The sequence below is a fragment of the Streptomyces sp. NPDC050743 genome (assembly GCF_044456925.1).
Taxonomy (GTDB): domain Bacteria; phylum Actinomycetota; class Actinomycetes; order Streptomycetales; family Streptomycetaceae; genus Streptomyces.
In genome coordinates, this window is the sequence record NZ_JBITGJ010000013.1 from 112483 (window position 1) to 163215 (window position 50733).

Consider the following 50733-nt stretch of genomic DNA (forward strand, 5'->3'; position numbering starts at 1 on the left):
CCGCGCTCGACGGCATGCGCTCCGGATCACGCGCCGCGTCTGAGGAAGTGCGCGCCGTTTCCGAGGGCGTGCCCGAGGTCGTGCGCGCCGTGACGGCCGCCGCGCACGCGTCCAGTGCGACGTGCGCCGTGATGTCGCACGACCCGTCCGGCACGGGCGCCGTCTCGCGCCCTTCCCGGAAGCCGGTGAGCGTTCCGAACGGAGGGCGCGTTCCGGCGGTGTGCGCGTAGTCCACGGCCACCGCGAGACCGCGCACCACCCGGTCCACGGCCGACGCCCACGCCAGGTCCCGGGGCAGCCCGATCTCCGCGCGCAGCCCCTCCTCGGCCGGGAGCGGCCACCATCGGGCGAGCCAGTCCGCCTCCGCGCCGGTCACCGGCTCCCCGAGCCGCTCGATGCCGTCGTCGGTGACGAGCACCAGCCGGGCCACGCCCGCGGAGTCGACCTCGGCCACGTCCACGGGTACGTTGTCCAGCCACTCGTTGGCGAACAGCAGGCCCGTGACGGTGGCCGGGGGCGTGTCCAGCCAGATGATCCGTTCGTCCAGTCCGGCCGGGCGGCCGGCGAGCTCCACGGCGTACCCACGCGCGCGTGCGGCCACGTCGGCAGGAAGGGCGGCCAGCACCCCGGTGACCAGTTCGCCGCGCCCCGCGCCCATGTCGACGAAGTCCAGCACCGAGGGCCGTCCCAGCGCCTCGTCGACCCGGCGCAGCAGCCGGGCCACGGCCCGCGCGAACAGCGGGGAGGCGTGCACGGACGTACGGAAGTGGCCGGCCGGGCCCTCCGGGCGGCGGTAGAAGCCGCGCGGCCCGTACAGCGCCGCCTCGGTCGCCGTACGCCAGCCGCGCAGGCCGTCTCCGTCGTCGGGGCGCCGTTCCGCTTCCCGTGCCGTCCCATCCGTCACCGGAACAGACTAGGCGCACAGATGATCACTTCCTCCACCTTGCGGAGTACGCGCGCCGGGTGCGGATCGGCCCTCCGGTTGACCCCTGCACGCATCTGGTTTCCCTACTCTGGGTTACGTGCAGCGCCTCTACGACTTCCTCCGCCGCCACCCGACCTGGGTCGACACCTTCTGGGCCGTCGTCCTGCTCGGGCTGTCCGGTCTGAGCGTGGTCAATCTCCACGGGGCGCCCGGTCACCACATGACGCTCGCCGGGGGCATGGCCGTGTCCGCCGTCCTGTGCGTCGTCGTGGCGCTGCGCCGCCGGTTCCCCGAGCCGATGCTGCTGGTCGCCCTCGCGACGGGTCTGGCCCAGCTGGTGCTGGACGTCGAGACGACCGTCGCCGACTTCGCCATGCTGGTGATCACCTACACGGTGGCGATGATCGGCGCGCGCTGGGCCTCCCGGCTCGCGCTCGCCGCCAGTCTCGTCGCGGCGGCCCTCGCGCAGATCCGCTGGCCGAACGAGCACACCAGCTTTCTGGGGCAGATCGCGATAGTCGTGTTCCAGACGGTGCCCTTCGCGCTCGCCTGGGTGCTCGGCGACTCCATGCGCACCCGGCGCGCGTACTTCGCACAGCTGGAGGAGCGCGCGGCCCGTCTGGAGAAGGAGCGCGAGGCGCAGTCGAAGGTCGCGGTGGCCGCCGAGCGCGCCCGTATCGCGCGCGAGCTGCACGATGTCGTGGCGCACAACGTGTCGGTGATGGTGGTCCAGGCCGACGGCGCCGCCTATGTCCTCGACACCGCCCCCGACCAGGCCAAGAAGGCTCTGGAGACGATCTCCTCCACCGGCCGGCAGGCCCTCGCCGAGATGCGCCGCCTGCTGGGCGTGCTGCGCACCGGGGAGCACCAGGAGAGCGGTGAGTACGTCCCGCAGCCCGACGTCGAGCAGATCGACGAGCTCATCGAGCAGTGCCGCAGCTCCGGCCTCCCCGTCGACTTCAAGGTCGAGGGCACCCCGCGTCCGCTGCCGAGCGGCGTGGAGCTGACCGCGTACCGGATCGTGCAGGAGGCTCTCACCAACACCCGCAAGCACGGCGGGCCCAACGCGGGTGCGAGCGTACGGCTGGTCTACTTCGACGACGGGCTCGGCCTGCTCGTCGAGGACGACGGCAAGGGCGCGCCGCACGAGCTGTACGAGGAGGGCGGCGCCGACGGGCAGGGGCACGGCCTGATCGGTATGCGCGAACGGGTCGGCATGGTCGGCGGCACCCTGGACGCGGGCCCGCGCCCGGGCGGAGGATTCCGCATCAGCGCCCTGCTCCCGCTCAAACCGGCGCACTGACGCGGCCGCACGCCCCCGTTGACACCTGTAACACCCTCGCCGTGAGGCAACAGCCCACCGCCCCGAACGAAAGAGGCCCGATGACGATCCGCGTGATGCTCGTCGACGACCAGGTGCTGCTGCGCACCGGGTTCCGGATGGTGCTCGCCGCGCAGCCGGACATGGAGGTCGTGGCGGAGGCGGGCGACGGCGTCGAGGCCCTGCAGGTGCTGCGGTCCACGCCCGTCGACGTCGTCCTGATGGACGTCCGCATGCCCAAGCTGGACGGCGTGGAGGCCACCCGGCGGATCTGCGCGGAGCCCGATCCGCCCAAGGTGCTCATCCTGACCACCTTCGACCTGGACGAGTACGCCTTCTCCGGGCTGAAGGCGGGCGCCTCCGGCTTCATGCTCAAGGACGTGCCGCCCGGCGACCTGCTGGGCGCGATCCGGGCCGTGCACAGCGGTGACGCGGTCGTGGCGCCCTCCACCACCCGGCGCCTGCTGGACCGCTTCGCGCCGATGCTCCCGTCCACCGGCAAGGAGCCGCAGCACAAGGAGCTGGAGCGGCTCACCGACCGGGAGCGCGAGGTGATGGTGCTGGTCGCGCAGGGCCTGTCCAACGGCGAGATCGCGGCCCGGCTGGTGCTCAGCGAGGCCACGGTGAAGACCCACGTGGGCCGCATCCTGACCAAGCTCGGCCTGCGCGACCGGGTGCAGGTCGTGGTGCTCGCCTACGAGACGGGACTGGTACGCGCGGGCGGCCACGGCTGAGACGGCCGCCGCGGGGGCCTCGGTGCAGCCCGCGCCCGGGCACGGCGAAGACCGGCCGCTTCGCAGCCGTCAGCGCGGGCGTGTCATGGCCGCGGTTTGGACCGGCCACGGGGGGCGTCTTCCGGCCGGGGTCTGTCGCGGCCACGACTGGAGCGGCCCCCGGTGGCGGTTGTTCGTGCGGACTCCTGCGGCCATGGCTGGGACCGGCCCCGGTCGCGGGCGTCGGCCCTGCCGTGTCGCTGCCGCAGTGGGGACCAGCCCTGCTGCCTGCCTCTGCGGCCACGGCACTGCCCGGCCCGGCCCGAGGGCGGATAGCGGCCCAGGATGCCGCGGCCGGCCGTGGCCGAGCCTGCACCGACGATGGTTGCCGGTCCAAGATCTCGTGACTGAGCCAGGCCCGGTGACGGGCGGCGGCCCAGGACCGCAGCGGCCGTGGGCCGAGCTCCGCTCCGGCTCGGACGTCAGCGCAGGCCGCGGGGCCCCAGTCGGCGCCCGCTGCAGCGAGGTGCGTCAGCGCAGGACGCCCTCGATGAAGTCGGTGCCCAGGCGGGCCACCGCCGTCAGGTCCAGCTGGTGCTGGACGTACCGGCCCCGGCGGCAGTTGGTGATCAGGCCCGCCTTCTTCAGCACCGCCAGGTGCCGGGATATCTCGGGCGCCGACATGCCGTGCGCGTCGGCCAGTTCGCTCGTGGTGTGCGGGGCCCGCGCCAGATGCCGGCACAGCCGCATCCGCACGGGGTGGGCCAGCGCCTCCAGGCGGCGGGTGAGCTGTTCGACGGACGGGGCCTGCGGGCGGGAGCCGCTCGCCGGGTAGGTGATCGAGGGCTGCCAGCCGTACCGGTGCAGGACCATCAGATGCGGCCAGCCGAGGCTGGTCGGGACGAGGACCAGGCCGCCGTCGCCGGTCGTGGTGCGGCCCACCAGGAGTTTGTCGACCGTGATGAGCGCGGCCTCCTCGTCCAGCGAGACGGCCCCGGAGAGTGCCGCGAGGGCCGCCCCGAGGCCCTTGCGGCGCAGCAGTTCGGTCTTGTGCCGGGCGTCGGCGGCGAGCTGGGGCTGGAGACGGGCCCAGGTGTCGGCGAAGAACGCCTCGTCGCAGTCCAGCATCAACTCCCGGAACCACGCGCGGACGGCCGGCGGATCATCCAGCAGCCGGCGCGTGAACCGCTCCTGCACGGCACCGCGCGCGGCGGCCAGTTCCAGGGAGCGGCGGCGCAGCTCCGGGTCCTCCAGCGGGCCGGGTTCCCGGACGTCGTAACGCAGCTGGCACGTGAACTCCAGGGCCGCCGTGACGAACTGGTCGTCCGTCAGCTTGTCCAGCTGGTCCAGTTCCTCGGCGAGGGTGGCGCCAGGAAGCGCACGGCCGCCGGGAATGCCCGCGAACGAGGCGAAGACGTCCGAGAACGTCGTGCGCCACAGGAAGTCGGCCTCGCACAGCCGGTCGGCCAGGCAGGGGTCCAGCCGGGAGGAGACGGCGGTGGCCCAGCCCTGGAGGCCGGGGTGGTGGCCGGGCTCGCTGAGGGCGTGCAGGGCCATCCCCAGTTCCGCCAGCGGAGAGGGCACGACGGAGACCCGCTCCAGTGGCAGTCCGGTGATGTCGATGGTCACGCTCATGCCCCCCATCGTGCACCCGGCCACTGACACCGCCGCCGTGGATTGACGGCAGCCGTCAATCCACGGGACAGCCGCTCCGGCCGGGAGCAGGCTGGAGGCACCGGGGCGGCCGCGGAGCCCGAACGGTCACCGAGCTTTCCGAGCGGTCGGTGACCAGACCTTGACCCGAGAGTCCCTAGCACCTCCGAGAAGGCGATCCGCCATGAGCATCACCCAGCAGTACCTCCTGGACAGTCACCGCGCCCGCGCGCTCGGTGAACCGGAGCCGCCCGCGCCCGGCCGGCACGACGCCGACCTGGTGCGCGAACTGCGCGACTACCGGCGATTCCAGGCGGTCATCGCCGAGCGCCCGTCGCGGGGGCGTGTGCGGTACGCCCTGCGCCGATGGCTGCGCCCGCGCGCGCTGTAGCGGCGCGCGCGGCCCGCCGCGCCGTGCACGCCCCCCTGTCCGCCGCGCCGTGCACGCCCCCCGTGCCCACAGCGTCGTGCGCGTCGGCTACGCCCCGGGAAGCCGGCGGGCGAAGTCCGCGACGGCCGCGCGTACGTCGTCCGCCGTCCACTCCAGGCCCGGCGAGCGCACGGAGACCTCGGTGGAGGACACCCCCGGAGCGCCGGGGTCCCAGGGACCGGCGAAGAGGAACGTCCCGGTCTCCTCGGCCTGGCGCACCGCCGCCTCCATCAGGACGTCCGGGTCGTACGGCAGCCAGACCTGGAAGTCGTGGGTGTGCGGTTCCTCGGGGTGGACGCGCGACCACGGGATCCCTGCCGCGGCGAAACCCTCGCGCAGCGCGGCCGCGACCACGCGCGCGTGCCGCACATAGTCCGGCAGCCGGGGCAGCTCTCCCTCCAGGCCGGCGAGCGCCGACAGCGCGGTGGGGAACTGCTGGAAGACCATGCCGCCGTACCGGTGCCGCCACGCCTTCGCCTCCTCCACCAGCGTCCTCGGGCCGGCCAGCGCGGCGCCGCCGAAGCCGTCCAGGGACTTGTAGAACGACACGTAGACGCTGTCCGCCAGGCCCGCGATCTCCTGTAGGGGCCGGCCGAAGTGGACCGTGCACTCCCACAGGCGCGCGCCGTCGAAGTGCACCACCGCGTCACGCTCCCGCGCGGCCTCGACGACCTCGGTCAGCTCCTCCCAGGTGGGCAGCACGAAACCGGCGTCCCGGAGGGGCAGCTCCAGCATCAGCGCGCCGAAGGGCTCGTCGAAGTCCCGTACCTCGGCGGCGGTGGGCAGCCGGCGCTCGCTGGTCACACGCACCGGACGCAACCCGCTGACCTCGCTGAACGCATGCCGTTCGTGCACCTCGGGGTGGGCCAGGGCGTGCAGGGCGACCGCGCGGTTGCCGGTGCGGCCCGCCCAGCAGCGCAGGGCGACCTGCTGGGCCATCGTGCCGGTCGGGAAGAACGCGGCGGCCTCCGTGCCGAGCAGGGCCGCGACCCGTTCCTCCAGGTCCGCCACGATCTCGTTGCCGTACTGGTCCACGGGCTTGTCCAGGTCGTACACCTCGGGTGCGGCCTGCTGGAGGTCTGCCAGCCGCTCCCGGATCGTGCGCCGGAAGCCGGGACGCCACAGCACGCGCTCCGCCTTTGCGAAGGCGACCCGGCGCCGCTCGCGCATCCGCTCCTGCCCGGACTGCTCCGCCTGCCGTTCTTCGTCGTGCCGTTCTTCGTCCGGTTCCGCCGTATCAGTCATGTACGGATCATGCCCCGCGGGGGTCCGGGCGGGCAGCCGGTTTCGGCGCACGCCAATGCCCGTGACACCGCGCGGGCCGAGGCGCGGCCCGCGCGCGGGTGGACAGGCGACTGCGGGGCGTACACGTGGCGTAACCCACAGCCTGTGGACAACCAATCGGCTCCAGACCGAGATAGCGTTAACATGACGAGAAATCGTCCGGTACCCAGAGCGGACTGGAACGGGAAGGCCTCCGTCGCGTGAGTACAGTCCACCAGCAAGACCTCAAGGACCGCCCCGCGCGGCTCACCGTCGGCGTCGTCGGAGCCGGCCGCGTGGGCCCCGCGCTCGCCGCGTCCCTGCAGCTCGCCGGGCATCGCCCGGTGGCCGTCTCCGGTGTCTCCGACGCCTCCCGGCGGCGCGCCGAGACCATGCTCCCGGACGTGCCCCTGGTGCCGCCCGCCGAGGTCCTGCAGCGCGCCGACCTGGTGCTGCTCACCGTCCCCGACGACGTCCTGCCCGGACTGGTCACCGGCCTCGCCGAGACCGGCGCCGTGCGGCCCGGGCAGCTGCTCGTGCACACCTCCGGCCGGTACGGCGCACGGGTCCTCGACCCGGCCCTGCGCGCGGGCGCGCTGCCGATGGCCCTGCACCCCGCGATGACCTTCACGGGCACTCCCGTGGACGTGCAGCGCCTCGCCGGCTGCTCCTTCGGCGTCACCGCGCCCGAAGAGCTGCGGCTGGCCGCCCAGGCCCTGGTCATCGAGATGGGCGGCGAGCCCGAGTGGATCAGCGAGCAGAACCGCCCGCTCTACCACGCGGCCCTCGCGCTCGGCGCCAACCACCTGGTGACCCTGGTCGCCCAGTCCATGGAGCTGCTGCGCACCGCGGGCGTCGAGGCGCCCGACCGGATGCTCGGCCCGCTGCTCGGCGCCGCCCTCGACAACGCGTTGCGCTCCGGCGACGCGGCCCTCACCGGCCCCGTCGCGCGCGGCGACGCCGGCACGGTCGCCGCGCACATCACCGAGCTGCGCAGCCACGCCCCGCAGACCGTCGCGGGCTATGTCGCGATGGCCCGCGCGACCGCCGACCGGGCGCTCGCGCACGGCCTGCTGAAGCCCGAACTCGCCGAGGACCTGCTCGGCGTCCTGGCCGACGGCGCCGGCGGCACGAACGGTGGCGGCACGAACGGCACTCACGGCACCGAGGGGAACGACCGATGACCACCGCCCTGCTGAGCACCGCCGCCGAGCTCCACGCGCGCGTGCGCCGCGGCCGCCGCGCCGTCGTGATGACCATGGGCGCCCTGCACGACGGTCACGCCACCCTGATCCGCACCGCGCGCGAGATCGCCGGGCCGGACGGCGAGGTCGTCGTCACCGTCTTCGTCAACCCGCTGCAGTTCGGCGTCGGCGAGGACCTGGACCGCTACCCGCGCACCCTCGACGCCGACCTGAAGATCGCCGATCAGGCCGGTGCGGACGCGGTGTTCGCACCCGCCGTGGACGAGGTCTACCCCGGCGGCGACCCCCAGGTCCGGATCACCGCCGGCCCCATGGGCGAACGCCTGGAGGGCGCCTCGCGGCCCGGCCACTTCGACGGCATGCTCACCGTCGTCGCCAAGCTGCTGCACCTCACCCGTCCCGACGTGGCCCTCTACGGCCAGAAGGACGCCCAGCAGCTGGCTCTGATCCGGCGCATGGTGCGCGACCTGAACTTCGGCGTCGACATCGTCGGCGTGCCCACCGTGCGCGAGGAGGACGGGCTCGCCCTGTCCAGCCGTAACCGCTACCTCTCGCCGGACGAGCGCCGTACCGCGCTCGCGCTGTCCCGCGCGCTGTTCGCGGGCCGGGACCGGCACGCCGCGCAGGAGGCGCTGCGCGCGCGTGCCCGCGAAGTGCCCTCCACGCACGCGCGTGCCGAGGCGCTGAGCGCCCTCGGGGAGTCCCGCGCGGCCGCCGACGCGCACGCGGTCGCCACGGCGTCCCCCGGCGGCCCGGCGGCCGTCCGCGCGGCCGCCCGCCAGGTGCTGGACGAGGCCGCCCGGCTCGTCCCGCCGCTCGAACTGGACTACCTGGCGCTCGTCGACCCGTCCGACTTCACCGAGATCGGCGACGACTTCACCGGCGAGGCCGTCCTGGCCGTCGCCGCCCGGGTCGGCACCACCCGGCTGATCGACAACCTTCCTTTGACCTTTGGAGCCGCCTCGTGACCAGCACAGGCACCAGCACCGGCATACGACTGCACGCGCCCGCCCCCGGCTGGGCGATCTCCGCGGACGTGGTCGTCGTCGGCTCCGGCGTGGCAGGCCTGACCGCGGCCCTGCGCTGCCAGGCCGCGGGCCTGACGACGGTCGTCGTCACCAAGGCCCGCCTGGACGACGGCTCCACGCGGTGGGCGCAGGGCGGCATCGCCGCCGCGCTCGGCGAGGGCGACACGCCCGAGCAGCACCTGGACGACACCCTGGTGGCCGGCGCGGGCCTGTGCGACGAGGAGGCCGTACGGATCCTCGTCACCGAGGGCCCCGACGCGGTACGGCGGCTCATCGACACCGGCGCCATCTTCGACGAGTCCTCCGAAGGCGGACTGGCCCTCACCCGCGAGGGCGGGCACCACCGGCGCCGGATCGCGCACGCGGGCGGCGACGCGACCGGCGCGGAGGTCTCCCGGGCGCTCGTGGAGGCCGTACGCGCGCGTGGGCTGCACACCATCGAGAACGCGCTCGTGCTGGACCTGCTGACCGACGCCGACGGCCGTACGGCGGGCGTCACGCTGCACGTGATGGGCGAGGGCCAGCACGACGGCGTGGGCGCCGTGCACGCGCCCGCGGTGGTGCTCGCGACCGGTGGCATGGGCCAGGTGTTCTCCGCGACCACCAACCCGTCGGTGTCGACCGGCGACGGCGTGGCGCTGGCGCTGCGCGCGGGCGCCGAGGTCAGCGATCTGGAGTTCGTGCAGTTCCACCCGACCGTGCTGTTCCTCGGCCCGGACGCCGAGGGCCAGCAGCCGCTGGTCTCCGAGGCGGTGCGCGGCGAGGGCGCCCACCTGGTCGACGCCGACGGGGTGCGCTTCATGGTCGGGCAGCACGAGCTGGCCGAGCTGGCGCCCCGGGACATCGTCGCCAAGGGCATCCTGCGGCGGATGCTGGAGCAGGGCGCCGAGCACATGTACCTCGACGCCCGGCACTTCGGCGCCGAGACCTGGGAGCACCGCTTCCCGACCATCCTGGCCGCCTGCCGCGCCAATGGCATCGACCCGGTCACCGAGCCCATCCCGATCGCCCCGGCCGCCCACTACGCCTCCGGCGGCGTGCGCACCGACGCCCGGGGACGTACGACCGTGCCCGGCCTGTACGCGTGCGGCGAGGTCGCCTGCACCGGCGTGCACGGCGCCAACCGGCTCGCCTCCAACAGCCTCCTGGAAGGCCTCGTCTACGCCGAGCGGATCGCCACCGACATCGCCGCCGTGCGAGCGGAGAACGGCCTCTACGCGCGCGTGCCCGTACCGGTCCCGCACCCCGAGACGCCCGCGCATCCGCTGCTCGCCCCGGAGACCCGGTTCGCCATCCAGCGGGTCATGACCGAGGGCGCCGGCGTGCTGCGCTCCGAGGGGTCGCTCGCCAAGGCCGCCGAGGAGCTGCACCGGCTGCACACGGACGCCCGCGACGCCCTCGAGGAGAACGGCAAGACCGCCGAGCCCGGCGTCGACACGTGGGAGGCCACCAACCTCCTGTGCGTCGCCCGCGTCCTGGTGGCCGCCGCGCGGCTGCGCGAGGAGACCCGCGGCTGCCACTGGCGCGAGGACCGCCCCGAGCGCGACGACACCCGATGGCGGCGCCACATCGTCGTACGGCTGAACCCCGACCGGTCGCTGGCCGTGCACACGACCGACACCGCAGACTTCCCCCCTACCCGGTAACACCCAGCGCCTCAGGAGCAGTGACAGACGTGAGCACCGACGACCTTCCCCTCGCCCCCACCGGTGGCTGCGGCGACGGCTGCGCCTGCGGCGCCGAGGGCGACGAGGAGTACCTGGAGAGCGGGCTCGACCCCGCGCTCGCCGAGCTGCTGGCCGCCGCCGGGCTCGATCCCGTAGAGGTCGAGGACATCGCCAATGTCGCCATCCAGGAGGACCTGGACGGCGGCGTGGACGTGACGACCGTCTCGACCATCCCCGAGGACGCTACCGCCACGGGCGACTTCGCCGCGCGCGAGGCGGGCGTCGTGGCGGGCCTGAGGGTCGCCGAGGCCGTGCTGTCCGTGGTCTGCACGGACGAGTTCGAGGTCGAGCGGCACGTCGAGGACGGCGACCGCGTCGAGGCCGGGCAGAAGCTGCTGTCGGTCACCACGCGCACGCGCGACCTGCTGACGGCCGAGCGCAGCGCGCTGAACATCCTGTGCCGGCTGTCCGGCATCGCGACCGCCACGCGCGCGTGGGCGGACGTCCTGGAGGGCACCAAGACGCGCGTACGGGACACCCGCAAGACGACCCCGGGCCTGCGCTCGCTGGAGAAGTTCGCCGTCCGCTGCGGCGGTGGCGTCAACCACCGCATGTCGCTGTCCGACGCGGCCCTGGTCAAGGACAACCACGTGGTCGCTGCCGGTGGCGTCGCGCAGGCCTTCAAGGCCGTACGGGAGGCGTTCCCGGAGGTGCCGATCGAGGTCGAGGTCGACACCCTGCACCAGCTGCGCGAGGTCGTCGAGGCGGGCGCGGACCTGATCCTGCTGGACAACTTCACGCCCGACGAGTGCGCGGAGGCCGTCGGGATCGTCCACGGGCGTGCCCTGCTGGAGGCCTCGGGCCGGCTCACGCTCGACACCGCGCGCATGTACGCCGACACGGGCGTGGACTTCCTGGCCGTCGGCGCGCTCACCCACTCCGCGCCGATCCTGGACATCGGCCTCGACCTGCGCGAGGCGGAGTAACCGCGATGCTCCTCACGATCGACGTCGGCAACACGCACACCGTCCTCGGCCTGTTCGACGGCGAGGACATCGTCGAGCACTGGCGCATCTCCACGGACGCGCGCCGCACGGCGGACGAGCTGGCGGTGCTGCTCCAGGGCCTGATGGGCATGCACCCGCTGCTCGGCGAGGAGCTGGGCGACGGCATCGACGGCATCGCGATCTGCGCGACCGTCCCGTCGGTGCTGCACGAGCTGCGCGAGGTCACCCGGCGCTACTACGGCGACGTCCCCGCCGTCCTGGTCGAGCCGGGCGTGAAGACAGGGGTGCCGATCCTCACCGACAACCCCAAGGAGGTCGGCGCGGACCGGATCATCAACGCGGTCGCGGCCGTCGAGCTGTACGGCGGCCCGGCGATCGTCGTCGACTTCGGTACGGCGACCACGTTCGACGCGGTCTCCGCGCGCGGGGAGTACGTCGGCGGGGTCATCGCGCCCGGCATCGAGATCTCCGTGGAGGCGCTCGGCGTCAAGGGCGCCCAGCTGCGGAAGATCGAGGTGGCCCGGCCGCGCAGCGTGATCGGCAAGAACACGGTCGAGGCCATGCAGTCGGGCATCGTGTACGGCTTCGCGGGGCAGGTCGACGGGGTCGTCAGCCGGATGGCGCGCGAGCTCGCCGACGACCCGGACGACGTGCGGGTGATCGCCACGGGCGGGCTCGCGCCGATGGTGCTGGGGGAGTCCTCGGTGATCGACGAGCACCAGCCGTGGCTGACGCTGATCGGATTGCGGCTGGTGTACGAGCGGAACGTGTCGCGGCTGTGAGGTGACCGGCGTGCGAGGGGACCGGCGCCCGGTCGGGGCGCCGGTTCTCCTGTTCCACGCGTGCGTGCGGTAGCCCCGGTCGAGGGAAACCGGGAGCGACACGCGGCGAAAAGATCATCCCTATTCGTCCCTTTTGTCCGATTAGCGGTAGCGTCGCCGCATGCCCACGCCATACGGATCCCGCGGCGGCATGGCGTTCGGCGTGGAGGAGCTCCGTGTGCTCCGCCGCGCCCTCGCCCTCGCCCTTCACCCCGGCCAAGCGTCCGCCGAGGACGTCCAGGACTGCTTCCGGCTCGCCGAGTCGCTCGACGAGGCGCTGCACGAGGGGGCGAGACTGCGCGCGTTCCTGGTGGCCGACCTCGGCCGGTACCGGGCCGCGCTGCCGGGTAGCGCGGCCGGCTATCTCGCCCTCCTGGAGGAGGTGCTGGTGGCCGGGTACCGGCCGACGCCGGACGATCTCGCCGCGCTGCGGGCGCTGCGCGGCAACCCGGTGGCGGCCGCGCTGCTGGACCGTTGCCGGGCGCTGGCCGAGCAGGACGTACGCGCCCGGTTCGCGCAGGGCGCGCGCAAGGTGCCGGCACCCGCCGTGCCGCACTCCCGCACCCGCCTGCTGGCCCTTCCGGGCGGCGGGGGCACGGCCCGGGCATCAGAGGCCCAGGAAGGCGCCGGAGAGCCGCAGAAGCCCGCCCAGAGGCCCCCGCAGAAGCCCGCGCCGAAACCGGCGCCGACGCCCGGGGAGCGGCCCGGTGCGGAGCCTGCGGCGCCGAAGCGGCCCATTCCGACACCGGGCGAGGTCTTCCCACGCCGCAAGCCGACGCCTCCGGCGAGCCCGGCCGAGACCCGCGAACTGGCCGTCGGCTGACCAACCCCCGGCCCTGCGGCCGGACGCGTCTCACCCGTTCACCCGCCCGCGCCACCGTGCAGCCGTCGCGGCCGCGTGGGCGGCCCCGGTGGGGCGGACCCGCCGTCGGAGGCTCGCGGGCCGGGTGACGGAGGCGCAGGTGGGGAGGCGGGGGTGGGGGTTTTGCGCACCCCGTACCTTTCGGGTGTCGGCCCGTGGCTACTCTGTTGGGCATGGACTACGTCTCCGCGCTCGTGCCCCCGGTCGTGATGGCCGTGTTCTTCATCGGTGTGGTCAGGGTGATCGTGAAGACCCAGGGCGGGGCCGCCAAGGCCAAGGAGGACGCGGCCGTCGACGCCGCCCTCGCGCGCGCGGAGAGCGCGCGTCAGGCCTCCGCCGGCGGCGACGCCTGAGGCTGCCAGCTGGGCCCTGTCTTCGTGGCGCCGGGAGTCATGCGCCCTTTTTGTTCGCATTCATGGGCTTAGTGCACGTCCGGCACGCCATTGCCGGGATCTCCCACTATTGTTCTGAGGTGTGCCTCGCCCATTGGGAGAACTCGAAGACGCGGTCATGACGCGGGTGTGGAAGTGGAACCGCCCGGTGACCGTTCGAGAAGTCCTGGAAGACCTCCAGCAGGAACGCTCCATCGCGTACACCACCGTGATGACCGTTTTGGACAATCTCCATCAGAAGGGCTGGGTCCGCCGCGAGGCGGAAGGGCGGGCCTATCGATATGAGGCCGTCTCGACGCGAGCCGCGTACGCCGCCGCCCTCATGAACGACGCCTGGTCGCAGAGCGACAACCCGGCCGCCGCTCTCGTCGCCTTCTTCGGGATGATGAGCGAGGAACAGCGCCAGGCCCTCCGGGACGCCGTACGCATCGTCCAGGGGCCGGAAACCCCGGAAGCCCCCGGACCGCGGCACCAGGAAGCCGCACAAGAGGAAGCCCCGGAAGCCCCGGAAGGGGAAGCGCCCGAAGCCCGGGAAGAGGAGAACCCCGGCTCGGCGCCGGACGCGGACGGGCGATAGCGTCCGCTCATGTCAGCAGAGCGCCCCGAAGTCTCCGCAAAAGCCCTCACGGTCCGGCGCGCCCGGACCAGCGATGTCCCGGCGGTACGCCGCCTCCTCGACGCCTACGCCCGTGACCGCATCCTGCTCGACAAAGCAACGGTCACGCTTTACGAGGACATCCAGGAGTTCTGGGTCGCGGAACGCGACGACAACGCCGAGGTGGTCGGCTGCGGTGCGCTGCACGTCATGTGGGAGGACCTCGCGGAAGTCCGCACTCTCGCGGTGAAGCCCGGCCTCAAGGGCGCCGGCGTCGGCCATCAGTTGCTGGAGAAGTTGCTGCAGACCGCGCGCTGGCTCGGCGTTCGCCGGGTTTTCTGCCTGACCTTCGAAGTGGACTTCTTCGGGAAGCACGGCTTCGTGGAGATCGGGGAGACACCGGTCGACACCGATGTGTACGCGGAGCTCTTGCGTTCCTATGACGAGGGCGTAGCGGAGTTCCTGGGTCTCGAACGAGTGAAACCGAACACCTTGGGCAACAGCCGGATGCTTCTGCATCTGTGATCGTCATTGCCCGGGTGGCCTATGTCCGAAACGCGCATGTTTCCGGACGGAGGTGGTCCGTCGGTCCTCTACCGGTGCTCTCCCAGGGGTTTGTGTTTTTCCGGCAAAAGCGGTTTGCTTTCCGACGTACTGCAGTACTGCATATAACAGGGGCGGCGAAACGGCGGACGCCGCACACCCCCTGGCCCAAACGTTATCGATGAAAGGAAATCCGGTGGCACAGAAGGTTCAGGTCCTTCTTGTCGACGACCTCGACGGCGGCGAGGCGGACGAGACCGTGACGTTCGCGCTGGACGGCAAGACCTACGAGATCGATCTCACGACCACCAATGCGGACAAGCTGCGCGGCCTTCTCGAGCCCTATGTGAAGGGCGGTCGTCGTACCGGTGGCCGTGCGTCGGGCGCACGCGGAAAGGCGCGTGCCGCTTCCGGTGGCAACCAGGACACCGCGGCGATCCGCGCCTGGGCGAAGGAGAACGGCTACGAGGTCAACGACCGCGGTCGGGTTCCCGCGTCCATTCGCGAGGCCTACGAGAAGGCCAACGGCTGATCCCGCCGGCAGGCGGACGGCAGTCCCGCGCGCGGGCGCCGCAGCCGGACCCGGTGACACTGCGCTGCCACCGTGTCCAGCACTCGTACGAGATCGGGGGCGTGCACTTCTCGCCCCATGGCCGGCATCGCCGGCAGCGAGGCCTCGACCTCGCCTCCAGGCCCAGGGGGCCGCAGCCATACGGCGGCCCCCTGCGCGGAACCGGCCCACGCGGCCTCTTCGGGCCCGGTCGCCGGTGGAACCGGTGCCTCCATCGCGTCGCCCGCCCCCAGGACCCGCAGGTCGAGGGCCACGGCGCTCCACTCCAGCCAGTCCAGCAGCCCCGGCAGCTCCTCCGCGCTGCCCACGGCCACCAGCAGCTCCATTCGGTCGCCCCGAAGGGCCACCGGAGAGCCCGGCGCGAGATGCCGGAGCGCCCCCGCGCCCGCCTCGGCCGGCACGTCCAGGACGTCGAACCGCACCCCGGTGAGCAGCCGCAGCGGCCGTCCGGGCACTGTCGCCCAGCCCAGATCGTTCTCGTACCAGTGGCGGGCCCGGGCATCCGGGCCGTCGTGGAGATCACCGGTGTCCGGCACGTCCGGATCCATGGGACGACGGGGAAGGGGGACTGTTGAGGCCGCGGGGACCGAGCCAACCATGCCAAGTGCAACCGCCGAAGCGGCCCGCGAGTTACGGTGGGTGCAAGATCGATTGCGCCGAGTGCCGGAACCGAGGGCGCGCGGGGTGCGAGGAGGCGCAAGGTTGTTCGCCCATAGCGGAGGGAATCGGTGCGCGCCGCATGGAGTGTCAGTCCCAGCGGGTAAGACATGCCTAGTGGGAGGGGGCGACACGCAGGGGCTGGCCGTCTCACGTTCGCCATCGGCGTACTGGCGAGTGGGGTAACTGCCTGGCCTGCGGGAACATCGTCTCGCACCATCGGGTTGGAGCAGATGTCGGCGCACACGGTCAGGAGGCCATCGACGGTGTCGGCAGTTGGAATGAGCGGTCCCCGCTTGCGGGACTAAGCTGCGGAAGGACAGAGAGGGGAAGTTCCCCCCACTGCCTGACCGCTCTGAGGAGCGATTAACGATGTTCGAGAGGTTCACCGACCGCGCGCGGCGGGTTGTCGTCCTGGCTCAGGAAGAAGCCCGGATGCTCAACCACAACTACATCGGCACCGAGCACATCCTCCTGGGTCTCATCCACGAGGGCGAAGGTGTCGCCGCTAAGGCCCTGGAGAGCCTCGGCATTTCGCTTGAGGCGGTCCGCCAGCAGGTGGAGGAGATCATCGGCCAGGGCCAGCAGGCCCCGTCCGGGCACATCCCCTTCACCCCCCGTGCCAAGAAGGTCCTGGAGCTGTCGCTCCGCGAGGCTCTTCAGCTGGGCCACAACTACATCGGCACGGAGCACATTCTGCTCGGCCTGATCCGCGAGGGCGAGGGCGTCGCAGCCCAGGTCCTGGTCAAGCTGGGCGCAGACCTCAACCGGGTGCGGCAGCAGGTCATCCAGCTGCTCTCCGGTTACCAGGGCAAGGAGACCGCCACCGCCGGCGGACCGGCCGAGGGCACCCCCTCGACCTCCCTCGTCCTGGACCAGTTCGGCCGGAACCTCACCCAGGCCGCTCGTGAGTCCAAGCTCGACCCGGTCATCGGGCGCGAGAAGGAGATCGAGCGGGTCATGCAGGTGCTGTCCCGCCGTACCAAGAACAACCCGGTGCTGATCGGTGAGCCCGGCGTCGGCAAGACCGCCGTCGTCGAGGGCCTCGCCCAGGCCATCGTCAAGGGCGAGGTGCCCGAGACGCTGAAGGACAAGCACCTCTACACGCTGGACCTCGGCGCCCTGGTCGCCGGCTCCCGCTACCGCGGTGACTTCGAGGAGCGCCTGAAGAAGGTGCTCAAGGAGATCCGCACCCGCGGCGACATCATCCTGTTCATCGACGAGCTGCACACGCTGGTCGGTGCGGGTGCCGCCGAGGGCGCCATCGACGCGGCTTCCATCCTGAAGCCGATGCTGGCCCGCGGTGAGCTGCAGACCATCGGTGCGACCACCCTGGACGAGTACCGCAAGCACCTGGAGAAGGACGCGGCCCTGGAGCGCCGCTTCCAGCCCATCCAGGTCGCCGAGCCGTCCCTGCCGCACACGATCGAGATCCTCAAGGGCCTGCGCGACCGGTACGAGGCGCACCACCGCGTCTCCATCACCGACGAGGCTCTGGTCCAGGCCGCCACCCTGGCCGATCGGTACATCTCCGACCGCTTCCTGCCGGACAAGGCGATCGACCTGATCGACGAGGCCGGTTCCCGGATGCGCATCCGCCGGATGACCGCTCCGCCGGACCTGCGCGAGTTCGACGAGAAGATCGCCGCCGTCCGCCGGGACAAGGAGTCCGCGATCGACTCGCAGGACTTCGAGAAGGCCGCCTCCCTGCGCGACAAGGAGAAGCAGCTCCTGGCCGCCAAGGCCAAGCGGGAGAAGGAGTGGAAGGCCGGCGACATGGACGTCGTCGCCGAGGTCGACGGCGAGCTGATCGCCGAGGTCCTCGCCACGGCGACGGGCATCCCGGTGTTCAAGCTCACGGAGGAGGAGTCCTCCCGTCTGCTCCGCATGGAGGACGAGCTCCACAAGCGGGTCATCGGCCAGAACGACGCCGTCAAGGCGCTGTCGAAGGCGATCCGTCGTACGCGCGCCGGTCTGAAGGACCCGAAGCGTCCGGGTGGTTCGTTCATCTTCGCCGGCCCGTCCGGTGTCGGTAAGACCGAACTGTCCAAGGCGCTCGCCGAGTTCCTCTTCGGTGACGAGGACGCGCTGATCTCCCTCGACATGTCGGAGTTCAGCGAGAAGCACACGGTCTCCCGTCTCTTCGGTTCGCCCCCCGGTTACGTGGGCTACGAAGAGGGCGGTCAGCTGACGGAGAAGGTGCGCCGCAAGCCGTTCTCGGTCGTCCTCTTCGACGAGGTCGAGAAGGCCCACCCGGACATCTTCAACTCGCTGCTGCAGATCCTGGAGGACGGTCGTCTGACCGACTCCCAGGGCCGGGTCGTGGACTTCAAGAACACGGTCATCATCATGACGACCAACCTCGGCACCCGGGACATCTCCAAGGGCTTCAACCTGGGCTTCGCCGCCGCGGGTGACACGAAGACCAACTACGAGCGCATGAAGAACAAGGTGTCGGACGAGCTCAAGCAGCACTTCCGTCCCGAGTTCCTCAACCGCGTCGACGACGTGGTCGTCTTCCCGCAGCTGACGCAGTCGGACATCCTGCGGATCGTCGACCTGATGATCAGCAAGGTGGACGAGCGCCTGAAGGACCGGGACATGGGCATCGAGCTCTCCCAGTCCGCCAAGGAGCTGCTGGCCAAGAAGGGCTACGACCCGGTGCTGGGCGCGCGTCCGCTGCGCCGCACGATCCAGCGCGAGGTCGAGGACACGCTCTCGGAGAAGATCCTCTTCGGCGAGCTGCGCCCCGGTCACATCGTGGTCGTGGACACCGAGGGCGAGGGCGAGTCCCAGACCTTCACCTTCCGCGGTGAGGAGAAGTCGGCGCTGCCCGACGTCCCGCCGATCGAGCAGGCGGCCGGCGGTGCCGGACCGAACCTGAGCAAGGAGGCGTAAGCCTCCGGCTCGATGGCCGAACAAAGGGGCCGGTGCTGCACAGCACCGGCCCCTTGTCCATGCCCGCGAAAGCCGTGGCTTACGACAACTGGCCGTTGTAGTCCGGCAGTTTGAAGGTCTTCTCGGCGTGGCCGCCGGAAAGGTCGGTGGCGCTGTTGCCGATGTTCGCGATGATCGTGTAGCCCTTGTTCTCGATGTCGACGCGCTGGGCGGTCTTGTAGGCGGCGACATCCCTGAACAGGTCGAACAGGCCGCGGACATAGAGGCCGGAGACGTCGTAGCCGTCGTGTTCGAGGTTGTACTCGGTGGGCAGGTAGATGATGCCCGGGCGGGCGGTGACGAAGAACAGGGAGACGCCGTGCTCCTGGGCGTACTTCGCGACGTTCAGGACCGGCTTGTTCGCCGGCTGCGGGTAGCTGAAGCCGAAGTCGGTCTCCAGCGTGGTGTTGTCGATGTCGAAGACGATCGCCTGCTTCTCGCCCGGCTCGGCGTCGGCGATCCGCTCCTTCAGGTACGGCAGGGCCTGGTCCATCACGGTCTGGCAGTCCTTCTGCCAGGTGGCGTAGTCCACCTTGGCGCCGGCGCTGCTCGTGGTCGCCGTGTCGTCCGCCGCCTGGGCCGGAGCGGCCATCGCGGCCAGGGCGGCCACGGAGACGGCGGTGGCGGATATGCGGAGCGCCCAGGGGCGTCTGGTCATCGGTGGGGGTCCTCTCACGTTCGTACGCGAGCCTGAAATGTCAGGAGCATGATCTGAGGTGAGGGTGGCGCGAGGGGAACCGTAGGGTTACTGAACGGTAGGTGACCAGAGGTGTGCGTCACATTTCCGGGATCGCCGATTGAGGCCGCCGGTGATATAGGGCACAGGCGATATATCCCTTACTAGCCTTCATAGTGGGATTGGTCTGCCAGATAAACAGGTAAAGCGGACCCAAAGCAGGCTTAAAGGGGCCGTCTACTACTACGGGGAGCCGTAGAAAGGGCATTTTGGGGCGGACCGGGTGCTCGGTTACCAAGGATTGGCCGCTCGGTGGGACGTCCGTTCGCCGGGTGGCGGATTTGTCTCCGACTCCACGAGGTTCAGATGTTCCAGCGCGTCACGTCCCGTTCTTCCCGCACGTCCCCGCTCCGCACCCGCGTGGCCGTCCTGGCCGCCGGAATCGGCGCCACGGCCGTTGTGGGGACCGGAGTCGCGAGCGCCGTCGCACCCTCCGCGGCCGACTGGGTCCACCCGGTGAAGTCGTACACGCTCTCCGCGAGCTTCGCGCAGGCCGGCAGCCACTGGGTCGCCAAGCACAGCGGCCAGGACTTCGCCGTGCCGAGCGGCACCGACGTCGTCGCCGCGCACGGCGGCACCGTCGTCAAGGCCGGCCCCAACGGCGCCGGTGACGGCCCCGCGTACGGCAACGCCGTCGTCATCTCGCACGGCAACGGCACCTACTCGCAGTACGCGCACCTGTCCCGGATCGACGTCAAGGTCGGCCAGATCGTCAAGACGGGCCAGCACATCGCCCGGTCCGGCTCCACCGGCAACTCCTCCGGCCCGCACCTGCACTTCGAGATCCGCAAGAGCCCGAACTACGGTTCCGCCGTCGACCCGGTCGCCTTCCTGCGCGCCAAGGGCGTCACCGTCTGATTCAGTCCTGCCGCCGGGCGTGTTCGTGCGCCTGGCCGATCAGGTCCAGGGCGACTTCGAGAACCGCCGTGCGCTTCTTCTCGAAGTCGCCTTCGAGGTCCTGCATCAGGAACATCCCCGCGTGCAGGGTGAACATCGCGCTGACCGAGCGCACCTGGTCGACGAGCTCGGCCTTCGGGTCTATGAGGATGTCCCGCAGATCGCGCATCCGGTCCTTGAAGACGTCACCGATGCGCAGGTCCCGGACCGTGCCCTGGTTGTCGTGCATGAAGCGGAAGAGCGGTTCGGCGTCGGCCAGCACGCGGCTGTAGCGCCGTACCACCTCCTGCTTGGTGGCCAGGGTGTGCGGCTGGCTGCGGCCCCACTCGATCAGGTCCTCGATCGGTTTCGTCAGATCCTGGAAGAGGCTGACGATGATCTCTTCCTTCGTCTTGAAGTGGTAGTACAGGGCCGCCTTCGTGACGTCGAGACGCTCGGCGATCTCGCGCAGGGAGGTCTTCTCGTAGCCCTGCTCCGCGAAGAGTTCGAGCGCCACGTCCTGGATGCGCTGGCGGGTGTTGCCGCGGCGCTGGTGCTTGGTGCCGTCCATGGTGACGCCCATCCTCGTACTCCTCGGCTCCCGCGGAAACTTACTTGACGCCCGGCTAGTGACAGGTCTACTTTCCCTAGTGTACTGAACTAGCCGGGCGGCAAGTAAGTGGCCGCCGCAGGGGGAATGGGAAGAGATGGCGGACACAGTCGAAAGCGTCTTGGAAAGCGAACCGGAGGGCAAACAGCCCAAGAGCGTGCGGGTGGTCCTGCTCGCACTCATGATCGCGATGATGCTCGCGATGCTCGACAACATGATCGTGGGCACGGCGATGCCGACGATCGTGGGCGAGCTGGGTGGCCTGGAGCACCTGTCCTGGGTGGTCACCGGCTACACCCTGGCCACTGCGGCCTCCACCCCGATCTGGGGCAAGCTCGGTGACATGTACGGGCGCAAGGGCTCGTTCCTCACCTCGATCGTGATCTTCCTGATCGGCTCGGCCCTCAGCGGCATGGCCCAGAACATGGGCGAGCTCATCGGCTTCCGGGCCATCCAGGGCCTGGGCGCCGGCGGTCTGATGGTCGGCGTCATGGCGATCATCGGCGATCTGATCCCGCCGCGCGAGCGCGGCAAGTACACCGGCATGATGGCCGGCGTCATGGCGCTGGCGATGATCGGCGGCCCGCTGGTCGGCGGCACCATCACCGACAACTGGGGCTGGCGCTGGTCCTTCTACATCAACCTGCCGCTCGGAGCCGTGGCCCTGGCCCTGGTCAGCGCCGTGCTGCACCTGCCCAAGAAGCGGGCCAAGGCGCGCATCGACTACCTGGGTGTCGCGCTGCTGACCGTCGGCATCACCGCGATCGTGCTGGTCACCACCTGGGGCGGCACCGAGTACGCCTGGACCTCCGCGCGGATCATGGAGCTGACCGGCATCGGCGTCGTCGCGCTGATCGGGTTCGTCTGGTGGCAGTCCAGGGCCGTCGAGCCGGTCGTACCGCTGCACATGTTCCGCAGTCGCAACTTCACCCTGATGTCCGTCATCGGCTTCGTCACCGGCTTCGTGATGTTCGGCGCCACGCTCTACCTGCCGCTCTACCAGCAGGCGGTGCAGGGCGCCTCCGCGACCAACTCCGGTCTGCTGCTCCTGCCGATGCTCGGCGCGATGCTCGTGACCTCGATGGTCGCGGGCCGGGTCACCACCAACAGCGGCCGCTACAAGATCTTCCCGATCGTCGGCGGCGCGCTGATGATCGCCGGTCTGTATCTGCTCTCCTTGATGGACACGGGAACGACCCGGGTGACCTCGGGCATCTACATGGCCGTGCTGGGTCTGGGCATGGGCTGCCTGATGCAGATCACCATGCTGGTGGCGCAGAACAGCGTGCAGATGAAGGACATGGGCGTCGCGTCCTCGTCCACGACCCTGTTCCGTACGCTCGGCTCCTCCTTCGGTGTGGCCATCATGGGCGCGCTGTTCAACAACCGCGTCCAGCACGTCATGGCCGAGCGGGCCGGTGCACTGGGCAAGGGCGTCACCGAGAAGTCCGCGCAGCTGGACGCGAAGCACCTGAAGATGCTGCCGGCGCCGATCAAGGACGCCTACCAGCACGCGGTGTCCGCCGGTACGCACTCGGCGTTCCTGCTGGGCGCGGCGATCGCGGTGATCGTGCTGATCGCGGCGCTGTTCGTGAAGGAGGTTCCGCTCAAGAGCGGGAAGCCTTCGGCGGAGAGCGGCGAGGACGTGGCTCCGGTGCAGGTCGTCGAGGCCGTCTGAGTCGCAGCTGAACCGAAGACCCCCCGGTCGGTGTCCGCCCCGGGGGGTCTTCGCCTTTTGCCGGCCGGTGCCGTTGTCAGTGCCCCGTGTCACCATCGGCTGCATGGACAAGGTGCGGCGGCTGCGTCTGGCCAAGGACGCCATGGACCGGGACTGGGCGGACCCAGATCTCGATCTGGACGCCGTGGCGGCGTGCGCCGGGTACTCGCGGTATCACTTCCTGCGGGCCTTCAAGGACGTCTACGGCGAGACGCCGGGCCAGTATCTGACCCACCGGCGGATCGAGCGCGCCGAGGAGATGCTGCGCTGTGCCAACCTCACCGTGACCGAGATCTGCACCCTGGTCGGATTCAGCAGCCTCGGCACGTTCTCCGCCCGCTTCAAGGCCCGCACCGGGCTCACCCCGAGCGAGTACCGCGCACGGCACGTGGGGCGCGGGGCCTCTCTCATACCCGGGTGCTACGCCATGCTCTGGGCCGGCGGATTCAGCACCGCAAGATCGGAGAAGCGCTCCGGGGCCGGCCCTGCCTACGGTGACGAAGGGACGTCCGCCGAGGCGGACGGCACCGCCAGCGCCGTCAGCACCGCCGACAGGAGAGCAGATCCATGATCAAGGGGCTTGCCATCACGACCGTCTGGGTCCTGGACCAGGACCGGGCCAAGGAGTTCTACACCGAGAAGCTCGGTCTCGAGGTCCGTACGGACATGACCATGGGGGAGGGCGGCATGCGCTGGCTCACCGTCGGCGCCCCCGGCCAGCCCGACGTGGAGCTGACGCTCATGGTGCCCGGGCCGCCCGCGATGGACCCCCAGTCCGCCGAGATGATGCGCAAGCTCGTGGCCAAGGGGGCGCTCGGCGCGGGTGTGCTGGCGACCGACGACATCCACGGCGACTACAAGAGGCTCAAGGACCGCGGGGTGGAGTTCCTGCAGGAGCCCCAGGAGCGGCCGTACGGCACGGAGGCGCTCTTCCGTGACGACTCCGGCAACTGGTTCTCCTTCACGCAGCGGCGAGAGGGCGGGCTGGACCTGGAGCAGGACTGGGCCTGCTGAGCGCCTCGTAGCTCGGGGTGGGTTGCCCGCGCCCCTTCAGGGGCGACGGTCAGCGCCCCGTTGCCGGCGTCGCGCCGCCCGTCGCCTCCAGGACCACGCCCGTCACGAAGTCGTTGGCCGTGAGCATGTGGATCGCGCGGGCGATGTCCTCCGGACGGCCGACGCGGCCGACGGGGGTGATCGCGGCGAAGCCGTCGAAGAGGGCCTGGCGCTGTTCGGCCGGTACGGCGTCCCACCAGGGGGTGTCGATGACGCCGGGGGAGACGGCGGTACCGGGCAGGGCGGCGCGAGCGGAGGCGGCGGTCACCAGCGTCGAGCTGGCGGTCGCCACCTTAGAGGCCTCCCAGCGGCCGCCGTCCGCGCCGGCCCTGCGGACCCGGAGGCGGCCAGTGACGTGCATCTGGCGCAGCTGATGAGGGAGTTCACCGAGTCCCGCAGGGCGGCGGTGCGAGCGGTGCTCGAACGGGGGCGGGGGCGGGGGGAGTTGTCCGCCGACCGGGATGTCGACCTGCTGATCGATCAGTTCTACGGGTTCTTCTGGTACCGGTTCCTGCTGGGGCACGCACCGCTCGATGAGGCCGCCGCCGAACTTCTCACCGACTCACTGCTGCGCTGAGCGCGCCGTGGGACATGACGCGTCATGGCGTCGCGCCTCCGCGGCTCGCGGGGCCGCTGTGTTCGCTCGCTCAGTTTCCCGCGCGCTTCGGCAACGGCAGCATCGGATGGCTGCCCGTGGCGGTCGGTGCGTGCTCCGGCAGCCACAGCACCGCCACGGCGCCCTCCGCGGGGATGCCGTCGGGGGTGCCGGCGGGCCGTACGTTGCGGAATGTCAGCCGGGCGCCCAGGACGCGGGCCTGGCCCGCCGCGATGGTCAGGCCCAGCCCGTGGCCCGTACCGGCGCGGTCCTTGCTGCCCGTGCGGAAGCGGCTCGGTCCCTCGGCGAGCAGTTCCTCGGGGAAGCCGGGACCGTGGTCGCGGACCCGGATGACGCGGCCCTCGACGGTCACCTCGATCGGCGGCCTGCCGTGCCGGGCGGCGTTGGCGAGCAGGTTGAACAGGACCCGCTCCAGGCGGCGCGGGTCGGTGGTGACCTCCGACTCGTGCACCACCCGCACCTCGACCTCGGGGTCCTTGGCGGCCACGCGGCGGGCGACGAACTCGCCGAGCATGATGTCCTGCAGCTCCGCCCGCTCTGAGGCGCCGTCAAGGCGGGCCACCTCCAGGACGTCCTCGACGAGCGTGCGCATCGCCTTCGCCCGGTCCAGGACCAGTTCCGTGGGACGGCCGGGGGGCAGCAGTTCGGCGGCCGTGAGCAGGCCCGTCACGGGGGTGCGCAGCTCGTGCGCGATGTCGGCGGTGACCCGCCGCTCGGCCTCCAGACGCTGCTGCAGCGCGTCCGCCATGGCGTCCACCGCGCGCGCCAGATCGTCGGTCTCGTCCCGTACGACCCCGCCGATGGCCTCCCGCACCCGGACCTCGGTCTCGCCCTTGGCGACCTGGTTCGCGGCGGCCGCCGCCTTGCGCAGCCGCCGGGACAGCTGCCCGCCGATCAGCACGCCGAGCGCGCTGCCGCCGAGCACGACCGCGACGGAGCCGATGACCAGCGCCTGGTCCAGGTCCTTCATGACATCGGTGGAACGGTCCGGCATATGGGTGTGCAGGGACAGCACATGTCCGTCCTTGGTCGGCAGGGCCGACCAGATGTCCGGCACCCCGCCGTGGTCGATCACGTCGCTGGCCTTCCGGCCCCCCTCCACCTTCTCGCGCAGCGAGTCCGGCAGCTCGGGGTCGTCGAGCTTGATGTTGGGGAAGTTCGGCCGCCGGCTCAGCTCGTAGTTGCGCTGCGCGTACTGGACGCGCTGGTTGGCCAGGTCGCGTGCGTTGTCGAGCATCGAGACCCGGGCGGCGTTGTGCACGACCAGGCTCAGCGCGATCGCCACCAGGCCGGCCACCAGCGCGATCGCCGCGCTGAGCTTCCATCTGAGACCGGTGTGCAGGCCCGCGCGCTCCATGCGCCGGGCCGGGTACCGAAGAATCCCCCGCATGCCGCCCCGCTCAGGCCTTCAGCTTGTAGCCGAAGCCGCGGACCGTCTCGATCCGGTCCTGGCCGATCTTCTGGCGCAGCCGCTGCACATGCACGTCGACGACCCGGGTGTCCCCGCCCCAGCCGTAGTCCCAGACCCGCTCCAGCAGCTTGTCCCGGGAGAGCACGGTGCCCGGCGCCGAGGAGAACTCCAGCAGCAGCCGCATCTCGGTCGGGGTGAGCGCGACCGGCTGCCCGGCCCGGCGCACCTCCATGCCCTCGGTGTCGATCTCCAGGTCCCCGAAGGTGAGCACGCCACCGGTCACCGTGTCCTCGGCCGCCTCGCTCCGGTCGCCGCCGCCCGCGTGCCCGAAGCGGCGCAGCACCGCCCGGATCCGCGCGACCAGCACGGCGCCGTCGAACGGCTTGGTCACATAGTCGTCGGCGCCCGCCTCCAGGCCGAGGACGACGTCGATGGAGTCGGCGCGCGCAGACAGCATGATCACCGGCACGGTCGACTCGTCCCGGATACGACGGCATAGGCTGACGCCGTCCAGGCCGGGGACCATCACGTCCAGCAGGGCGATGTCGGGGCGGTTCGACCGGAACGCCTCCAGGCCCGACAGGCCGTCGGGCATGGCGGTGACCGCGAAGCCGTCCCGCTCCAGCGCGAGCTGGGTGGCCTCGCGGATGACGTCGTCGTCCTCGACGAACAGGACGTGGGTCTGGTCTGCCATCCCGGTGCTCTCAGTCCTCGTGGTGTGCGTGGGGGTCAGTTGTCCGGCGCGGCGGCCGCATCGCCGCCGGCCTGGCTGTAATAGGTGTCGTGGCTGTTCAGCTCGGTGAACCGGCCCGCTTTCCACCCGTACTTGATCACGGTTTCCCTGGACGGGTTCGACACCGCGTCGTCCGAGTCGTAGACCTGCTTGGTCACGGTCAGTTCGGTGCCGTCGATCTCCGCGACGACCGGCGAGTCCTCCGCCTTGAACACATTCTTGTACGAGCCCCCGACGTCCCGGTACACATAGGTGCCGACGCCCACATAGTCGCCGCAGGTCATCACGTTGACGAGGACGTCGTTGACGGATCCGTGGGTCAGATCGCCGTAGGTGACGTCGACCGGGTAGTCGTCGCCGCTGCACGGCTTCAGACCCCGCTTCACCGTCGTGGAGACCTCAGGGTCCTGCTTGATCAGCGAGACCGCGTCGACCCGGCGGTAGGTGTGGGACGGGCTGGGCGTGGGGGAGGCGACGGCTCCCGCGACCGCCGACGCGTGCGCCGGGCCCTCGTCCCGGGTGCCGGTGCCCCCGGTGCCGCACGCGGCGACGAAAAGGGCGATGGCGGCGAGCGCGGCCCCCACCGCGATCACCGCCTGAGAACTGCCTCGGGCCCGCTCGGGCCCGGCCCCGGTCAGGCCGCGCAACGCTCCCGCTCCTCACGCTCCAGCGCGCGTGCGTCCAGATCGCGGGCCTCCAGCTCCTCGCGGAGCCGGGCGAGCGCCCGGTGCAGCGTGCTCTTGACCGTACCGGCCGACATGCCGAGGGCCGCGGCCGTCTCCTCTGTGGACATCTGCTCCCAGTGTCGCAGTACTACAACACTGCGCTGTTTCGGTGCGAGCACTTTCATGACGTCCATCAGCAGGGCCCGGTCGGCGTGCTGCTCGGTGGAGTCGTCCACGGACGCGTCGGGCAGCTGCTCGGTCGGGACCTCCTCCAGCTTGCGTGCCCGCCACCACTCCGTACGGGTATTGATCATGACCCGGCGCAGATAGGCGTCGGCGAGCCGCTTGTCGGCGATGCCCTCCCAGCGGCCGTACGTCCGCACCAGTGCCGTCTGCAGCAGGTCCTGGGCGTCGACCGGGTCCGGGACCAGCCGGCGCGCGCTGCGCAGCAGCGCGTCCTGCCGGGTGCGGACGTACTCCTCGAACTCGAGCACCTCGCCCTGCGCCATGATCAACCGCCTCCGTTCCCCGTGTACTTCGGCCCGTGCCTGAAGTCCTGCGTTCCCCGTGCCCGGTGGTCTGCCGGGCACGGAAAAGAAGTTAGGGAGTGGTTGTCACGGCGCTGTCCGAACCAGCCTGCGGCTAGCAATCGGCTATCCGTCGGTTGTGTAACAGCCGTAGGAACGGGGTAAAGGAGGCGACTGTTATGTCCCCTTATGGGGGCCTTTGTCGGCTGAATCGCCGCGTAACAGAGGTGCGGCGGCTGTGACTTGGCTGTCCGTCAGCCCAGCGGCAGCCGATACAGACCGCCCGGCAGCGGCTCCACCAGACCGTCCGCGACGAGCCCGTCGAGCGCGCGGGCGCGCTGCACCGGCTCGTGCCACACCCGGTCCAGCACGCCCTGCGGCACCGGCGCGTGCGCCTCCCGCAGTACGGCGAGCAGCTTGCCGCGCACCTGCCGGTCCGTACCGGCGTACGTCTGTCCGCGGCGCGGCGGCCCCGCGTGCTCCGGCTTGCCGGCCAGCCGCCAGGCGCACTGCGCGGCGATCGGGCACTGCCCGCACCCCTCGTTCTTCGCCGTGCACACCAGCGCGCCCAGCTCCATGGACGCCGCGGCCCAGCGCGCCGCCGTCCTGTCGTCCTCGGGCAGCAGCTCACGGGCGAGCCGGCGCTCGGCGGCCGTGGTCGCGTTCGGCGGGTACTGCACCCCCGTCACCGCCCGCGCGAACACCCGGCGCACATTCGTGTCCAGCACCGGATGCCGCTGCCCGTACGCGAACGAGGCCACCGCGGCGGCCGTGTACTCGCCGATGCCAGGCAGCGCCAGCAGCTGCGCGTGGTCCGTCGGCACGTCCCCGCCGTGCCGTTCCGTTATGGCCAGCGCGGCGCCGTGCAGCCGCAGGGCCCGGCGCGGATAGCCGAGCCGGCCCCAGGCGCGCACCGCCTCGCCCGGCGCCTCCTTCGCGAGGTCGGCGGGGCGCGGCCAGCGGGCCAGCCACTGCTCGTAGACCGGCAGCACCCGGTTGACCGGGGTCTGCTGGAGCATGAACTCGCTGACCATCACCCCCCACGGGCCCGCCTCCGGGCGGCGCCAGGGGAGGTCGCGGGCGTGGGCGTCGAACCAGGCGATCACGGGGGTGTGCAGCTTCTCAGTCATGGCATTCCGATCCTGCCACGGCTCGGCCCGCAGGACGGGTGACGGCACGGTCACTCAGTGTGGCGAAGGGGGAAGAAGCCTGGATGTGACGGCAGTTGCCGAGATGATGATCCGGAAAAGTTGGGGTTCGCGCGGCGGGTGGGACAGGCAAGCACGGCGTTCTCTCGTACAGTTTGCGCCGTGGGATCTCTGCGCAATCCGGTCGGGCCGCTTCCCTCCTCCATCTATTGGCGAAGGAGGGTCGTACTGCTGTCGCTGATCGCCCTGTTGGCGCTGCTGATCACGTGGATCGTCACCGCCGGCGGCGGGGGCGGCACGAAGAACGCCAACGGCTCCGACGGCAAGAATCCGGCGCCCACCATCACGCCGGGGCCGTCCTCGTCCGGGCCCGCGATAAGCCAACACCCCGGCGGGCGTGACGATTCGGGCGGCGGCTCCGGTGGGAGCGATTCCGGTTCCGGGGGCGGCAGCGGCTCCGCCGGCTCCTCCGGGTCCGGTGGCGGCTCGGCCGGCGGCTCGGGTTCGGGCTCCGCCGGCGGCAGCGTCGGTACGGGCGACACGCTCCCGGCGTCCTCCACACTGCCCAACTGCTCCCCTTCCGCAGTGACGTTGAGCCTGCGGAGCATGCACAACTCCTACTCGCCGGACCAGACGCCAACCTTCGAACTCACCGCGAAGAACGGCTCGTCCACCGACTGCAAGGTCGATCTCGGGCCGAAGAACGCGGTGTTGGGCATCACCCCGGCGGACGGCAGCCACGCGTTCTGGTCGTCGGCGGACTGTCCCAAGGGCGCGGGGAGCCTGGTGTTCCGGGTGCCGGCGGGGCAGAGCATCACCTACACCGTGAAGTGGGACCGCAAGCCGAGCGCTCCGCAGTGTGCGACGCCCGCCGCGGGGTCGGCGAAGGCGGGCACCTACCTGCTGGAGGCGAAGGCACCGGGGTTCGGGAAGGTGCAGGCGTCCTTCGTGCTGGCGGCCGACTGAGCCGGCCGCCGCGCACGTCCTTTTGAGGGGAGTCGTACAGGAGTTGGGGCGCCCAGCCCAAACTCAGACGTACCGCTCCAGAATGGAGGACTCGGCCAGGCGCGACAGGCCTTCCCGGACGCTCCTCGCCCGGGCCTCGCCCACGCCGTCCACGGTCTGCAGGTCGTCCACGCTCGCGGCGAGCAGCTTCTGCAGGCCGCCGAAGTGCTCCACCAGCCGGTCGATGATCGCGCCCGGCAGCCGCGGCACCTTGGCCAGCAGCCGGAAGCCCCGCGGGGAGACCGCCGAGTCCAGGGTCTCCGGCGAACCCGTGTAGCCCAGCGCCCGCGCCACCGTGCCGAGCTCGATCAGCTCGGCGTGGGTCAGCGCGTCCAGCTCGGAGAGGGCGTCCTCGACCGTGCGGGAGCGCTTGGCGGTCGGCTCGGGGACATAGTCCCGGACGACCAGCTCACGGTCGGGCTCGACCCCGGCGATCAACTCCTCCAGCTGGAGCGCGAGAAGACGACCGTCCGTGCCCAGTTCAACCACATATTCGGCGATTTCGGTGGCAATGCGCCGGACCATCTCCAGGCGCTGTGCGACGGCGGACACGTCCCGCACCGTCACCAGGTCCTCGATCTCCAGCGCCGAGAGCGTGCCGGCCACCTCGTCCAGCCGCAGCTTGTACCGCTCCAGCGTGGCCAGCGCCTGGTTCGCGCGGGAGAGGATCGCCGCCGAGTCCTCCAGGACGCGCCGCTGACCGTCGACGTAGAGGGCGATCAGACGCATGGACTGGGAGACGGAGACCACGGGGAAGCCGACCTGCTTGCTGACCCGGTCCGCCGTGCGGTGCCGGGTGCCCGTCTCCTCCGTCGGGATCGTCGGGTCCGGCACCAGCTGCACGCCCGCGCGCAGGATCTTCGACAGGTCCGAGGACAGCACGATGCCGCCGTCCAGCTTGCACAGCTCCCGCAGCCGGGTGGCGGTGAACTCCACGTCCAGGACGAACCCGCCCGTGCACATCGCCTCGACCGTCTTGTCGGAACCGAGGACGATCAGCCCGCCGGTGTTGCCGCGCAGCACGCGTTCGAGGCCGTCACGCAGGGCCGTACCAGGCGCCACGGCGCTCAGGGAGGCGCGCATCAGGCCATCGGAACCGGCACTCCCACCGATTTTTCCGGGAGCTGCTGCCCGGTCGTTGGCTGCCACTGCACTCCTCCGGTCGCAGGTTCTGACGCGCCCCCGTGACCCGCACTCGGTTCGTACGGACGGGCGAGACCTGGGCAAAGTCTACCGGCGGTCCTCCGCCTCCCGTGGGGCCTCTCGGCGACGGGAGCGGGGCAGCACCCGCAGCGCGTCCCCCATGTCGGCGACTTCCATGACCTTCATGCCGGGCGGCACCTTGCCCGGATCGGTCGGCACCAGCGCGTGCGTGAAGCCCAGCCGGTGGGCCTCGGTGAGCCTGCGCTGCACGCCCGTGACCCGTCTCACCTCGCCCGCGAGGCCCACCTCGCCGATCGCGACCAGGTTCTTCGGCAGCGGGGTGTCGCTGGCGGCGGAGGCCAGCGCGAGGGCGATGGCCAGGTCGGCGGCCGGCTCCGACAGCTTCACCCCGCCGACCGTCGCGGAGTAGATGTCCCGCTTGCCGAGGGCGCTGATCCGGCCGCGCTGCTCCAGGACCGCCAGCATCATCGACACGCGTGAGGTCTCCAGGCCCGAGGTCGTACGCCGCGGGGAGGGGATCTGGGAGTCGACCGTCAGCGCCTGCACCTCGGCCACCAGCGGGCGGCGGCCCTCCAGGGTGACGGTCAGACAGGTGCCGGGGACCGGTTCGTCGCGACGGGTCAGGAAAAGTCCGCTGGGGTCGGCAAGGCCCGTGATGCCCGCGTCGTGCAGTTCGAAGCAGCCGACCTCGTCCGTGGCGCCGTAGCGGTTCTTCACGCCGCGCACCAGGCGCAGGCGCGCGTGCCGGTCGCCCTCGAAGTGCAGGACGACGTCCACTAGGTGTTCCAGGAGGCGGGGGCCCGCGATCGCCCCGTCCTTCGTGACGTGGCCCACGAGGAGCGTGGACATCCCGCGCTCCTTGGAGGCGCGGATGAGCGCGCCCGCGACCTCCCGCACCTGGGCCATGCCGCCGGGTGCGCCCTCGATCTCCGGGGAGGCGACCGTCTGCACCGAGTCCAGGATCAGCAGGGAGGGCTTGACCTCGTCCAAGTGGCCGAGGACGGCGGACAGATCGGTCTCGGCGGCCAGATACAGCTCGTCGTGGAGGGCGCCGATGCGGTCCGCGCGCAGCCGCACCTGGCTCGCCGACTCCTCGCCGGTGACATAAAGGGTGCGGTGCTCGGCGCTCGCGGACTTGGCGGCCACGTCCAGCAGCAGCGTGGACTTGCCGACGCCGGGCTCGCCCGCGAGCAGCACGACCGCGCCGGGCACCAGGCCGCCGCCGAGCACCCGGTCCAGCTCGGGCACGCCGGTGGTGCGGGCGGTGGCCTGCCGCCCGTCGACCTGCCCGATGGGCAGCGCGGAGGTGGTGACCCGGCCGGGTGTCGTCGTACGGACCGCGGGCGCGCCGTACTCCTCGACCGTGCCCCACGCCTGGCATTCGGGGCAGCGGCCGAGCCACTTGGCCGTCTGCCAGCCGCACTCGGTGCAGCGGTAGGACGGGCGGTCCTTGGTGGTCTTGGTACGGGCAGCCATGCGGAAACCGTAGCCCGCGGCACTGACAACGGGACCCCGGGCCGTGTGTGGGTGAACCGGTATCGGCCACCACCCGTCGGGTTCGCGCCATGGAACAAAGGGTTCCTGTCCCCTTATGAGGGATCGTTTCACCCGTACGAATTAAAACTGCTCAAGGTTCGAGAACGCGCACTCCAGAGCCGCCTACGGTCGCACAGGTGATGAGCAGCAGTCCGGAGACCACCATCCGCACCACCGGCGCGCACCGGGCGCGCGGCGAGTCCCGTGCAGCACGAGAGGCGCGGGAGGGGCGCGCAGCGGGAGAGGCGCGCGAGGTCCGCCAGGCGCGCGACCGCGCCGCCGCGCGCACCCTCGCCCAGCGGCCACCGGCGCGCTACGAACCGTACCTGGACGGGCTGTTCACCTACTGTCTGTCGGTGCTGTGCGACCACGACGCGGCCACCGCCGCGCTCGGCGACGTCCTCGCCCTGGCCGAGCGGCGCGGACACCGCGCCCCGGAGGCCGCCGACCGCAGGGCCTGGCTGTACGCGCTGGCCCGCTGGGCGTGCCTGCGCAAGCTGGCCGAGGCCAAGCAGAAACGTCAGGCCACGCACGCGGCGGGCCGCCCCGCGACCGGGAACCAGGTGCCCGATCCGCCGGTCGCCCCGGAGGTGCAGGAACAGCGGCGCCGCGAACTGGCGCTGCTGGCCTGGCCGGAGGCGGCGGGTACGGCCCCCGAGCAGCGCGAGGCCCTGGAGCTGGCCGTCCGCCACCACCTGGCCGCGCAGGAGGTCGCCGCCGTCCTCGGCATGGAACCGGCGGCCGCGCGCGGACTGCTCGCCTCCGCCGCCTGCGAGGTCGAGCGCACCCGCGCGGCCCTCGCCGTCGTCGAGGCCGGCGGCTGCCCGGGCGTGACCCATCTCACGGGCGACAGCGGGCTGGTCCTGAGCACGGCGCTCCGCCGCGAACTGGTCCGCCACGTCGACGACTGTCCGCGCTGTCGTCGCACCGCCGAGCGCGCCGTCCCCGGCCGCTGGCCCGGCGCCACGGTCACCCCGGCCGAGCTGCCCGTCCTGGAGGCCCCCCGCGCGGCCCTCCACATGGCCCTGGCGCACCATTCACGCGCGCGTGGCGCGGCGGCACCCCGCTTCGACCGGCGCGGCTTCCCCATGGACCCCAAGGACCGCGCGGCCCGCCGCGACCGGCTACGCGCGCGTGCGGTGACGACGACGGTCGTCGCCACGGTGGTGGCCGCCCCCGTGCTGGCCCTGTGGGCCGCCTACCGGGGCGCGCCGACGGCGGACGGGAACGGTCCCTCCGCCACCGCGAGCGAGACCCAGGGCCCCGAGGCCCTCGGCAGCGACACGGCCGGCGGCTACGAGAACGCCGGGAACGCGAGCGTGAAGCCCGGCGCCCGCGGCGGCAAGGACGGCAAGGCGGACGTCTCCGTGGAGGTCGTCAGCGTGACCGGGGTGGGCGCGAAGGGCGCGGGGCACCTCGCGGTCAGCGCCGCGAACGACGGCGACACCACGCTGATCACCCTCACCGCGTCCGGCTCCGCCCCGGTCCGCTGGTCCGCGTCCACGAGGGCGCCCTGGCTGTACCTCAGCCAGTCCAGGGGAACCCTGGACCCCGGCGACACGTTGACGATCAAGGTGTACGTCGACCACCTCCGCGAGCCCTCCGGCCACTGGCACGCCCAGGTGGCTGTCTCCCCGGCCGGCTCGGTGGTCGGCATCGACGGCTACGGCACGGCCCCCACCCACCACCCCACCTCACCACCGACCTCGGCCAAACCCACCTCCACGCCGTCCACCCCAACCACCACCGCCCCACCATCCAGCCCACCGCCCCCTCCCACCGACCCCCCGTCCAGCCCCACCTCACCTCCCGACTCCCCGACCCCGACACCAACGCCGTCCGGCAGCGACACGCCCAGACCTTCCGGGAGCTAGGGGCGGGATCGGGGCGCGTGGGGGAGGGGGCGGGAGTAGGCGGCCGGTTGACGTATGTCGAGGTCCCGTCCTGATATCCCCGGAGGCAGGCACACAGGCGGGCGGTGCCGAATCGAGCGGAGAGGTCGCGGCTCCGGAAGCCAGGGGCGAGCGGGTGTGGCCGGGCGTGGGGGCGGAAGGCGGGGCTGGTTCCCGGGGCCGGACACGGTGTTTCCCAGTGGCGAGAGCCGCGTGGGGCACGGGGTGCCCGACCCGGCCGACCGGCACGGGTGTGGGGACGCATCCGCCCATGACCCGGCGAGGGCCGCAGCGGCCCCCGCGCGACCGTTCCGTCGGGTGCCCACCCGGCCGACCGTAACGGTGGGGCGAGCGGTTGTGGCCGGGCGTGGGGGCCGAAGGCGGGGCTGGTTCCCGGGGTCGAACACACTGTTTCCCGGCGGGGTGAGCGGCGCGGGGCACGGGGTGTTCGACCTGGGCGGCAGGGGCGGGTGTGGGGACGCATCCGCCCATGACCCGGCGAGGGCCGCAGCGGCCCCCGCGCGACCGTTCCGTCGGGTGCCCACCGGCCGACCGTGACGGTGGGGCGGGTGGGAAGGGATCGGCTCGGTGGGCGTTACGGGGCCGGGTCCGCCGGGTGGGGGGCGATCAGGGGCAGCTGGGAGGCCAGGCGCTGTTCGCAGAGCTCGGCCAGGCGGTCGTAGCCGGCCTTGCCCATCAGCTCGGTCAGCTCGGCCCGGTAGGAGACGTAGACCGGCTCGCCCGCGCCGTGTGCCGAGGTCGCCGAGGTGCACCACCAGTGCAGGTCGTGGCCGCCCGGACCCCAGCCGCGGCGGTCGTACTCGCCGATGGAGATCTGCAGGACCCGGGTGTCGTCGGGGCGGTCGATCCAGTCGTACGTCCGCCGGATCGGCAGCTGCCAGCACACGTCCGGCTTGGTCTCCAGCGGTTCCCGTCCCTCCCGCAGCGCCAGGATGTGCAGCGAGCAGCCCGCGCCGCCCGCGAAGCCGGGCCGGTTCTGGAAGATGCAGGAGCCCTGGTAGGGACGGGTCTGGCGGGAGCCCTCCTCGTCCTTGGAGACCCAGCCGTGCCGCATGCCCTCGTCGTGGTGCTGCCAGATCTCCGGCGTGAGTCGTGCCACATGCTCGGCGACCCGCTTCTCGTCGTCCTCGTCCGAGAAGTGCGCGCCCAGCGAGCAGCACCCGTCGTCCGCGCGGCCCGCCTGGATGCCCTGGCAGCCGCTGCCGAAGATGCAGTTCCAGCGAGAGGTCAGCCATGTCAGATCACAGCGGAAGACCTGCTCGTCGTCCGCGGGATCGGGAAACTCCACCCAGGCGCGCGCGAAGTCGAGCCCCTTCTCGTCGCTCACCCGCGGGGCCCGCTTGGCCTGCTTCGACTTCTTGGTCACCGACGACGCCTTCGCCTGCGCGGAATCCTTCGATTCCTCGGAGGATTTGGGGTCCTTCGCCTTTTTCGTCTTTGGCACATGTCCAGGGTAAGTGGCCGAGGACCGCTCCGGGGACCGTCGACGGGCGATCTGGCAGTAGCGTTCCGTATATGAGACTCGGTGTCCTGGACGTGGGTTCGAACACGGTGCATCTGCTGGTGGTGGACGCCCACCCCGGCGCGCGCCCGCTGCCCGCGCACTCCCACAAGGCCGAACTTCGGCTCGCCCAACTGCTCGACGACAGCGGTGCCATCGACGACGACGGCATCCACAAGCTGGTCGCCGTCGTCCAGGACGCCCTCCAGGCCGCCGAGGACAAGGGCGTCGAGGACCTGCTGCCGTTCGCGACCTCCGCCGTCCGCGAGGCCACCAACGCCGACGACGTCCTCGGGCGCGTCGAGGAGGAGACGGGCGTACGACTCCAGGTCCTCACCGGTGCGGAAGAGGCCCGCCTGACCTTCCTCGCGGTCCGCCGCTGGTTCGGCTGGTCCGCCGGAAAGCTGCTCGTCCTGGACATCGGCGGCGGCTCCCTGGAGATCGCCTACGGCATGGACGAGGAGCCGGACACCGCCGTCTCCCTGCCGCTCGGCGCCGGCCGGCTCACCGCGGGCTGGCTGCCGGGCGACCCGCCCGCCCCCGAGGCCGTGCGCGCCCTGCGCCGCCACGTCCGTACCGAGATCGCCCGCACGGTCGGCGAGTTCAGCCGCTTCGGGGCCCCCGACCACGTGGTCGCCACCTCCAAGACCTTCAAGCAGCTCGCCCGCATCGCCGGCGCCGCCCGCAGCGCCGACGGCCTCTACGTCCAGCGCGAACTCAAGCGCGAGTCCCTGGAGGCCTGGGTGCCGCGCCTGGCCGGCATGACGGTGGAGCAGCGCGCCGAGCTTCCCGGCGTCTCCGACGGCCGGGCCGGCCAGCTCCTGGCGGGGGCCCTGGTGGCGGAGGCAGCGATGGACCTGTTCAGGGTGGAGAAGCTGGAGATCTGCCCGTGGGCCCTGCGCGAGGGCGTGATCCTGCGGCGGCTTGATCACATGGGGTCCGATTAGGCGGTCAGCGTCCCGAAGGGGCGGGCCGTATCGCCGATGCGGCGCCGCCGCGTGGGCGCGAGCGATCACGACGGCGCCGCACCCGCCCGAATGGCAAAGCTCACAACGGCGAACGGGCACCCCGCACCAGCACCACCGCACACCGTATGGTGACGGACGTGGCTGAACCAACGGACGTGCGTATCGCGCTGTCGACGGCCTCCGTGTACCCGGAGTCCACCGCGACGGCCTTCGAGATCGCCGCACGCCTCGGCTACGACGGTGTCGAGGTCATGGTGTGGACGGACCCGGTCAGCCAGGACATCGAGGCGCTGCGCCGCCTGTCGGACTACCACGGCATCCCGGTCCTGGCCGTCCACGCCCCCTGCCTGCTGATCACCCAGCGGGTCTGGTCGACGGACCCCTGGGTCAAGCTGCAGCGGGCCCGGGCGGCCGCCGAGAAGCTGGGCGCCTCCACCGTCGTCGTCCACCCGCCCTTCCGGTGGCAGCGGCAGTACGCGCGCGACTTCGTCGACGGGGTCTGGCGGATGGCGAACGAGACGGACGTACGGTTCGCCGTCGAGAACATGTACCCGTGGCGCTACCGCGACCGCGAGATGCTCGCCTACGCCCCGGACTGGGACGTCACCCAGCACGACTACCGGCACTTCACGATCGATCTCAGCCACACGGCGACGGCCCGTGCGGACGCCCTGGAGATGATCGACCGCATGGGCGACCGCCTCGGCCACGTCCACCTCGCCGACGGCCGGGGCTCGGCCAAGGACGAGCACCTGGTGCCCGGCCGCGGCAACCAGCCCTGCGCCGAGCTGCTGGAACACCTGACCCTCTCCGGCTTCGACGGCCATGTCGTCATCGAGGTCAACACCCGGCGGGCGATGTCCAGCGCCGAACGCGAGGCAGACCTCGCCGAGGCCCTGGCCTTCACCCGCAAGCACCTGGCGTCGGCGGTACGGGTGCGCCGGCCGTGAACGACCACGAGCAGCCCACCCGCAGAAGGGGCAGACCCCCGCGCACGGAGTCCGCCGGCACCCGTGACCGCATCCTCGCCGCGGCCCGCGAGGAGTTCTCCGAGCGCGGGTACGAGAAGACGTCCGTACGCGGTATCGCCAAGGCGGCCGGCGTCGACTCCGCGCTGGTCCACCACTACTTCGGCACCAAGGAGCAGGTCTTCGAGGCGGCCATCGCGGTGGCCTTCGCGCCGGCGCTGAACGCCCCCGAGGCGGTGGCCGCCGGCCCCCTCGACGGGGTGGGAGAGCGGCTGACCCGTTTCGTCTTCGGCATCTGGGAGAACCCCACGACCCGTACGCCGCTCCTCGCGATCGTCCGGTCGGCCGTGAACAACGAGACCGCCGCCGCCGTCTTCCGCCGCCTCGTCGCCTCCCAGCTGCTGCGCCGCGTCGCCGCCCAGCTGGACCTGCCGGACGCCGAACTGCGCGCCGAGCTGGCCGCCTCCCAGCTGGTGGGCACGGCGATGATGCGGTACGTCGTCAAGCTGGAGCCGCTGGCCTCCGTCGACCTGGAGCAGATCATCGCGCGCGTCGCACCGGTCGTACAGCACCACCTGACCAGCGCCTGAGCCGCGCGCCGGGTGCTGCGTCAGCGAGATACCCGTCCCGCATTCCGGACAACCGCGTCCAGCGTTTGGAGCACCGGCGTACGCTCGGAGACAGTCGGAACTCCCTGGACTCATCGCCAGAGGGTCTTTGAAGGTCATTGAAGGAGCGAGCGACGATGCCCGAGCTGAGGTCCCGCACAGTCACCCACGGCCGCAACATGGCGGGCGCCCGCGCCCTTATGCGCGCCTCCGGGGTACCCGGTGCGGACATCGGCCGGAAGCCGATCATCGCCGTCGCGAACTCCTTCACCGAGTTCGTGCCGGGCCACACCCATCTGCAGCCGGTCGGCCGGATCGTCAGCGAGGCGATCAGGGAGGCGGGCGGCATCCCGCGCGAGTTCAACACGATCGCCGTGGACGACGGCATCGCCATGGGCCACGGCGGCATGCTGTACTCCCTCCCCTCCCGCGACCTGATCGCGGACTCGGTCGAGTACATGGTCGAGGCCCACTGCGCCGACGCCCTGGTCTGCATCTCCAACTGCGACAAGATCACCCCGGGCATGCTGATGGCGGCCCTGCGCCTGAACATCCCGACGGTCTTCGTCTCCGGCGGCCCGATGGAGTCCGGCCGCGCCACCCTCGTCGACGGCACGGTCCGCACGCTCGACCTGGTCGACGCGATCTCCGACGCCGTCAACGACAAGATCTCCGACGAGGACATCCTCCGTATCGAGGAGAACGCCTGCCCCACCTGCGGCAGCTGTTCCGGCATGTTCACCGCCAACTCGATGAACTGCCTGACCGAGGCGATCGGCCTGTCCCTCCCCGGCAACGGCTCGGTCCTCGCCACCCACACCGCGCGCAAGCAGCTCTACGTCGACGCCGCCCGCACGGTCATGGACCTCACCCGCCGCTACTACGAGCAGGACGACGACTCGGTCCTCCCGCTCAACATCGCGACCTTCCAGGCCTTCGAGAACGCCATGGCCCTGGACATCGCCATGGGCGGCTCCACCAACACGATCCTGCACCTGCTGGCCGCCGCCCAGGAGGCCGGCGTCCCCTTCGGCCTGGAGCAGATCGACGCCGTCTCCCGCCGCGTGCCGTGCCTGGCGAAGGTGGCGCCCAACGTGGCGAAGAACCGCACGTACTACATGGAGGACGTGCACCGCGCCGGCGGCATCCCGGCCCTGCTGGGCGAACTCCACCGCGAGGGCCTCCTCAACGAGGACGTCCACTCCGTCCACAGCCCGTCGCTGGCCGACTGGCTGAAGACCTGGGACGTCCGCGGCGGCTCGCCCTCGCAGGAGGCGCTGGAACTGTGGCACGCGGCACCGGGCTGCGTCCGCTCCGCGGAGGCCTTCTCCCAGTCCGAGCGCTGGGAGGCGCTGGACGAGGACGCGGAGGCCGGCTGCATCCGCTCCGTCGAGCACGCCTACTCCAAGGACGGCGGCCTGGCCGTCCTCAGGGGGAACCTCGCGGTCGACGGCTGCGTGGTGAAGACGGCCGGCGTGGACGAGTCGATCTGGACCTTCGAGGGCCCGGCGGTCGTCTGCGAGTCCCAGGAGGAGGCCGTCCAGCGCATCCTCACCCACGAGGTCAAGGACGGCGACGTCGTCGTCATCCGCTACGAGGGCCCCAAGGGCGGCCCCGGCATGCAGGAGATGCTCTACCCGACCTCGTACCTGAAGGGCCGCGGCCTGGGCAAGACCTGCGCCCTGATCACCGACGGCCGCTTCTCCGGCGGCACCTCCGGCCTCTCCATCGGCCACGCCTCCCCCGAGGCGGCCTCCGGCGGCACCATCGCCCTCGTCCAGGACGGCGACCGCATCCGCATCGACATCCCCAACCGCATGATCGAGCTCCTGGTCGACGAGGCCGAACTCGCCCGCCGCGAGCAGTCCCTGAACGGCGTGTTCGCCCCGAAGAACCGCGACCGCAAGGTCTCGGCGGCACTGCGGGCCTACGCCGCGATGGCCACCAGCGCCGACAAGGGCGCGGTGCGGGATGTGAGCAGGCTGGGCTGAGCAGCCGATCGCGAGGGGCCGCCTCCCGTGCGGGGACGGCCCCTCCGCCGTCTCACCAACCCGACGGGTTCCGCCCGTCGAGGGCGAAGACGGTGCCGTCGGGGGTGGTGGCGTAGACGCGGGCGCCTGCCATCACGGGATCCGGCGGCGTGCCGGTGAGCTGTGCCGAACGCAGGCCAAGGCGGGCCCGGGTCTGCCCGACGAGGGTGCCGTGGTGCGCGTCGATGGCGAGCATCCGCCCATCGGCAGCCGTGACGTACACATGCCGGCCGTCCGTGACGGGTACCGAGCCGCGACTCATCGAAGTCTCCAGGTGCCACAGCTGTGCCCGCGTCTCCACATCCACGGCGTAGAGGGAGCCACCGTCGGCCAGTACATAGGCGACGTCGCCCCGCACCGTGGCGTGCGCACCGTCGAGCGCGACCGGCAACGGCACCCTGCGCGTCGACCGGCTGCCGGGGCTGTAGCGGACGACCTCCTTGGCGCCGTAGAGGTCGTCGACGGCGAGGAAGAAAACCGAGCCACTCTGGGCGCCGAAGGGCTTGAGCCAGCCCTTGAGGCGGGCGTCCCACCGCACATCACCCGTACGCGGGTCCAAGGCGGTCACGTGCGTACTCGATCCGCCGGTGGAAGCCGTTGCCGCGTACGCCAGCGGGTCGCCCGAGAACGTGTCCAAGGTCGGTACACCGCCGCCGGGGATCCGGTGCCGCCACAGGCTACGGCCCGTCGCGCCGTCCACCCCCGTGACCACGCCGTCGGCACCGATCAGCAGAGTCGTTCCGCCGGCGTGGCGGACGGTCGTGCCCGCGGACAGAGGACGCTTCCACACCTCCCTGCCCGATGCGGGATCCAGCGCCACGAGACGTGAGCCGCCCTCCGCATCCGGCTGCACGAGCCCCGCTGAGACGGCCGGCGGTCTGGTGGTGGGGGAAGAGGTTGCCGAGTGCCGCCACAGGAGCCGCCCGTCGCCCGGGGAGAGAGCGAACACCACTCCCGGCTGCGTGCAGAACAGCCGTCCGGTGCCGTACGAACACCGCGTCGTACCCGAGGCCCTGGGCACCGGCTTGGCCTCCCAGGCGCTGAAAGCGGCGGACTTGGTGTGCGGCCCGGCGTCCTTGTGCGACGCGCCGTCCTTGGCACCGAGCAACTGGAGGCAAGAGAGAGCCCCGACCAGAGCCAGCCCGACCCCCAGCGCTCCGGCACCGAGGAGCAGCCGCTTCGCCGAGCGCTTACCGGGCTGTCGGCCGTCCCCCTGGTGAGGTGCCTCGGCCTCCGGGAGATCCTCACTCGCCCGCTGAGCCGGTATGAACGCCTGCGTGTCGTACGAGGCCGCGACCGACCGCAGCTCCCGCATCAGCTCATCGGCCGTCGGCCGCTCCTCCGGCTGTTTGGCGAGACAGCGCAGCACCAACGGCACCAGGCTCTCCGGCACCCCGGCCAGATCGGGTTCGTCGTGCACCACCTGGTAGGCGACGACATACGGGCTGTCGGAGTCGAACGGCCCCCGCCCGGTCGCCGCGTGCACCAGTACGGACCCGAGCGCGAAGATGTCCGCCGCCGGGCCCACCTCCCGCGGCCGCCGGAACTGCTCGGGTGCCATGAACGGTGGTGTCCCGATCAACTTCCCGGTCTCTGTCCGCAGTTCGCTGTCCTTGGGGCGGGAGATGCCGAAGTCGATGACCTTCGGACCGTCCTCGGCGAGCAGCACATTGCTCGGCTTGAGATCCCGGTGCACGACCCCCACCCGATGGATGTCGCGCAGCGCCTCGGCCAGTCCTGCCATGAGCCGCCGCAACTGCGCCGGATCCATGGGCCCGTTCCGCTTCACCTGGTCGGAAAGAGTGGGCCCCGGAATGAACAGCGTGGCCATCCAGGGCCGTTCGGCCTCCGGGTCGGCGTCCACGACGGGTGCGGTGAACGCGCCGCTCACCCTGCGGGCGGCAGCCACCTCCTGCCGGAACCGCCCCCTGAACTCGCGATCCTGAGCGAACTCGGCATGGACGATCTTCACCGCGAGCTTCTTCCCCGAAGTGCTCCGGGCGAGGTGTACGACCCCCATGCCGCCGGACCCCAGACACGACTCCAGGCGGTAGTGACCGGCGTACTCGGGACGTTCCGCTTCTGCGCCCGCTCCGGTGCTGCGCTGTGGCGCCATGGACTACCCCCGTGCTGTTCCTCCGCGCGCGCGACGCACGGAGCCTAGTCGATGACTCGTACGAGACCGAGGCGGCTTGCTAGCCTCCGCGTGCGAGTCGCGCACAGGTGTTTCGTGGCTCGATTCAAGGGAATCGACGGGGCCCGTGTTGGTCATGGGTTCAAGGGGGGATGTTCTCCATGTCTGTTGAGCGCGTGGAAGACGCCGGCAGTGCCGACGCGAGTGAGTCGGCAGTGGCCGCCATGGCGACCGAGACGGTGCGCCACTACGCGGTTGCCCCGGGCGTTCGCCTCAACGTCCGCAGCGGCCCCGGGACCAACTACGGCATCGTCCGCGTCCTCCCCGAGGGCGTGAAGGTCCCGATCTACTGCCAGACCCCGGGCACGACCGTGACGGGTCCGTACGGCACGTCGAACATCTGGGACAACATCGACAGCGGCGAGTTCGTGTCGGACGCCTACGTCCAGACCGGCAGCGACGGCTACATCGCCCCCCGCTGCGGCTGACCACTCCAAGACAGGACAGAAATGACTTCCATCAAACGCGGAGCCGTCGTCCTGGCCGCCGCCGCAGGGGCCTTCCTCACCGTGATGAACTCACCCGCCTCGGCGGCCGCCCTGGACCTCCGCTACTACTCCGTCGCCCCCGGCGTCCGTCTGAACGTCCGCAGTGGTCCCGGCACCAGCTACAACCTCGTCCGTGTCCTGCCCGAGGGCGCGAAGGTCCCGATCTTCTGCCAGAGCCCGGGCACGACCGTGACGGGCACGTACGGCACGACCAACATCTGGGACAACATCGACAACGGCGAGTACGTCTCGGACGCCTACGTCCAGACCGGCAGCGACGGCTACATCGCCCCGCGTTGCGGCTGACCCGCTCCCGAGAGGAAAACGAGATGAGAATCCTGGGTCGGAGAACCGCCCTGGCCGCCGGCGCGGCCGCGGCCTTCCTCATGGTGCTGGGCGCGTCGTCGACCGCCGACGCGGCCACGGTCAAGACGTATCCCACCGCCCCCGGCGTCAGAATCAACGTCCGCAGCGGCCCCGGCACCAACTACGGCATCACCCGGGTCCTGGTGGAGAACACCCGCGTCCCGATCTTCTGCCAGACCCCGGGCACGACCGTGACGGGCACGTACGGCACGACCAACATCTGGGACAACATCGACAACGGCGAGTACGTCTCGGACGCCTACGTCCAGACCGGCAGCGACGGCTACATCGCCTCGCGCTGCGCCTGACGCATCGTCGCTGAGAGGACAGAGATGACTTCACTCAAGCGCAGGACCGCCGTCCTTGCCGCCGCCGCAGGGGCCTTCCTCGCGGTGATCGGCTCAGCGGCATCGGCGTCCGCCACGGGCCTCCACTACTACTCGGTCGCGCCGGGTATCCGCCTGAACGTCCGCAGCGGTCCCGGCACCAGCTACAACGTCCTGTACCTCCTTCCCGAGGGCGCCAAGGTGCCGATCTACTGCCAGAGCCCGGGCACGACCGTGACCGGCCCGTACGGCACCTCCAACATCTGGGACAACATCGACAACGGTGAGTATGTCTCGGACGCCTACGTCCAGACCGGCAGCGACGGCTACATCGCCCCGCGCTGCTCCTGACCCCGCCCGGAGCCCGCCCCCGCCCGGCGCCATAATCGTTCCGTGAGCGACGAAAACGGCACCACGGACACCCCGGCGGGCTCCTCGGGCGGTACGGCCCCGGGCGGCGGCCCCCGCCCCGAGCCCCTGCGCTTCTTCGGCACCACCTGGGTGGACCACGACAACGGCTACGCGGCCCGCCGCGCCGGCGTCGCCGTCGGCTCCCTCGCCGCCGCCGTCGCCTCCTGCCTGGTTCTCCGCTTCGCCTACGAGGGCATCCGGATCGCCGACACCGGCTCCTTCGTCACGGTGCTGATCATCGCCATGTTCGCGATCTGCAGCGCGCTCGCCTTCCGCAACACCTGGGAGGGCTTCGGCAAGCGCCACGACCCACAGCGCCAGGCCTCCCTGCGCGGCCTGCTCGCCATCGGCTTCGTCGGCTCCCTCCTCGCCTACTTCTTCCGCTCCCTGACCGAGGCCCCGGGGGAGAAGCTGCACCGCGAGGAGTACGAGAAGGCCCGCGAGGACCACGAGCGCCGCACCTCCCGCCGCACCGGCAACCCGTCGAAGAAGAAGCGGCGCCGGTGACACGGGTTTCCGGCGGTCAGTAATACCGGCTCATGATCGCCGTGGCCCACTCCGGCTGACGTGTCGCGCCCTGCGGCCCGAACTCCGTCATGTACGGCTTGATGTCCAGCACCGGAGTCCCGTCCACCGCGTCCAGCCCCTCGACGTGCACCTCAAGACCGTCGACCCGCAGCACACGGCAGCGCGAGACCCCGATCCGGTTGGGCCGGTTCTTGCCGCGCTGGGCGAAGATCCCGACCTCCGGCCAGTCGGTGTTGCCGCGCGGATGCCGGGCCCCGGTCTCGATCTTCTCCTCCGGCACCCGGTCGAAGTGGTAGACGACCTCCAGGTGGGAGAAGTCCTCCAGCCCGGCCAAGGCCTCCGCGGAGAACCGGGCACCGTCGATCCGGATCACGGCACGCACCTCACCCCACTCGTCGTCCCGCACCTCCGCCCGCCCACCGACGACCCACCCCACCGGCCGCACCACCACATCCCCGACTTCTCCGACTTCCTCACCCTGCTCAGCCACGTCGGCCCCCTTCCCCTAACTGGCAAGCACCCCAAGCAACTTGCCCCACGCTATCCGCACGCGGCGGCCACCATGCCCCGCCAGCCCGCCAGCCCGCCAGCCCGCCAGCCCGCCAGCCCGCCAGCCCGCCAGCCCGCCAGCCCGCCAGCCCGCCAGCCCGCCAGCCCGCCGCCCGCCCTCGTCCCGACCCATCCCGCCCCGAAAACCCGCTGCCGCCACCTCCCCGCGACCCCCACCATGGCCGTATGACCGTGACGCGACCGCCCTCCTCACCGCCCCCACCCCTGCCCCCGCCGGCAACCCGCGCGCACTCCTTCAACTCCGCCGCCGCCCAGTACGCCGCAAACCGCCCCGCCTACCCGCCCGCCCTCTTCGACGCCGTCGAGGAACTGGCCGGCCGGTCGCTGTTCGGTGCCAGGGTCGTGGACGTCGGCGCCGGTACCGGTATCGCGACCGCCCTCCTGCAGGCGCGCGGCGCCGACGTGCTCGCCGTCGAACCCGGTGAGGGCATGGCCGCCGAGTTCCGCCGCGGACTGCCGCATCTCCCGCTCGTCCGCGGCAACGGCAACGCCCTCCCCATCGCCGACGCGCACGCCGACTTCGTCACCTACGCCCAGGCCTGGCACTGGACCGACACGGCCCGCTCGGTGCCGGAGGCGCTGCGGGTGCTGCGGCCGGGCGGTGCGCTGGCGCTGTGGTGGAACGGCGACGCCCTGGACGTGGAGTGGATCGCCGAGGCGGCCCTCCGCATCGGCCGCTTCTTCGGCGTGGACATCGCCGCCGAGAAGCGGGACGGCAGCCGCACGGAACTGGCCGACCCCAGCGGCCGCCTCCGCTTCAGCCGCCGGGAGGTCCGCTGGAGCCGCCGCGTCACGATCGACACCCACCTCGCGAACATCGGCAGCCACTCGGCGTTCCTCCTCACGCCCGAGGACCGCAGGACCGCCTTCCTGGAAGAGGAGCGCGCCCATCTGCTGAAGGCCTTCCCGGACGGCATGGTCGAGGAGACCTACGACGTGCTTCTGCTCGTCGCCACCAAGCCCTGATCAGCGAAGAACATCAGCGAAGAAGCGTCGCCCGGAGCGGGGGGGGGGGGGGGGCGGCCCCCCCCCCCCCGGCGCGGGGCCCCCCCCCCCCCCCCGGCCGGCCCCCCCCCCCCCCGCCCCCCCGCCCCCCGCGCGCGCTTCGTCGAGCACCCCACCGCGGTCCTGCGGCCCCCCCCCACCACCCCCTAACCCCCCACAACCCCCCCCCCCCCCCCGCGGCCGGGGGGGGGGGGGGGGGCCCCCCCGCCCCCCGCTTCCGTCTGCGTGCCCGGCCGCCGCCGCATGCGTGCCCGGCCGGCCCTTGACGCACGGGCCCTCCAGCCACATTATTCATCGCATGATGAATTATGTGATGCCGGAGCCCCCACCCCAGTCCTCCGTCCCAGCCGTCGAAGCCCACGACCTCACCGCCGTCCGCGGCCCCCGCACCGTCCTCCACCACCTCGACTTCTCGGTCCCCCGCGGCCAGGTCACCGGCCTGCTCGGTCCTTCCGGCTGCGGCAAGTCGACCCTCATGCGCTCGATCGTGGGCACCCAGGCCAAGGTCACCGGCACCCTTCAGGTCCTCGGTCACCCGGCCGGCCACCCCGCCCTGCGCTCGCGTATCGGTTACGTCACCCAGGACCCGTCCGTCTACGACGACCTGACCGTCCGGCAGAACCTGGAGTACTTCGCCGCGATACTCGACCCCGGCCGCGCAGCCGCCGAACGCCGCCACGAGCACGTCACCCGGGCCATCACCGACGTCGACCTCACCAGCCACGCCGACGCCCTCGCCGGCAACCTCTCCGGCGGCCAGCGCAACCGGGTCTCACTCGCCGTGGCCCTGCTCGGCTCCCCCGAACTCCTCGTCCTGGACGAACCGACCGTCGGCCTCGACCCCGTCCTGCGCCGCGACCTGTGGCACCTCTTCCACGACATCGCCGCCACCCGCGGCGCCACCCTCCTCGTCTCGTCCCACGTCATGGACGAGGCCGAGCGCTGCCACCGCCTCCTCCTCATGCGCGAGGGCGAGATCCTCGCGGACGACTCCCCGGACGCCCTGCGCACCCGCACCGGCAGCGACACCGTCGAGGCCGCCTTCCTCCACCTCGTCGACGAGGCAGCCGCGGCAGCCCGACCCAAGGAGAGCACCCGATGAGCACGACGACCACCACGAACACCAGCAGCGTCACGACCGTTCCGGCCGCCACCGGTGTCATCAACGCCGGCCGCACCGCCGCCACCGCCGCCCGGGTCCTGCGCCAGCTCCGCCACGACCCGCGCACCATCGCGCTGATGATCCTCGTCCCGTGCCTGATGCTGATCCTGCTGCGCTATGTCTTCGACGCCAGCCCCCGCACCTTCGACAACATCGGCGCATCCCTGCTCGGCATCTTCCCGCTGATCACGATGTTCCTGGTCACCTCCATCGCCACCCTGCGCGAACGCACCTCAGGCACCCTCGAACGACTCCTCGCCATGCCCCTCGGCAAGGCCGACCTCATCGCCGGCTACGCCCTCGCCTTCGGCGCGATCGCCATCGTCCAGTCCGCCCTCGCCACCGGACTCGCCGTGTGGGCGCTCGGACTCGACGTCACCGGCTCACCCTGGCTGCTGCTCCTCGTCGCTCTCCTCGACGCCCTGCTCGGCACGGCCCTCGGACTCTTCGTCTCGGCCTTCGCCGCCTCGGAGTTCCAGGCGGTCCAGTTCATGCCCGCGGTGATCTTCCCCCAGCTCCTCCTCTGCGGCCTGTTCACTCCCCGGTCCGACATGCAGCCCGTCCTCACCGGGATCTCCGACGTCCTGCCCATGTCGTACGCCGTCGACGGCATGAACCAGGTCCTGCACCACACCGACATGACCGCGACCTTCGTCCGCGACGTCCTGATCGTGGCCGGCTGCGCACTGCTGGTCCTGGTCCTCGGCGCGGCCACCCTCCGGCGCCGCACGGTCTGACCGCCCTTCGCCGATCCAAGGGCCCGGACGGCCGCCTCGCCGCCCCGTGTTCCGCCTGCCGGACAACCCCCCGCACCCTCACGGCCCGGTGCGAGGATGACCCCATGAGCCAGAAAGTCGCAGTCCTCGGCACCGGCAAGATCGGCGAAGCCCTGCTCAGCGGAATGATCCGGGCCGGCTGGGCCCCGGCCGACCTCCTGGTCACCGCCCGCCGCCCGGAACGCGCCGAAGAACTCCGCACCCGCTACGGAGTCACCCCGGTCACCAACACCGAGGCCGCCAAGACCGCCGACACCCTCATCCTCACGGTCAAGCCGCAGGACATGGGCACCCTCCTGGACGAGCTCGCCCCGCACGTCCCCGCCGACCGCCTCGTCATCAGCGGTGCCGCCGGCATCCCCACCTCCTTCTTCGAGGAGCGCCTGTCCGCAGGCACCCCCGTCGTCCGCGTCATGACCAACACCCCCGCCCTCGTCGACGAGGCCATGTCGGTCATCTCCGCCGGCAGCCACGCCACCGAGCAGCACCTCGCGCACGCCGAGGAGATCTTCGGTGCCGTCGGCAAGACACTCCGCGTGCCCGAGACCCAGCAGGACGCCTGCACCGCCCTGTCCGGCTCCGGCCCCGCGTACTTCTTCTACCTGGTCGAGGCCATGACCGACGCCGGCATCCTGCTCGGCCTGCCCCGCGACAAGGCCCACGACCTCATCGTCCAGTCGGCCATCGGCGCCGCCGTGATGCTCCGCGACAGCGGCGAACACCCCGTCAAGCTCCGCGAGAACGTCACCTCCCCGGCGGGCACGACGATCAACGCCATCCGTGAACTGGAGAACCACGGCGTACGAGCCGCCCTCATCGCCGCCCTCGAAGCTGCCCGCGACCGCAGCCGCGAACTCGCCTCCGGCAAGAAGGACTGACCCGGCGCCCGGGGGAGGGGGCGGGCGACGGCTCACCGTCAGCCGCCCTACCCCCGCCCCGTCCCTCATGGCCCTAACGCCCGGCCCCGCTCAGCGCCGTCTCGAACAGCGGCGGCAGCAACCCGATCGCCCGGTACGCCGCATCGACGGTCGGACGGGCCATCGCCCTGGCCTTCTCCGCACCATCCCGCAGCACCCCCTCCACATAGGCAGGGTCCGCGCACAGCTCCCGGTGTCTGGCCTGCACGGGCCCGAGGACCTCCACCACCGCCTCCGCGGTGTCCTTCTTCAAGGCGCCGTACGACGCGTATACACCGGCCAAGGCCTCCGGGTTCCCACCCGTGCACGCCGCGAGGATCTCCAGCAGATTCGCGACCCCTGGCCGCCCCTCCCGGTCGTACTCCACGTGTCGCCCGCTGTCGGTGACGGCCCGCATGACCTTCTTCCGTACGTCGTCCGGCTCGTCGAGCAGATAGACGACCCCCAGCCCCGACTCGTCCGACTTCCCCATCTTGGTCACCGGGTTCTGCAGGTTCATCACCCGCGCCGCGACCGACGGCCGCGTCGCCTTCGGCACCACGAACGTGTGCCCGTACCGCTGGTTGAACCGCCCGGCCAGATCCCGAGCCAGTTCGACATGCTGCACCTGGTCGTCCCCGACCGGCACCTCCTCCGCGCCGTACCCCAGGATGTCCGCCGCCATCAGCACCGGATACGTCAGCAGCGACAGCCGCACGCTCGCACCGCGCTCCTGCTGCCGCGCGACCTTCTCCTTGTACTGGATCATCCGGCGCATCTCACCGTCGGTCGCCACGCACTCCAGCAGATACGACAGCCGCGTGTGCTCGTCGACATGGCTCTGCAGGAACACGGTGCACACCTCGGGATCGAGCCCGGCCGCCAGCATCAGCGTCGCCGTCTGCCGACTGAGCCGGCGCAATCGCGCCGGATCCTGGTCCACCGTCAGCGCGTGCAGATCCACGACGCAGAACAGCGCGTCGGCCTGGTGCTGGTCCGCCTCCACCCAGCGCCGCAGGGCTCCCAGGTAGTTGCCCAGCGTCAGGTGCCCGGTCGGCTGAATCCCGCTGAAGACCCGCTTCATCTCCACTCCACCTCCTGGTTGGGACCGCCGCTCCTGCGGCCGGCCCCCGGAGTCCGGAGGAGATACGAGAACGGCCGCCGAAGCGGCGGCCGTTGGATGCATACGTGAGTCCGGCCGCCGTCAGGCGGCCCACCAAAGCTGGGTACACGTACGCGTCGTCATGGGGTCCAGAGTACGCCTCCGGAGTGCAGCCGGGGCGAGAGTTGACACACGCCACGCCGATCCGTAGTGTTCTCCGAGTTGTCCGACGTGAGCGCCGACCTCGGTCGGTCCCCGGACAGCCACTCCGCAAGAACCAACCAGGAATCGACGCTCCGGCGCCGACAGTTTTGGCGTGCGTATTTGCGGAATGAGGAATCCGCGTTCGAAAGGACGCAGCCCCCGATTAGCTCGGGAGCACGGAATCCGCTAAAGTCTCACTCGTCGGAACGGCCCAACGGCCCGGAAGACAAACCCGCTGACTGGGAGTCAGACGCCGAAAGGATCTGATAGAGTCGGAACCGCCGGAAAGGGAAACGCGAAAGCGAGAACCTGGAAAGCACCGAGGAAATC

At 71.4% G+C, this 50733-nt stretch carries 52 protein-coding genes (1 of these 52 only partly in view); 34 read left to right on the top strand and 18 right to left on the bottom strand.

The window, feature by feature from the left end; all coding sequences use genetic code 11:
• Positions 1-904: the 5' portion of an SAM-dependent methyltransferase gene (locus ACIBJF_RS16280; protein WP_399174348.1), read on the bottom strand. 245 nt of this gene lie to the left of the window's left edge; the window shows 904 of its 1149 coding nt (coding positions 1-904); its start codon is at positions 902-904; the stop codon falls past the left edge of the window.
• Positions 905-1022: 118 nt separating this feature from the next.
• On the opposite strand from ACIBJF_RS16280, the gene ACIBJF_RS16285 reads away from it, so the two are divergent.
• Together ACIBJF_RS16285 and ACIBJF_RS16290 are read left to right on the top strand one after the other, a co-directional pair.
• A complete protein-coding gene (locus ACIBJF_RS16285) occupies positions 1023-2228 on the top strand; it encodes a sensor histidine kinase (protein WP_399174349.1) in 1206 nt (401 codons plus the stop codon).
• 80 nt (positions 2229-2308) lie between these two features.
• Complete coding sequence (locus ACIBJF_RS16290; protein WP_351622464.1) at positions 2309-2980, top strand: response regulator transcription factor; 672 nt, start codon at positions 2309-2311, stop codon at positions 2978-2980.
• Positions 2981-3490: 510 nt separating this feature from the next.
• Here ACIBJF_RS16290 and ACIBJF_RS16295 read toward each other — a convergent pair.
• Positions 3491-4594 (bottom strand): DUF5937 family protein, encoded by a 1104-nt coding sequence (locus ACIBJF_RS16295; protein ID WP_399174350.1) that lies wholly within the window; start codon positions 4592-4594, stop codon positions 3491-3493.
• Positions 4595-4796: 202 nt separating this feature from the next.
• Between ACIBJF_RS16295 and ACIBJF_RS16300 the strand changes: the two genes are divergently transcribed.
• A complete protein-coding gene (locus ACIBJF_RS16300) occupies positions 4797-5003 on the top strand; it encodes a hypothetical protein (protein WP_399174351.1) in 207 nt (68 codons plus the stop codon).
• A gap of 87 nt (positions 5004-5090) precedes the next feature.
• Here ACIBJF_RS16300 and ACIBJF_RS16305 read toward each other — a convergent pair whose 3' ends face one another.
• Positions 5091-6287: a threonine aldolase family protein gene (locus ACIBJF_RS16305; RefSeq protein WP_399174352.1), complete on the bottom strand. Its 1197-nt coding sequence runs from the start codon at positions 6285-6287 to the stop codon at positions 5091-5093.
• Positions 6288-6526: 239 nt separating this feature from the next.
• Here ACIBJF_RS16305 and ACIBJF_RS16310 point away from each other — a divergent pair, with 239 nt between their 5' ends.
• The 10 genes from ACIBJF_RS16310 (at position 6527) to ACIBJF_RS16355 (ending at position 14957) form a co-directional block, all read left to right on the top strand.
• Positions 6527-7489, top strand: a complete 963-nt coding sequence (locus tag ACIBJF_RS16310; RefSeq protein ID WP_399174353.1) for a Rossmann-like and DUF2520 domain-containing protein — start codon at positions 6527-6529, stop codon at positions 7487-7489.
• On the top strand, positions 7486-8478 hold the full coding sequence (gene panC / locus ACIBJF_RS16315) for a pantoate--beta-alanine ligase (protein WP_399174354.1): 993 nt from the start codon (positions 7486-7488) through the stop codon (positions 8476-8478). The genes ACIBJF_RS16310 and panC overlap by 4 nt, the downstream gene beginning before the upstream one ends.
• Positions 8475-10184: an L-aspartate oxidase gene (locus ACIBJF_RS16320; RefSeq protein ID WP_399174355.1), complete on the top strand. Its 1710-nt coding sequence runs from the start codon at positions 8475-8477 to the stop codon at positions 10182-10184. The genes panC and ACIBJF_RS16320 overlap by 4 nt, the downstream gene beginning before the upstream one ends.
• A 29-nt stretch (positions 10185-10213) precedes the next feature.
• A complete protein-coding gene (gene nadC, locus ACIBJF_RS16325) occupies positions 10214-11191 on the top strand; it encodes a carboxylating nicotinate-nucleotide diphosphorylase (protein ID WP_356299883.1) in 978 nt (325 codons plus the stop codon).
• Between the two features lie 5 nt (positions 11192-11196).
• Positions 11197-11994 carry a type III pantothenate kinase gene (locus tag ACIBJF_RS16330; RefSeq protein ID WP_055708030.1) on the top strand — a complete coding sequence of 266 codons (798 nt, stop codon included), beginning with the start codon at positions 11197-11199 and terminating at the stop codon, positions 11992-11994.
• Positions 11995-12184: 190 nt separating this feature from the next.
• The gene (locus ACIBJF_RS16335; protein WP_399174396.1) at positions 12185-12856 is read left to right on the top strand and encodes a hypothetical protein; all 672 of its coding nucleotides are present in this window, start codon (positions 12185-12187) and stop codon (positions 12854-12856) included.
• Between the two features lie 212 nt (positions 12857-13068).
• A complete protein-coding gene (locus ACIBJF_RS16340; protein WP_023547678.1) occupies positions 13069-13248 on the top strand; it encodes a hypothetical protein in 180 nt (59 codons plus the stop codon).
• A 157-nt stretch (positions 13249-13405) separates the two neighbouring features.
• Positions 13406-13864 (top strand): BlaI/MecI/CopY family transcriptional regulator, encoded by a 459-nt coding sequence (locus ACIBJF_RS16345; RefSeq protein WP_399174397.1) that lies wholly within the window; start codon positions 13406-13408, stop codon positions 13862-13864.
• A 9-nt stretch (positions 13865-13873) separates the two neighbouring features.
• The gene (locus ACIBJF_RS16350; RefSeq protein ID WP_399174356.1) at positions 13874-14407 is read left to right on the top strand and encodes an amino-acid N-acetyltransferase; all 534 of its coding nucleotides are present in this window, start codon (positions 13874-13876) and stop codon (positions 14405-14407) included.
• A 214-nt stretch (positions 14408-14621) separates the two neighbouring features.
• Positions 14622-14957, top strand: a complete 336-nt coding sequence (locus ACIBJF_RS16355; protein WP_399174357.1) for an Lsr2 family protein — start codon at positions 14622-14624, stop codon at positions 14955-14957.
• On the opposite strand, the gene ACIBJF_RS16360 is transcribed toward ACIBJF_RS16355, so the two are convergent.
• Positions 14936-15595, bottom strand: coding sequence for an SCO3374 family protein (locus ACIBJF_RS16360; RefSeq protein ID WP_399174358.1), 660 nt, complete (start codon positions 15593-15595; stop codon positions 14936-14938). The genes ACIBJF_RS16355 and ACIBJF_RS16360 overlap by 22 nt on opposite strands.
• 430 nt (positions 15596-16025) lie before the next feature.
• Here ACIBJF_RS16360 and ACIBJF_RS16365 point away from each other — a divergent pair, with 430 nt between their 5' ends.
• Positions 16026-18551, top strand: coding sequence for an ATP-dependent Clp protease ATP-binding subunit (locus ACIBJF_RS16365; RefSeq protein WP_208899532.1), 2526 nt, complete (start codon positions 16026-16028; stop codon positions 18549-18551).
• 79 nt (positions 18552-18630) lie between these two features.
• Here ACIBJF_RS16365 and ACIBJF_RS16370 read toward each other — a convergent pair whose 3' ends face one another.
• Positions 18631-19248: an HAD family acid phosphatase gene (locus ACIBJF_RS16370; RefSeq protein WP_399174360.1), complete on the bottom strand. Its 618-nt coding sequence runs from the start codon at positions 19246-19248 to the stop codon at positions 18631-18633.
• 384 nt (positions 19249-19632) lie between these two features.
• Between ACIBJF_RS16370 and ACIBJF_RS16375 the strand changes: the two genes are divergently transcribed.
• Positions 19633-20184, top strand: coding sequence for a M23 family metallopeptidase (locus ACIBJF_RS16375; RefSeq protein WP_399174361.1), 552 nt, complete (start codon positions 19633-19635; stop codon positions 20182-20184).
• 1 nt (position 20185) lies between these two features.
• Here ACIBJF_RS16375 and ACIBJF_RS16380 read toward each other — a convergent pair whose 3' ends face one another.
• On the bottom strand, positions 20186-20785 hold the full coding sequence (locus tag ACIBJF_RS16380) for a TetR/AcrR family transcriptional regulator (RefSeq protein WP_399174362.1): 600 nt from the start codon (positions 20783-20785) through the stop codon (positions 20186-20188).
• Positions 20786-20909: 124 nt separating this feature from the next.
• Here ACIBJF_RS16380 and ACIBJF_RS16385 point away from each other — a divergent pair, with 124 nt between their 5' ends.
• The 3 genes from ACIBJF_RS16385 (at position 20910) to ACIBJF_RS16395 (ending at position 23543) form a co-directional block, all read left to right on the top strand.
• Positions 20910-22490 carry an MDR family MFS transporter gene (locus ACIBJF_RS16385; protein ID WP_399174363.1) on the top strand — a complete coding sequence of 527 codons (1581 nt, stop codon included), beginning with the start codon at positions 20910-20912 and terminating at the stop codon, positions 22488-22490.
• A 103-nt stretch (positions 22491-22593) separates the two neighbouring features.
• Entirely contained in the window at positions 22594-23100 is a 507-nt protein-coding gene (locus ACIBJF_RS16390) for a helix-turn-helix transcriptional regulator (protein ID WP_399174364.1), read from the top strand.
• The gene (locus ACIBJF_RS16395; protein ID WP_399174365.1) at positions 23097-23543 is read left to right on the top strand and encodes a VOC family protein; all 447 of its coding nucleotides are present in this window, start codon (positions 23097-23099) and stop codon (positions 23541-23543) included. The genes ACIBJF_RS16390 and ACIBJF_RS16395 overlap by 4 nt, the downstream gene beginning before the upstream one ends.
• A gap of 49 nt (positions 23544-23592) precedes the next feature.
• Here ACIBJF_RS16395 and ACIBJF_RS16400 read toward each other — a convergent pair whose 3' ends face one another.
• On the bottom strand, positions 23593-23874 hold the full coding sequence (locus ACIBJF_RS16400; RefSeq protein ID WP_399174366.1) for an SDR family oxidoreductase: 282 nt from the start codon (positions 23872-23874) through the stop codon (positions 23593-23595).
• 63 nt (positions 23875-23937) lie between these two features.
• Here ACIBJF_RS16400 and ACIBJF_RS16405 point away from each other — a divergent pair, with 63 nt between their 5' ends.
• Entirely contained in the window at positions 23938-24159 is a 222-nt protein-coding gene (locus ACIBJF_RS16405) for a TetR-like C-terminal domain-containing protein (RefSeq protein WP_399174367.1), read from the top strand.
• A 70-nt stretch (positions 24160-24229) separates the two neighbouring features.
• Here the strand turns inward: ACIBJF_RS16405 and cseC are convergent, their stop codons facing one another.
• The 5 genes from cseC to ACIBJF_RS16430 form a co-directional block, all read right to left on the bottom strand.
• Positions 24230-25588 (bottom strand): two-component system sensor histidine kinase CseC, encoded by a 1359-nt coding sequence (cseC, locus tag ACIBJF_RS16410; RefSeq protein WP_399174368.1) that lies wholly within the window; start codon positions 25586-25588, stop codon positions 24230-24232.
• Between the two features lie 10 nt (positions 25589-25598).
• Positions 25599-26303: a two-component system response regulator CseB gene (gene cseB, locus ACIBJF_RS16415; RefSeq protein WP_399174369.1), complete on the bottom strand. Its 705-nt coding sequence runs from the start codon at positions 26301-26303 to the stop codon at positions 25599-25601.
• A 35-nt stretch (positions 26304-26338) separates the two neighbouring features.
• On the bottom strand, positions 26339-26989 hold the full coding sequence (locus tag ACIBJF_RS16420) for a hypothetical protein (RefSeq protein ID WP_399174370.1): 651 nt from the start codon (positions 26987-26989) through the stop codon (positions 26339-26341).
• Positions 26977-27516: a SigE family RNA polymerase sigma factor gene (locus ACIBJF_RS16425; RefSeq protein ID WP_030751823.1), complete on the bottom strand. Its 540-nt coding sequence runs from the start codon at positions 27514-27516 to the stop codon at positions 26977-26979. The genes ACIBJF_RS16420 and ACIBJF_RS16425 overlap by 13 nt, the downstream gene beginning before the upstream one ends.
• A 272-nt stretch (positions 27517-27788) precedes the next feature.
• A complete protein-coding gene (locus ACIBJF_RS16430; protein WP_399174371.1) occupies positions 27789-28664 on the bottom strand; it encodes an A/G-specific adenine glycosylase in 876 nt (291 codons plus the stop codon).
• Between the two features lie 180 nt (positions 28665-28844).
• On the opposite strand from ACIBJF_RS16430, the gene ACIBJF_RS16435 reads away from it, so the two are divergent.
• Positions 28845-29648: a hypothetical protein gene (locus tag ACIBJF_RS16435; protein ID WP_399174372.1), complete on the top strand. Its 804-nt coding sequence runs from the start codon at positions 28845-28847 to the stop codon at positions 29646-29648.
• A gap of 63 nt (positions 29649-29711) precedes the next feature.
• Here the strand turns inward: ACIBJF_RS16435 and disA are convergent, their stop codons facing one another.
• A complete protein-coding gene (gene disA / locus ACIBJF_RS16440; protein WP_228624253.1) occupies positions 29712-30836 on the bottom strand; it encodes a DNA integrity scanning diadenylate cyclase DisA in 1125 nt (374 codons plus the stop codon).
• 81 nt (positions 30837-30917) lie between these two features.
• A complete protein-coding gene (gene radA / locus ACIBJF_RS16445) occupies positions 30918-32327 on the bottom strand; it encodes a DNA repair protein RadA (RefSeq protein ID WP_399174373.1) in 1410 nt (469 codons plus the stop codon).
• 197 nt (positions 32328-32524) lie between these two features.
• Between radA and ACIBJF_RS16450 the strand changes: the two genes are divergently transcribed.
• Complete coding sequence (locus ACIBJF_RS16450) at positions 32525-34261, top strand: hypothetical protein (protein ID WP_399174374.1); 1737 nt, start codon at positions 32525-32527, stop codon at positions 34259-34261.
• A 613-nt stretch (positions 34262-34874) separates the two neighbouring features.
• On the opposite strand, the gene ACIBJF_RS16455 is transcribed toward ACIBJF_RS16450, so the two are convergent.
• Positions 34875-35666, bottom strand: a complete 792-nt coding sequence (locus ACIBJF_RS16455; RefSeq protein WP_399174398.1) for a hypothetical protein — start codon at positions 35664-35666, stop codon at positions 34875-34877.
• Between the two features lie 149 nt (positions 35667-35815).
• On the opposite strand from ACIBJF_RS16455, the gene ACIBJF_RS16460 reads away from it, so the two are divergent.
• From ACIBJF_RS16460 to ilvD, 4 genes are all read left to right on the top strand, one after another.
• Positions 35816-36748 carry a Ppx/GppA family phosphatase gene (locus ACIBJF_RS16460; protein WP_399174375.1) on the top strand — a complete coding sequence of 311 codons (933 nt, stop codon included), beginning with the start codon at positions 35816-35818 and terminating at the stop codon, positions 36746-36748.
• Between the two features lie 146 nt (positions 36749-36894).
• Positions 36895-37719 carry a sugar phosphate isomerase/epimerase family protein gene (locus ACIBJF_RS16465; RefSeq protein WP_399174376.1) on the top strand — a complete coding sequence of 275 codons (825 nt, stop codon included), beginning with the start codon at positions 36895-36897 and terminating at the stop codon, positions 37717-37719.
• Positions 37716-38327: a TetR family transcriptional regulator gene (locus ACIBJF_RS16470; protein WP_399174377.1), complete on the top strand. Its 612-nt coding sequence runs from the start codon at positions 37716-37718 to the stop codon at positions 38325-38327. The genes ACIBJF_RS16465 and ACIBJF_RS16470 overlap by 4 nt, the downstream gene beginning before the upstream one ends.
• A gap of 155 nt (positions 38328-38482) precedes the next feature.
• Entirely contained in the window at positions 38483-40336 is a 1854-nt protein-coding gene (gene ilvD, locus ACIBJF_RS16475) for a dihydroxy-acid dehydratase (protein ID WP_399174378.1), read from the top strand.
• Between the two features lie 52 nt (positions 40337-40388).
• On the opposite strand, the gene ACIBJF_RS16480 is transcribed toward ilvD, so the two are convergent.
• Entirely contained in the window at positions 40389-42491 is a 2103-nt protein-coding gene (locus ACIBJF_RS16480; RefSeq protein WP_399174379.1) for a serine/threonine-protein kinase, read from the bottom strand.
• Positions 42492-42670: 179 nt separating this feature from the next.
• Between ACIBJF_RS16480 and ACIBJF_RS16485 the strand changes: the two genes are divergently transcribed.
• The 5 genes from ACIBJF_RS16485 to ACIBJF_RS16505 all read left to right on the top strand — a co-directional run bounded on the left by ACIBJF_RS16485 (position 42671) and on the right by ACIBJF_RS16505 (position 44667).
• Positions 42671-42997 (top strand): SH3 domain-containing protein, encoded by a 327-nt coding sequence (locus ACIBJF_RS16485; RefSeq protein ID WP_399174380.1) that lies wholly within the window; start codon positions 42671-42673, stop codon positions 42995-42997.
• Between the two features lie 84 nt (positions 42998-43081).
• Positions 43082-43363, top strand: coding sequence for an SH3 domain-containing protein (locus ACIBJF_RS16490; protein WP_399174399.1), 282 nt, complete (start codon positions 43082-43084; stop codon positions 43361-43363).
• Positions 43364-43386: 23 nt separating this feature from the next.
• Positions 43387-43731, top strand: a complete 345-nt coding sequence (locus tag ACIBJF_RS16495) for a hypothetical protein (RefSeq protein ID WP_399174381.1) — start codon at positions 43387-43389, stop codon at positions 43729-43731.
• Positions 43732-43755: 24 nt separating this feature from the next.
• Positions 43756-44100, top strand: a complete 345-nt coding sequence (locus ACIBJF_RS16500; RefSeq protein WP_399174382.1) for an SH3 domain-containing protein — start codon at positions 43756-43758, stop codon at positions 44098-44100.
• A gap of 42 nt (positions 44101-44142) precedes the next feature.
• A complete protein-coding gene (locus ACIBJF_RS16505) occupies positions 44143-44667 on the top strand; it encodes an EamA/RhaT family transporter (RefSeq protein ID WP_399174383.1) in 525 nt (174 codons plus the stop codon).
• Positions 44668-44683: 16 nt separating this feature from the next.
• Here ACIBJF_RS16505 and ACIBJF_RS16510 read toward each other — a convergent pair whose 3' ends face one another.
• Positions 44684-45178, bottom strand: a complete 495-nt coding sequence (locus ACIBJF_RS16510) for an SAM-dependent methyltransferase (protein ID WP_399174384.1) — start codon at positions 45176-45178, stop codon at positions 44684-44686.
• A gap of 245 nt (positions 45179-45423) precedes the next feature.
• On the opposite strand from ACIBJF_RS16510, the gene ACIBJF_RS16515 reads away from it, so the two are divergent.
• The 4 genes from ACIBJF_RS16515 (at position 45424) to proC (ending at position 49079) form a co-directional block, all read left to right on the top strand.
• Positions 45424-46224: a class I SAM-dependent methyltransferase gene (locus tag ACIBJF_RS16515; RefSeq protein WP_399174385.1), complete on the top strand. Its 801-nt coding sequence runs from the start codon at positions 45424-45426 to the stop codon at positions 46222-46224.
• A gap of 337 nt (positions 46225-46561) precedes the next feature.
• The gene (locus ACIBJF_RS16520; RefSeq protein ID WP_399174386.1) at positions 46562-47365 is read left to right on the top strand and encodes an ABC transporter ATP-binding protein; all 804 of its coding nucleotides are present in this window, start codon (positions 46562-46564) and stop codon (positions 47363-47365) included.
• Positions 47362-48162 (top strand): ABC transporter permease, encoded by an 801-nt coding sequence (locus ACIBJF_RS16525; protein WP_399174387.1) that lies wholly within the window; start codon positions 47362-47364, stop codon positions 48160-48162. Before ACIBJF_RS16520 ends, ACIBJF_RS16525 begins: the two co-directional genes overlap by 4 nt.
• A 104-nt stretch (positions 48163-48266) precedes the next feature.
• The gene (gene proC, locus ACIBJF_RS16530; protein WP_399174388.1) at positions 48267-49079 is read left to right on the top strand and encodes a pyrroline-5-carboxylate reductase; all 813 of its coding nucleotides are present in this window, start codon (positions 48267-48269) and stop codon (positions 49077-49079) included.
• A gap of 73 nt (positions 49080-49152) precedes the next feature.
• On the opposite strand, the gene trpS is transcribed toward proC, so the two are convergent.
• Complete coding sequence (trpS, locus tag ACIBJF_RS16535; protein ID WP_399174389.1) at positions 49153-50181, bottom strand: tryptophan--tRNA ligase; 1029 nt, start codon at positions 50179-50181, stop codon at positions 49153-49155.
• Between the last annotated feature and the right edge of the window lie 552 nt (positions 50182-50733).

Excerpts from the sequence above, each read along its gene's own strand:
- ACIBJF_RS16290 (WP_351622464.1), top strand. The coding sequence starts at position 2,309 with ATGACGATCCGCGTGATGCTCGTCGACGACCAGGTGCTGCTGCGCACC.
- ACIBJF_RS16295 (WP_399174350.1), bottom strand. The coding sequence starts at position 4,594 with ATGAGCGTGACCATCGACATCACCGGACTGCCACTGGAGCGGGTCTCC.
- ACIBJF_RS16300 (WP_399174351.1), top strand. The coding sequence starts at position 4,797 with ATGAGCATCACCCAGCAGTACCTCCTGGACAGTCACCGCGCCCGCGCG.
- ACIBJF_RS16305 (WP_399174352.1), bottom strand. The coding sequence starts at position 6,287 with ATGACTGATACGGCGGAACCGGACGAAGAACGGCACGACGAAGAACGG.
- panC (WP_399174354.1), top strand. The coding sequence starts at position 7,486 with ATGACCACCGCCCTGCTGAGCACCGCCGCCGAGCTCCACGCGCGCGTG.
- ACIBJF_RS16330 (WP_055708030.1), top strand. The coding sequence starts at position 11,197 with ATGCTCCTCACGATCGACGTCGGCAACACGCACACCGTCCTCGGCCTG.
- ACIBJF_RS16335 (WP_399174396.1), top strand. The coding sequence starts at position 12,185 with ATGGCGTTCGGCGTGGAGGAGCTCCGTGTGCTCCGCCGCGCCCTCGCC.
- ACIBJF_RS16340 (WP_023547678.1), top strand. The coding sequence starts at position 13,069 with ATGGACTACGTCTCCGCGCTCGTGCCCCCGGTCGTGATGGCCGTGTTC.
- ACIBJF_RS16345 (WP_399174397.1), top strand. The coding sequence starts at position 13,406 with ATGACGCGGGTGTGGAAGTGGAACCGCCCGGTGACCGTTCGAGAAGTC.
- ACIBJF_RS16350 (WP_399174356.1), top strand. The coding sequence starts at position 13,874 with ATGTCAGCAGAGCGCCCCGAAGTCTCCGCAAAAGCCCTCACGGTCCGG.
- ACIBJF_RS16360 (WP_399174358.1), bottom strand. The coding sequence starts at position 15,595 with ATGGTTGGCTCGGTCCCCGCGGCCTCAACAGTCCCCCTTCCCCGTCGT.
- ACIBJF_RS16365 (WP_208899532.1), top strand. The coding sequence starts at position 16,026 with ATGTTCGAGAGGTTCACCGACCGCGCGCGGCGGGTTGTCGTCCTGGCT.
- ACIBJF_RS16370 (WP_399174360.1), bottom strand. The coding sequence starts at position 19,248 with ATGACCAGACGCCCCTGGGCGCTCCGCATATCCGCCACCGCCGTCTCC.
- ACIBJF_RS16375 (WP_399174361.1), top strand. The coding sequence starts at position 19,633 with ATGTTCCAGCGCGTCACGTCCCGTTCTTCCCGCACGTCCCCGCTCCGC.
- ACIBJF_RS16380 (WP_399174362.1), bottom strand. The coding sequence starts at position 20,785 with ATGGGCGTCACCATGGACGGCACCAAGCACCAGCGCCGCGGCAACACC.
- ACIBJF_RS16385 (WP_399174363.1), top strand. The coding sequence starts at position 20,910 with ATGGCGGACACAGTCGAAAGCGTCTTGGAAAGCGAACCGGAGGGCAAA.
- ACIBJF_RS16390 (WP_399174364.1), top strand. The coding sequence starts at position 22,594 with ATGGACAAGGTGCGGCGGCTGCGTCTGGCCAAGGACGCCATGGACCGG.
- ACIBJF_RS16395 (WP_399174365.1), top strand. The coding sequence starts at position 23,097 with ATGATCAAGGGGCTTGCCATCACGACCGTCTGGGTCCTGGACCAGGAC.
- cseC (WP_399174368.1), bottom strand. The coding sequence starts at position 25,588 with ATGCGGGGGATTCTTCGGTACCCGGCCCGGCGCATGGAGCGCGCGGGC.
- cseB (WP_399174369.1), bottom strand. The coding sequence starts at position 26,303 with ATGGCAGACCAGACCCACGTCCTGTTCGTCGAGGACGACGACGTCATC.
- ACIBJF_RS16425 (WP_030751823.1), bottom strand. The coding sequence starts at position 27,516 with ATGGCGCAGGGCGAGGTGCTCGAGTTCGAGGAGTACGTCCGCACCCGG.
- ACIBJF_RS16430 (WP_399174371.1), bottom strand. The coding sequence starts at position 28,664 with ATGACTGAGAAGCTGCACACCCCCGTGATCGCCTGGTTCGACGCCCAC.
- radA (WP_399174373.1), bottom strand. The coding sequence starts at position 32,327 with ATGGCTGCCCGTACCAAGACCACCAAGGACCGCCCGTCCTACCGCTGC.
- ACIBJF_RS16460 (WP_399174375.1), top strand. The coding sequence starts at position 35,816 with ATGAGACTCGGTGTCCTGGACGTGGGTTCGAACACGGTGCATCTGCTG.
- ACIBJF_RS16465 (WP_399174376.1), top strand. The coding sequence starts at position 36,895 with ATGGTGACGGACGTGGCTGAACCAACGGACGTGCGTATCGCGCTGTCG.
- ilvD (WP_399174378.1), top strand. The coding sequence starts at position 38,483 with ATGCCCGAGCTGAGGTCCCGCACAGTCACCCACGGCCGCAACATGGCG.
- ACIBJF_RS16480 (WP_399174379.1), bottom strand. The coding sequence starts at position 42,491 with ATGGCGCCACAGCGCAGCACCGGAGCGGGCGCAGAAGCGGAACGTCCC.
- ACIBJF_RS16485 (WP_399174380.1), top strand. The coding sequence starts at position 42,671 with ATGTCTGTTGAGCGCGTGGAAGACGCCGGCAGTGCCGACGCGAGTGAG.
- ACIBJF_RS16490 (WP_399174399.1), top strand. The coding sequence starts at position 43,082 with ATGAACTCACCCGCCTCGGCGGCCGCCCTGGACCTCCGCTACTACTCC.
- ACIBJF_RS16495 (WP_399174381.1), top strand. The coding sequence starts at position 43,387 with ATGAGAATCCTGGGTCGGAGAACCGCCCTGGCCGCCGGCGCGGCCGCG.
- ACIBJF_RS16500 (WP_399174382.1), top strand. The coding sequence starts at position 43,756 with ATGACTTCACTCAAGCGCAGGACCGCCGTCCTTGCCGCCGCCGCAGGG.
- ACIBJF_RS16515 (WP_399174385.1), top strand. The coding sequence starts at position 45,424 with ATGACCGTGACGCGACCGCCCTCCTCACCGCCCCCACCCCTGCCCCCG.
- ACIBJF_RS16520 (WP_399174386.1), top strand. The coding sequence starts at position 46,562 with ATGATGAATTATGTGATGCCGGAGCCCCCACCCCAGTCCTCCGTCCCA.
- ACIBJF_RS16525 (WP_399174387.1), top strand. The coding sequence starts at position 47,362 with ATGAGCACGACGACCACCACGAACACCAGCAGCGTCACGACCGTTCCG.
- proC (WP_399174388.1), top strand. The coding sequence starts at position 48,267 with ATGAGCCAGAAAGTCGCAGTCCTCGGCACCGGCAAGATCGGCGAAGCC.
- trpS (WP_399174389.1), bottom strand. The coding sequence starts at position 50,181 with ATGAAGCGGGTCTTCAGCGGGATTCAGCCGACCGGGCACCTGACGCTG.